The organism is Methylobacter svalbardensis (genome assembly GCF_037671525.1).
Lineage (GTDB): Bacteria > Pseudomonadota > Gammaproteobacteria > Methylococcales > Methylomonadaceae > Methylobacter_A > Methylobacter_A svalbardensis.
On sequence record NZ_JAWPOH010000003.1, the window covers coordinates 99,625 to 156,267 of the forward strand.

61 protein-coding genes and 4 tRNA genes (1 of these 65 only partly in view) are annotated in these 56,643 nt (G+C 47.9%); 29 read left to right on the forward strand and 36 right to left on the reverse strand.

The annotated features are described in order from the left end of the window. The 11 genes from RW114_RS02195 to RW114_RS02245 form a co-directional block, all read right to left on the reverse strand. Positions 1 to 275, reverse strand: a 275-nt coding sequence (locus RW114_RS02195; RefSeq protein WP_340121075.1) for a GTP-binding protein, incomplete at its 3' end; no start/stop codon positions are given. 26 nt (positions 276 to 301) lie between these two features. Beyond that, positions 302 to 377: transfer RNA gene (locus RW114_RS02200), tRNA-Thr, on the reverse strand. A 24-nt stretch (positions 378 to 401) separates the two neighbouring features. Next, a tRNA-Gly gene (locus tag RW114_RS02205) sits at positions 402 to 475 on the reverse strand. A gap of 17 nt (positions 476 to 492) precedes the next feature. Then, positions 493 to 577 (reverse strand) — tRNA-Tyr (locus tag RW114_RS02210). Positions 578 to 761: 184 nt separating this feature from the next. Then, positions 762 to 1,331 carry an aminoacyl-tRNA hydrolase gene (gene pth, locus RW114_RS02215; RefSeq protein ID WP_340121076.1) on the reverse strand — a complete coding sequence of 190 codons (570 nt, stop codon included), beginning with the start codon at positions 1,329 to 1,331 and terminating at the stop codon, positions 762 to 764. 6 nt (positions 1,332 to 1,337) lie between these two features. Continuing rightward, entirely contained in the window at positions 1,338 to 1,949 is a 612-nt protein-coding gene (locus RW114_RS02220; RefSeq protein ID WP_340121077.1) for a 50S ribosomal protein L25/general stress protein Ctc, read from the reverse strand. Positions 1,950 to 2,009: 60 nt separating this feature from the next. Next, a complete protein-coding gene (locus RW114_RS02225) occupies positions 2,010 to 2,963 on the reverse strand; it encodes a ribose-phosphate diphosphokinase (RefSeq protein ID WP_340121078.1) in 954 nt (317 codons plus the stop codon). 38 nt (positions 2,964 to 3,001) lie between these two features. Then, positions 3,002 to 3,076: transfer RNA gene (locus RW114_RS02230), tRNA-Gln, on the reverse strand. 13 nt (positions 3,077 to 3,089) lie between these two features. Then, a complete protein-coding gene (ispE, locus tag RW114_RS02235; RefSeq protein WP_340121079.1) occupies positions 3,090 to 3,962 on the reverse strand; it encodes a 4-(cytidine 5'-diphospho)-2-C-methyl-D-erythritol kinase in 873 nt (290 codons plus the stop codon). Beyond that, entirely contained in the window at positions 3,943 to 4,536 is a 594-nt protein-coding gene (gene lolB, locus RW114_RS02240; RefSeq protein WP_340121080.1) for a lipoprotein insertase outer membrane protein LolB, read from the reverse strand. Before lolB ends, ispE begins: the two co-directional genes overlap by 20 nt. A gap of 1 nt (position 4,537) precedes the next feature. Continuing rightward, positions 4,538 to 6,283: a tetratricopeptide repeat protein gene (locus RW114_RS02245; protein WP_340121081.1), complete on the reverse strand. Its 1,746-nt coding sequence runs from the start codon at positions 6,281 to 6,283 to the stop codon at positions 4,538 to 4,540. A 218-nt stretch (positions 6,284 to 6,501) separates the two neighbouring features. Here RW114_RS02245 and hemA point away from each other — a divergent pair, with 218 nt between their 5' ends. Genes hemA through RW114_RS02265 form a run of 4 tightly spaced genes read left to right on the forward strand, consistent with a single transcriptional unit; the run spans position 6,502 to position 10,119 of the window. Beyond that, positions 6,502 to 7,761 (forward strand): glutamyl-tRNA reductase, encoded by a 1,260-nt coding sequence (gene hemA, locus RW114_RS02250; protein WP_340121082.1) that lies wholly within the window; start codon positions 6,502 to 6,504, stop codon positions 7,759 to 7,761. Beyond that, complete coding sequence (gene prfA / locus RW114_RS02255; RefSeq protein WP_340121083.1) at positions 7,758 to 8,843, forward strand: peptide chain release factor 1; 1,086 nt, start codon at positions 7,758 to 7,760, stop codon at positions 8,841 to 8,843. The genes hemA and prfA overlap by 4 nt, the downstream gene beginning before the upstream one ends. Before the next feature lie 5 nt (positions 8,844 to 8,848). Further along, entirely contained in the window at positions 8,849 to 9,691 is an 843-nt protein-coding gene (gene prmC / locus RW114_RS02260; protein WP_340121084.1) for a peptide chain release factor N(5)-glutamine methyltransferase, read from the forward strand. Between the two features lie 5 nt (positions 9,692 to 9,696). Further along, positions 9,697 to 10,119, forward strand: coding sequence for a M67 family metallopeptidase (locus tag RW114_RS02265; protein WP_340121085.1), 423 nt, complete (start codon positions 9,697 to 9,699; stop codon positions 10,117 to 10,119). A 273-nt stretch (positions 10,120 to 10,392) separates the two neighbouring features. On the opposite strand, the gene RW114_RS02270 is transcribed toward RW114_RS02265, so the two are convergent. The 4 genes from RW114_RS02270 to murJ form a co-directional block, all read right to left on the reverse strand. Continuing rightward, a complete protein-coding gene (locus RW114_RS02270) occupies positions 10,393 to 12,492 on the reverse strand; it encodes a hybrid sensor histidine kinase/response regulator (RefSeq protein WP_340121086.1) in 2,100 nt (699 codons plus the stop codon). Further along, entirely contained in the window at positions 12,489 to 12,905 is a 417-nt protein-coding gene (locus RW114_RS02275; RefSeq protein WP_340121087.1) for a response regulator, read from the reverse strand. Before RW114_RS02275 ends, RW114_RS02270 begins: the two co-directional genes overlap by 4 nt. 21 nt (positions 12,906 to 12,926) lie before the next feature. After that, positions 12,927 to 14,405: a sensor histidine kinase gene (locus RW114_RS02280; protein WP_340121088.1), complete on the reverse strand. Its 1,479-nt coding sequence runs from the start codon at positions 14,403 to 14,405 to the stop codon at positions 12,927 to 12,929. 623 nt (positions 14,406 to 15,028) lie between these two features. After that, positions 15,029 to 16,570, reverse strand: coding sequence for a murein biosynthesis integral membrane protein MurJ (murJ, locus tag RW114_RS02285; RefSeq protein WP_340121089.1), 1,542 nt, complete (start codon positions 16,568 to 16,570; stop codon positions 15,029 to 15,031). A gap of 98 nt (positions 16,571 to 16,668) precedes the next feature. On the opposite strand from murJ, the gene rpsT reads away from it, so the two are divergent. Next, the gene (rpsT, locus tag RW114_RS02290) at positions 16,669 to 16,932 is read left to right on the forward strand and encodes a 30S ribosomal protein S20 (RefSeq protein WP_006890844.1); all 264 of its coding nucleotides are present in this window, start codon (positions 16,669 to 16,671) and stop codon (positions 16,930 to 16,932) included. Between the two features lie 74 nt (positions 16,933 to 17,006). Here the strand turns inward: rpsT and proB are convergent, their stop codons facing one another. The 4 genes from proB to rplU form a co-directional block, all read right to left on the reverse strand. Then, positions 17,007 to 18,128 (reverse strand): glutamate 5-kinase, encoded by a 1,122-nt coding sequence (gene proB, locus RW114_RS02295; RefSeq protein WP_340121090.1) that lies wholly within the window; start codon positions 18,126 to 18,128, stop codon positions 17,007 to 17,009. Then, a complete protein-coding gene (cgtA, locus tag RW114_RS02300) occupies positions 18,115 to 19,149 on the reverse strand; it encodes an Obg family GTPase CgtA (RefSeq protein WP_340121091.1) in 1,035 nt (344 codons plus the stop codon). Before cgtA ends, proB begins: the two co-directional genes overlap by 14 nt. A 153-nt stretch (positions 19,150 to 19,302) precedes the next feature. After that, the gene (rpmA, locus tag RW114_RS02305) at positions 19,303 to 19,560 is read right to left on the reverse strand and encodes a 50S ribosomal protein L27 (RefSeq protein WP_340121092.1); all 258 of its coding nucleotides are present in this window, start codon (positions 19,558 to 19,560) and stop codon (positions 19,303 to 19,305) included. 17 nt (positions 19,561 to 19,577) lie between these two features. Next, on the reverse strand, positions 19,578 to 19,889 hold the full coding sequence (gene rplU / locus RW114_RS02310) for a 50S ribosomal protein L21 (protein WP_340121136.1): 312 nt from the start codon (positions 19,887 to 19,889) through the stop codon (positions 19,578 to 19,580). A gap of 258 nt (positions 19,890 to 20,147) precedes the next feature. On the opposite strand from rplU, the gene ispB reads away from it, so the two are divergent. Beyond that, positions 20,148 to 21,158 (forward strand): octaprenyl diphosphate synthase, encoded by a 1,011-nt coding sequence (gene ispB / locus RW114_RS02315; RefSeq protein WP_340121093.1) that lies wholly within the window; start codon positions 20,148 to 20,150, stop codon positions 21,156 to 21,158. 12 nt (positions 21,159 to 21,170) lie between these two features. Here ispB and RW114_RS02320 read toward each other — a convergent pair whose 3' ends face one another. Further along, positions 21,171 to 21,578, reverse strand: a complete 408-nt coding sequence (locus RW114_RS02320; RefSeq protein WP_340121094.1) for a hypothetical protein — start codon at positions 21,576 to 21,578, stop codon at positions 21,171 to 21,173. A 253-nt stretch (positions 21,579 to 21,831) separates the two neighbouring features. Here RW114_RS02320 and RW114_RS02325 point away from each other — a divergent pair, with 253 nt between their 5' ends. Beyond that, on the forward strand, positions 21,832 to 22,212 hold the full coding sequence (locus RW114_RS02325; protein WP_340121095.1) for a hypothetical protein: 381 nt from the start codon (positions 21,832 to 21,834) through the stop codon (positions 22,210 to 22,212). 377 nt (positions 22,213 to 22,589) lie between these two features. On the opposite strand, the gene RW114_RS02330 is transcribed toward RW114_RS02325, so the two are convergent. Then, entirely contained in the window at positions 22,590 to 22,853 is a 264-nt protein-coding gene (locus RW114_RS02330) for an alcohol dehydrogenase catalytic domain-containing protein (RefSeq protein WP_340121137.1), read from the reverse strand. A gap of 228 nt (positions 22,854 to 23,081) precedes the next feature. Between RW114_RS02330 and RW114_RS02335 the strand changes: the two genes are divergently transcribed. Beyond that, positions 23,082 to 23,927 (forward strand): aldo/keto reductase family protein, encoded by an 846-nt coding sequence (locus RW114_RS02335; protein WP_340121096.1) that lies wholly within the window; start codon positions 23,082 to 23,084, stop codon positions 23,925 to 23,927. A 28-nt stretch (positions 23,928 to 23,955) separates the two neighbouring features. On the opposite strand, the gene RW114_RS02340 is transcribed toward RW114_RS02335, so the two are convergent. Continuing rightward, positions 23,956 to 26,346 (reverse strand): Lon protease family protein, encoded by a 2,391-nt coding sequence (locus RW114_RS02340; protein ID WP_340121097.1) that lies wholly within the window; start codon positions 26,344 to 26,346, stop codon positions 23,956 to 23,958. 190 nt (positions 26,347 to 26,536) lie between these two features. Here RW114_RS02340 and RW114_RS02345 point away from each other — a divergent pair, with 190 nt between their 5' ends. Next, positions 26,537 to 26,782 (forward strand): hypothetical protein, encoded by a 246-nt coding sequence (locus tag RW114_RS02345; protein WP_340121098.1) that lies wholly within the window; start codon positions 26,537 to 26,539, stop codon positions 26,780 to 26,782. A gap of 71 nt (positions 26,783 to 26,853) precedes the next feature. Here the strand turns inward: RW114_RS02345 and RW114_RS02350 are convergent, their stop codons facing one another. Then, positions 26,854 to 27,156, reverse strand: coding sequence for a BON domain-containing protein (locus RW114_RS02350; protein ID WP_340121099.1), 303 nt, complete (start codon positions 27,154 to 27,156; stop codon positions 26,854 to 26,856). 154 nt (positions 27,157 to 27,310) lie between these two features. Next, positions 27,311 to 28,843 carry a CHAD domain-containing protein gene (locus tag RW114_RS02355; RefSeq protein WP_340121100.1) on the reverse strand — a complete coding sequence of 511 codons (1,533 nt, stop codon included), beginning with the start codon at positions 28,841 to 28,843 and terminating at the stop codon, positions 27,311 to 27,313. Between the two features lie 255 nt (positions 28,844 to 29,098). Between RW114_RS02355 and RW114_RS02360 the strand changes: the two genes are divergently transcribed. The 6 genes from RW114_RS02360 (at position 29,099) to RW114_RS02385 (ending at position 37,545) form a co-directional block, all read left to right on the forward strand. Beyond that, the gene (locus RW114_RS02360; protein ID WP_340121101.1) at positions 29,099 to 30,079 is read left to right on the forward strand and encodes a PstS family phosphate ABC transporter substrate-binding protein; all 981 of its coding nucleotides are present in this window, start codon (positions 29,099 to 29,101) and stop codon (positions 30,077 to 30,079) included. Between the two features lie 236 nt (positions 30,080 to 30,315). Beyond that, complete coding sequence (locus RW114_RS02365; RefSeq protein ID WP_340121102.1) at positions 30,316 to 32,595, forward strand: ABC transporter permease subunit; 2,280 nt, start codon at positions 30,316 to 30,318, stop codon at positions 32,593 to 32,595. Between the two features lie 10 nt (positions 32,596 to 32,605). Then, positions 32,606 to 34,261: a phosphate ABC transporter permease PstA gene (pstA, locus tag RW114_RS02370; protein ID WP_340121103.1), complete on the forward strand. Its 1,656-nt coding sequence runs from the start codon at positions 32,606 to 32,608 to the stop codon at positions 34,259 to 34,261. A gap of 4 nt (positions 34,262 to 34,265) precedes the next feature. Continuing rightward, complete coding sequence (pstB, locus tag RW114_RS02375; protein ID WP_340121104.1) at positions 34,266 to 35,099, forward strand: phosphate ABC transporter ATP-binding protein PstB; 834 nt, start codon at positions 34,266 to 34,268, stop codon at positions 35,097 to 35,099. A 13-nt stretch (positions 35,100 to 35,112) separates the two neighbouring features. Beyond that, positions 35,113 to 35,829, forward strand: coding sequence for a phosphate signaling complex protein PhoU (gene phoU, locus RW114_RS02380; protein ID WP_340121105.1), 717 nt, complete (start codon positions 35,113 to 35,115; stop codon positions 35,827 to 35,829). 294 nt (positions 35,830 to 36,123) lie between these two features. Continuing rightward, entirely contained in the window at positions 36,124 to 37,545 is a 1,422-nt protein-coding gene (locus tag RW114_RS02385) for an HDOD domain-containing protein (protein WP_340121106.1), read from the forward strand. Between the two features lie 182 nt (positions 37,546 to 37,727). Here the strand turns inward: RW114_RS02385 and RW114_RS02390 are convergent, their stop codons facing one another. After that, complete coding sequence (locus tag RW114_RS02390) at positions 37,728 to 37,892, reverse strand: hypothetical protein (protein ID WP_340121107.1); 165 nt, start codon at positions 37,890 to 37,892, stop codon at positions 37,728 to 37,730. 62 nt (positions 37,893 to 37,954) lie between these two features. Between RW114_RS02390 and RW114_RS02395 the strand changes: the two genes are divergently transcribed. The 7 genes from RW114_RS02395 (at position 37,955) to RW114_RS02425 (ending at position 43,977) form a co-directional block, all read left to right on the forward strand. Further along, the gene (locus RW114_RS02395) at positions 37,955 to 39,262 is read left to right on the forward strand and encodes an NAD(P)/FAD-dependent oxidoreductase (RefSeq protein WP_340121108.1); all 1,308 of its coding nucleotides are present in this window, start codon (positions 37,955 to 37,957) and stop codon (positions 39,260 to 39,262) included. A gap of 84 nt (positions 39,263 to 39,346) precedes the next feature. Continuing rightward, positions 39,347 to 39,877: a YcxB family protein gene (locus RW114_RS02400; RefSeq protein ID WP_340121109.1), complete on the forward strand. Its 531-nt coding sequence runs from the start codon at positions 39,347 to 39,349 to the stop codon at positions 39,875 to 39,877. A gap of 130 nt (positions 39,878 to 40,007) precedes the next feature. Further along, complete coding sequence (locus tag RW114_RS02405; protein WP_340121110.1) at positions 40,008 to 40,331, forward strand: hypothetical protein; 324 nt, start codon at positions 40,008 to 40,010, stop codon at positions 40,329 to 40,331. 90 nt (positions 40,332 to 40,421) lie between these two features. Further along, on the forward strand, positions 40,422 to 42,305 hold the full coding sequence (locus tag RW114_RS02410; RefSeq protein WP_340121111.1) for an ATP-binding cassette domain-containing protein: 1,884 nt from the start codon (positions 40,422 to 40,424) through the stop codon (positions 42,303 to 42,305). A 180-nt stretch (positions 42,306 to 42,485) separates the two neighbouring features. Next, positions 42,486 to 42,998: a hypothetical protein gene (locus RW114_RS02415; RefSeq protein WP_340121112.1), complete on the forward strand. Its 513-nt coding sequence runs from the start codon at positions 42,486 to 42,488 to the stop codon at positions 42,996 to 42,998. Between the two features lie 8 nt (positions 42,999 to 43,006). Next, a complete protein-coding gene (locus RW114_RS02420; protein WP_340121113.1) occupies positions 43,007 to 43,453 on the forward strand; it encodes a universal stress protein in 447 nt (148 codons plus the stop codon). Positions 43,454 to 43,548: 95 nt separating this feature from the next. Beyond that, complete coding sequence (locus tag RW114_RS02425; protein ID WP_340121114.1) at positions 43,549 to 43,977, forward strand: NINE protein; 429 nt, start codon at positions 43,549 to 43,551, stop codon at positions 43,975 to 43,977. Between the two features lie 75 nt (positions 43,978 to 44,052). Here RW114_RS02425 and RW114_RS02430 read toward each other — a convergent pair whose 3' ends face one another. From RW114_RS02430 to RW114_RS02480, 11 genes are all read right to left on the reverse strand, one after another. Beyond that, positions 44,053 to 44,256 carry a cold-shock protein gene (locus tag RW114_RS02430; RefSeq protein WP_340121115.1) on the reverse strand — a complete coding sequence of 68 codons (204 nt, stop codon included), beginning with the start codon at positions 44,254 to 44,256 and terminating at the stop codon, positions 44,053 to 44,055. A gap of 637 nt (positions 44,257 to 44,893) precedes the next feature. Beyond that, positions 44,894 to 45,706, reverse strand: a complete 813-nt coding sequence (gene tatC, locus RW114_RS02435) for a twin-arginine translocase subunit TatC (RefSeq protein ID WP_340121116.1) — start codon at positions 45,704 to 45,706, stop codon at positions 44,894 to 44,896. A gap of 87 nt (positions 45,707 to 45,793) precedes the next feature. Continuing rightward, entirely contained in the window at positions 45,794 to 46,105 is a 312-nt protein-coding gene (gene tatB / locus RW114_RS02440) for a Sec-independent protein translocase protein TatB (RefSeq protein WP_340121117.1), read from the reverse strand. Positions 46,106 to 46,111: 6 nt separating this feature from the next. Continuing rightward, positions 46,112 to 46,330 (reverse strand): twin-arginine translocase TatA/TatE family subunit, encoded by a 219-nt coding sequence (gene tatA / locus RW114_RS02445; RefSeq protein ID WP_340121138.1) that lies wholly within the window; start codon positions 46,328 to 46,330, stop codon positions 46,112 to 46,114. 138 nt (positions 46,331 to 46,468) lie between these two features. Then, complete coding sequence (locus RW114_RS02450; protein ID WP_340121118.1) at positions 46,469 to 46,786, reverse strand: phosphoribosyl-ATP diphosphatase; 318 nt, start codon at positions 46,784 to 46,786, stop codon at positions 46,469 to 46,471. Beyond that, positions 46,783 to 47,175, reverse strand: a complete 393-nt coding sequence (gene hisI / locus RW114_RS02455) for a phosphoribosyl-AMP cyclohydrolase (RefSeq protein WP_340121119.1) — start codon at positions 47,173 to 47,175, stop codon at positions 46,783 to 46,785. Before hisI ends, RW114_RS02450 begins: the two co-directional genes overlap by 4 nt. Then, the gene (gene hisF, locus RW114_RS02460) at positions 47,172 to 47,945 is read right to left on the reverse strand and encodes an imidazole glycerol phosphate synthase subunit HisF (RefSeq protein ID WP_340121120.1); all 774 of its coding nucleotides are present in this window, start codon (positions 47,943 to 47,945) and stop codon (positions 47,172 to 47,174) included. The genes hisI and hisF overlap by 4 nt, the downstream gene beginning before the upstream one ends. A 1-nt stretch (position 47,946) precedes the next feature. After that, positions 47,947 to 48,681 (reverse strand): 1-(5-phosphoribosyl)-5-[(5-phosphoribosylamino)methylideneamino]imidazole-4-carboxamide isomerase, encoded by a 735-nt coding sequence (hisA, locus tag RW114_RS02465; RefSeq protein ID WP_340121121.1) that lies wholly within the window; start codon positions 48,679 to 48,681, stop codon positions 47,947 to 47,949. Between the two features lie 41 nt (positions 48,682 to 48,722). Continuing rightward, on the reverse strand, positions 48,723 to 49,367 hold the full coding sequence (hisH, locus tag RW114_RS02470; RefSeq protein ID WP_340121122.1) for an imidazole glycerol phosphate synthase subunit HisH: 645 nt from the start codon (positions 49,365 to 49,367) through the stop codon (positions 48,723 to 48,725). A gap of 33 nt (positions 49,368 to 49,400) precedes the next feature. Continuing rightward, positions 49,401 to 49,994, reverse strand: a complete 594-nt coding sequence (gene hisB / locus RW114_RS02475) for an imidazoleglycerol-phosphate dehydratase HisB (protein WP_340121123.1) — start codon at positions 49,992 to 49,994, stop codon at positions 49,401 to 49,403. Positions 49,995 to 50,180: 186 nt separating this feature from the next. Next, positions 50,181 to 50,318, reverse strand: coding sequence for a hypothetical protein (locus tag RW114_RS02480; protein ID WP_340121124.1), 138 nt, complete (start codon positions 50,316 to 50,318; stop codon positions 50,181 to 50,183). A 139-nt stretch (positions 50,319 to 50,457) separates the two neighbouring features. Between RW114_RS02480 and RW114_RS02485 the strand changes: the two genes are divergently transcribed. The 7 genes from RW114_RS02485 to RW114_RS02515 all read left to right on the forward strand — a co-directional run. Beyond that, positions 50,458 to 50,673, forward strand: coding sequence for a DUF1289 domain-containing protein (locus tag RW114_RS02485; protein WP_340121125.1), 216 nt, complete (start codon positions 50,458 to 50,460; stop codon positions 50,671 to 50,673). Between the two features lie 21 nt (positions 50,674 to 50,694). Beyond that, positions 50,695 to 50,967: a SemiSWEET transporter gene (locus RW114_RS02490; protein WP_340121126.1), complete on the forward strand. Its 273-nt coding sequence runs from the start codon at positions 50,695 to 50,697 to the stop codon at positions 50,965 to 50,967. Positions 50,968 to 51,211: 244 nt separating this feature from the next. Beyond that, complete coding sequence (locus RW114_RS02495) at positions 51,212 to 51,901, forward strand: DUF3047 domain-containing protein (RefSeq protein ID WP_340121127.1); 690 nt, start codon at positions 51,212 to 51,214, stop codon at positions 51,899 to 51,901. 2 nt (positions 51,902 to 51,903) lie between these two features. After that, complete coding sequence (gene arsS / locus RW114_RS02500; protein ID WP_340121128.1) at positions 51,904 to 52,863, forward strand: arsenosugar biosynthesis radical SAM (seleno)protein ArsS; 960 nt, start codon at positions 51,904 to 51,906, stop codon at positions 52,861 to 52,863. Positions 52,864 to 52,875: 12 nt separating this feature from the next. Further along, complete coding sequence (locus tag RW114_RS02505) at positions 52,876 to 53,553, forward strand: TIGR04283 family arsenosugar biosynthesis glycosyltransferase (protein WP_340121129.1); 678 nt, start codon at positions 52,876 to 52,878, stop codon at positions 53,551 to 53,553. Positions 53,554 to 53,714: 161 nt separating this feature from the next. Next, positions 53,715 to 55,850 carry an HAD-IIB family hydrolase gene (locus RW114_RS02510; RefSeq protein ID WP_340121130.1) on the forward strand — a complete coding sequence of 712 codons (2,136 nt, stop codon included), beginning with the start codon at positions 53,715 to 53,717 and terminating at the stop codon, positions 55,848 to 55,850. An 8-nt stretch (positions 55,851 to 55,858) separates the two neighbouring features. Continuing rightward, on the forward strand, positions 55,859 to 56,643 hold the 5' portion of the coding sequence (locus tag RW114_RS02515; RefSeq protein WP_340121131.1) for an HAD-IIB family hydrolase. Its footprint extends 64 nt past the window's final position; only the first 785 of its 849 coding nucleotides appear in the window; its start codon is at positions 55,859 to 55,861; its stop codon lies off the right edge, out of view.

A 56,643-nucleotide genomic window follows, 5' to 3' on the forward strand; every position in this document is an offset into this window, starting at 1 on the left:
ATGTTTTTTACATAATCGGCATGGCCCGGGCAATCAACGTGTGCATAATGACGCACTGCTGACTCATATTCGACGTGTGATGTGGAAATAGTAATACCACGCGCACGCTCTTCAGGTGCATTATCAATCTGATCAAAGGCCTTAACTTCTCCACCCTGGAGCTCAGCCATTACTTTTGTTAAAGCAGCAGTTAAAGTGGTTTTACCATGATCGACATGTCCGATTGTACCGACATTTACGTGGGGCTTGCTACGTGAGAATTTTTCTTTGGCCATAAAATATACCCTTAACAATCAACACATGGAGCTCATAACCGGATTTGAACCGGTGACCTCTTCCTTACCAAGGAAGTGCTCTACCTACTGAGCTATATGAGCTATATGAGCTTAATTTTATGAATATGGAGCGGGTGATGGGAATCGAACCCACGTGATCAGCTTGGAAGGCTGGAGTTCTACCATTGAACTACACCCGCGGATACTTTAAATTAGATGGTGGAGGGGGGAGGATTCGAACCTCCGAAGGCAGAGCCGGCAGATTTACAGTCTGATCCCTTTGGCCGCTCGGGAACCCCTCCGTTATTGAATAACCCAGCTATTATCTTTCATTAACCTACCGGTGTCAACAACCGATTTAATTATTTAACAGCTAAATGCGCGATCTTTACTTAACACCATTTTTGAATGATCACCATAAAATGCATCAAATAACATCAACCCCGAATAAATAAATTAATAATTAATGACCGTATAATAATTATTTTATCCCGAATTCAATTTATTCATCACTACCGACATGTCACCCGCAATCATCTGCCCCATATAGCTACGAGCAAGATCAAAAGCCGACAATATTGAATTCAGCTCATTTTTAGAAGGATTCGACAACACAAAATCCGCAACAACTTTTCCAGCTGAAGGTCGCCCGATGCCGACTCTTAATCGATAAAACTCTTTTGACCCAAGATGCGCAATAATGTCCCTCAAACCATTATGCCCAGCGTGGCCTCCGTTTTTTTTTAACTTCACCACGCCAGCATCGAAATCCAACTCATCATGAATGACAAGTATTTCCTCCGGAACCAATCGATAGTAGCGAGCAACCTTACCCACAGACTGCCCGCTTCGATTCATAAAGGTAGTCGGCTTTAACAGCATTACTTTATTGCCCGAAACCCTAATTACAGCCAACAAGCCATCAAATCTGGACTCATTTACCCAATCACAACCGGAATCGGATACCAATTCATCTAAAAACAAAAACCCGGCATTGTGCCGGGTTTTTTCGTACTGCTGACCAGGATTTCCCAAGCCAACTATAAGCTTTATCATGCTAAATTATTCAGACTCTTCCGCAACATCATCTTTACTAGCTTTTGAAGCCATCATAGACGCAACAGGATGATCATGCTCAGGACCTTGCGCCAGAGCCACAATTTCAACGCCTGCAGGCATAACAATATCAGAAAGATGCAACGAGTCACCAACATCCAGACCAGTCAGATCCACTTCAATATAATCAGGCAACACAGACGGCAAACAGGTAACTTCAACATCAATCATGGAATGAGCCGCAATACCACCCTTCTTGCCGCCGATAGATGTATCCTCATTAATAAAATGCAAAGGCACATGCACTTTTAGCATCTCCGCCATATTTACCCGAAGAAAATCCATGTGCAAGACTTGAAATTTAGCAGGATGACGCTGCACAGCCTTCAGGATTACTTTCTCTGTTTTTCCATCGACTGTAATATCCAAAACGTGTGAATAAACCGCCTCACGCGCAAGATGCTTAATTACTTCATTATGACTTAGCACAAGCATTTGAGGCTCGCCATGGCCACCGTATATTACCGCAGGCACATTACCTTGATGACGCGCCCTTCTGGCTGCGCTTTTACCTGATTGCCCACGACTTTCGGCAACAAACTCAAATACGTTAGACATTTTTCTCTCAACCCCGTGCTATTAAGCACAACAAATTAAATTTTTATCAAACTACAGCTATCAATCCACATAGAGCGAACTAACTGACTCACCAACGGCTATACGCCTAATGGTTTCAGCCAGCATTTCTGCAACACTTAACTGCCTTATCTTACCTGACTCAGCTGCCTCACGGCTCTGCGGAATAGTGTCGGTAACAACCAATTCATCAAGCTCTGAACTATTTATATTTTTTAAAGCAGAACCGGACAACACTGCATGAGTACAATAGGCAACCACTTTGACAGCACCATGTTTCTTCAATGCTTCTGCCGCATGGCACAGCGTTCCTGCGGTATCAACCAAATCATCGATCAACACACAAGTACGACCATCCACATCACCAATTATATGCATGATTTCTGCTACGTTAGCTTTTGGCCGACGCTTATCTATAATTGCGAGATCAGCATCGTCCAAGCGCTTTGCAAGCGCCCTAGCCCTGACAACACCACCAACATCCGGTGAAACAACAATCAAATCTTTATATTTTTGCCGCCACACATCACCAAGAAGAATGGGTGACGAGTAAACATTATCCACAGGAATATCAAAAAAACCCTGAATTTGATCAGCATGCAAATCAACGGTCAATACTCGATCCGCACCTGCTTGCTCAATCATTTTTGCAACCAGCTTCGCGCTAATGGGCACACGCGCCGAACGCGACCTTCTGTCCTGCCGCGCATAACCATAATAGGGCATTACTGCTGTTATCCGTGATGCTGACGCTCTATTTAGAGCATCCATCATCACCAGCAACTCCATCAGATTCTCATTTGTTGGCGAGCAGGTCGGCTGAATGACAAAAACATCCTTACCACGAACATTTTCTTCAATCTCTACCGCGACCTCTCCATCACTAAATCTTCCGACGGTCGCCATTCCGAGGCGCATATTGAGCTTCTTTACTATACCCTCTGACAAAGCCAAGTTAGCATTTCCAGAAAACACCATCACAGAGGTGTCACTCATCAAGCACTCCCAAATAGAATTCAACTTAGCGAGGTAAATGGCTGGGCCGCAAGGATTCGAACCTTGGTATGCGGAGATCAAAACCCCGTGCCTTACCGCTTGGCGACGGCCCAATAATTATGATATTCAGTTACCAGCCTTCAGCTTTGAAAACAAGGGAGATTCATTCACACCTTTCACCAGATAAACCTGCCATTTCTTTTGAAGTGACCGATATGTACTGACTGCGGCTTTTTCCGAATCAAACTGTGCAAAAACACAAGCCCCTGTTCCGGTTAGCCTTGCCTCAGAAAATTCAGACAAATCAACCAAAGCATCTTTAACAGGTTGGTAACGTTCGCGAACCACCCCAAGACAATCGTTTTGGTGCTGACCCGCTATAAAGTCGGCTATTCTGATTGATTTACTATTCCGTGTCAAATCTTTAGCTGAAAAAACTTCTTTCGTATCCACATGACAATCCGGCTTTATTAATACAACCCACTGTTCCGGAACATCTATTCTCTCAAGCTTTTCACCAACACCTTCCGCCCATGATGAATAACCATGCACAAACACCGGCACATCCGCTCCCAATGTCAAGCCCAGCTCCGCCAACCTTTCCCTTGATAAATTCAGATTCCATAGCTCGTTCAGTACAACCAACGTCGTTGCCGCATCTGAACTACCGCCACCAAGTCCCCCTCCCATAGGCAGGTTCTTTTCGACCTCAATGCATACGCCTTGCTCACAGCCAGTTTCTGCTTTTAACAGCTTTGCCGCTCTGATCGTCAGATCATCGGCTTCAGGTACACCAGGTATTGTTTTTTGCAAACTAACTACCCCGTCACCCACAGGATGGAATGTTATCCAATCACATAAATCTATGAATTGAAATACCGTCTGCAGCAAATGATAACCATCACTTCGTTGTCCGGTAATTCGCAACATTAAGTTCAATTTTGCCGGCGCAGGCCACCTTTCTGTCCAGGCAGCCTGATTAATTTTTTTTAACGTCATTTACAACCCAGTGATCGATAATTAACTTTAACTTGACCTGCTTATTCATAACCGTCATTTTGTGCGGCATAGCGCCATTATCAACCAGCTGCATTTGCTTATACTCACTCAGCCATCCGGCCTGATTAAAGCCGGCATCGGTCTCTTTGTATGAGAGCGATGGCTCTGGCAAACCGACCACCCAATACCGCAGAGACAGCACGGGAACAAGCATGCCTAATTGCTGATTAATAAACTCTTCAGGCTGCGTTGATGATTGCACATCGTCCCCACCTCGATCTATGGTGACAACATTACCTGCTAATAAAATAACAACTGCTCCTTGGCCCATGGGACCGGATAACCTTATTTTCTCTGAATCAGAACTATGATCCCAACTTATATTGGCCGACCAGGAATCACCTTCCCCCGTTAATGCCAATCGCCCTTCAAACGACCAAGATTCCAACTCATAAAGATGGAGCATTGCCGCCCTTGAATAACGCACATCCGGCCCAACAGGAACAACAGAGCAAGCCGACAATAAAAATATCAGGCACCCACCGACCAACAGCCCTATTTTAAAACGTAGCACCCTACTCTTCACCACTCAATACTCTCTTTTGGAACTCCAATAAATATTCATCTTCCGGTGCTTTTTTAATAGCGTCATTAAATATTTTTCTGGCATCCTCTTTTCTACCCAAGCCCCACAACACCTCGGCAAGATGAGCCGCTATCTCACTTTCCTGTTGCTTTGCATACGCCCGTTCAAGATAATCTCTGGCTTGCTCAAGCTTTCCCAGTTTGAACTGTAGCCAGCCAAAACTGTCCAAAATTACCGCCTCATCCGGCTGTAATTTAAGCGCATGCAACAGATATTTTTCTGCCTCGACATATCGACCCGCATTAGCTAGCAAGCTATATCCCAATGCGTTTAAAGCCTCAGCGTCATCAGGATATTTGACTAATATTTTTTTCAGATCAGCCTCCAGCACATCCAACTTATTAATCCGCTCCGCCATTAACGCACGCGCATATAACAAGTCTCTTTGATCCGACTGACCGGCCAACTCATCAGTCAACAGCTTAAAAGCCTTTTCATATTGTTCTTGCTGACCATACAAACCAGCCCGCATCAAAATGATACGCAGTCTCTGTTTTGGAAACTGACCCGCCAACAGACCCAACCGTGAATCAGCCTCTGCAAATTCCTTGTCTTTTACCAGCAATGACACTGCCGTAATCGCCGATTCAAAAACCAACGGCCCCTCAGTTACTCTATCAAACCATGCCAGCGCTTGTTCCGTTTGCCCACGCTTTTCTTCTATTTTTCCCAAATAAAAACTAGCCTGATTTTGCCATTCAGGCTGATCAAGTAATCGTTTAAAGATGTCTTCAGCCTTCTCCTCACGATCCAACTGCAAATGCACTAATGCCAGCGAAATCTGACTCTCGGCATCCTTCGGATTGGACAAAACAATGCCTTGATAAACCTCACCCGCCGCCTCGTATTCAGCAGCTTTTATTAACACTTGCGCCAACAGTTTTTTAAACTTGTCATCTTCAGGATGCTTAACAGATGCATTTCTCAGCAGGATTTTTGCCTTATTCAAATCCCCCGAAATTACCGCTATCTGGGCCTGGAATATTAATGCCTTATCCCAGCCAGGTTGAACACTCAAAGCCTGCTGCACTTTCTTTTCAGCAAGCGCATTATCTTTCATCTCCATAGCCAACAACGACTGCATAAAATAAACTACAGCCTGATCAGGATTTTTCACCGCCAAGGCATCCAGCACCCCATAAAAAAAATTCGTCTTGCCGTCTCTTTGCAAAACATTGACCAATTCAAGCGCTGTCTTTTCAAATCCAGCAGGATCTGTCTTCAATAATATATCTAGATGATCAACAGCCGCCTGTTTATTACCGACTCTTAATGCAGATAATGCGGCTATTTTTCTTGCCATTGGATCTTTAGGATCTTGTTTCAGCCATAAAGAAACCGCCTCATCCGTTTTATTGCCATCCTTCATGTACATGGCAATCTTTGCCGCCCTTTCAGCAAACCTGGGATCGTTAACACGCTTGGCGGCCTCCATATAACCTTCCAACGCAATGGCATATTGCCCTCTTTGTCCCGCAAGCTCTGCCGCCATCAGCATGTACATCACGTCTGGATCTATCGATGTTTTTACTTCACTTTGTTGCGTTTTTTCCTTGGGCTCGTCTATTTTTACAGGCTGAACCACTTCTTCCTGCGCACTCGACTTCTCAGGCGAACTGGCGCAACCATTAAGAAACATGAGGATTAACACTGAAAACAATCTAAAAATTAACACACAGCCGTCCTATTTAATTGCCCACACATATTTTGTCATAGATTATCAGAAAAACCAGCCGAGTCGGATAGCTGGTTTATTCCATTTGGATAAAGCCATTATATTTCTTAGAATACACTGACATAATACAGTCGTTAAGGTTCAAGGTAAAAGGTTAGCGATTTAAAAACCCACCTTGAACCTTGATCCTTGGATCTTTTTACCTTGAACCTAATCACATGACACTTCTTGCAGTTGGGATTAATTATAACACCGCGCCGGTCTCGATCCGTGAGCGCCTTTCATTCCCTGCCGAAATTCTTGAATCTTCGTTACAGGAATTGTCGCGCATCAAAGAAATCAGCGAAGCCGCGATACTGTCTACCTGTAACCGCACCGAGTTTTACTGCACTTCAACCACAGCAAATAAACAAATCCTGATTGACTGGGTAGCCCGAAGCAAACAAATCAATGCCGCCGATTTTACGCCTTATCTGTACTGCCATACCGATAGCGAACTGATCCGTCACATGTTTCGCGTAGCATGCGGCCTGGATTCGATGATTTTGGGAGAACCGCAAATTCTGGGGCAAATGAAAACGGCTTATCAGACCGCCTATGATGCGGGGACTTTGGGCAAACGCCTGGGCAGACTTTTTCAACATACCTTTACTGCCGCCAAAAAAGTGCGCACCGACACCGCCATCGGCTCCAGTCCCGTATCGGTTGCCTTTGCCGCCGTGCAACTGGCACAGCAAATCTTCGACAAACTCAGCGAGCAGACCGCCCTTCTAATAGGCGCAGGCGAAACCATAGAACTGACCGCGCGACATTTGTCGCAACAAGGCATCGGTCGTATTATTATTGCCAACCGTACCTATGATAAAGCCCACGCCTTGGCCTTACAGTTTAACGGCTACGCGATCGACTTAACCGAGCTGCCCATGCATCTGGCCGAAGCCGACATCGTTATCTCATCAACCGCATGCCAACTGCCGATACTGGGCAAAGGCCGCGTTGAAAGCGCTCTTAAAAAACGCAAACATAAACCGATGTTCATGGTAGACCTTGCCGTACCCCGGGATATTGAGGCCGAAGTTGAGCAACTCAGAGACGTGTATCTTTACACTATCGACGATCTGCAAAACACCATAGATAAAAACATGAATTCCCGCCGACTGGCTGCCGAGCAGGCCGAAGAGATAATCGACACCCAGGTCGACTATTTTCTTGCCTGGTTGCGAGCCCAAGGCGCTCAATCGACCATTCAGGATTACCGGAAGCAAGCCGAACAATCCCGTGATGCAGCCTTGCAAAAAGCCTTAGGCTTGCTAAAAAGCGGCGTTCCCGCAGAACAGGCCCTTAACCGACTGGCCCACAGTCTGACCAACAAACTCATCCATACTCCCAGCGCCCAAATCAGAGCCGCCGCCGAAAACGAACGCCACGATTTGATTGCCGCCGCCCGCGAAATTTTTAAATTAACCAAGTCTCAATGAAACAATCCATACAACATAAACTCGAAAACCTGTGCGAACGCTATGATGAAATCGCCGCCTTACTTTCAGATCCTGAAGTACAAGGCAATCAAAACAAATTTCGCTCATTAAGCCAGGAATATGCCCAGATCAATCCGCTGGTCGACTGCTACAAACGCTATCAACAGACTTTGGAAACGCTAGCATCGGCCAAGGAAATGGCTAATGACAGCGACCCGGAATTAAGGGAAATGGCCAAAGAAGAAGTGAACGATGCTGAAAACCAGCTGGATGCAATCGATCATGAACTGCAAGTACTGTTGCTGCCTACAGATCCCAACGATAATCGCAATATTTTTATCGAAATCCGCGCCGGAACTGGCGGCGATGAAGCGGCGATTTTCTCCGGTGATCTTGCCCGCATGTATCAGCGTTACGCCGAGCGCAAAGGCTGGCAGACAGAAGTCATTAGCGAAAGTCACGGCGATCATGGCGGTTACAAAGAAGTCATACTGCGCGTTGCCGGCAAGGATGTTTATTCCCAGTTAAAATTCGAATCCGGCGCACACCGGGTGCAACGTGTTCCTGAAACCGAGTCGCAAGGCCGCATCCATACTTCGGCCTGCACCGTCGCGATCATGCCGGAAGTCGACGAAGTCGATGCCATCGACATAAACCCAGCAGACCTTAAAGTCGACACCTACCGCGCCTCAGGAGCCGGGGGACAGCACATCAACAAGACCGAATCTGCGATACGCATTACCCACATGCCAAGCGGCGTAGTGGTGGAGTGCCAAGATGAACGCTCGCAACATAAAAATCGCGCCAGAGCCATGTCTTTATTGGCATCGCGCTTGCTGTCCGCCGAACAGGAAAAACACCACGCGGAACAATCGGCCACCCGAAAACTGCAAGTCGGCAGCGGTGACCGTTCCGAACGTATCCGCACCTACAACTACCCGCAAGGACGTTTAACCGATCACCGCATCAACCTGACCTTATATAAACTCGATGACATCATGCAGGGTGGACTGGAGCATGTCCTGCAACCCTTGATCAGCGAACACCAAGCCGAACTGCTCACCCAGTTGGGCGAAGACTAAATTAGATGCACAGCATAAAATCCGTGCTGGCAGACGCCGCTTACACACTGGGCTTAGTCACCGATTCAGCCTTACTGGATGCAGAAGTTTTACTGTGCCTGGCACTTAACAAACCGCGCTCCCATCTTCGCGCCTGGCCGGACAAACTACTACAGCCCGAGCAACTGGCAACGTTCACGGCGTTACTTGAACAACGCCAAAAAGGCACACCCATTGCCTATATCACCGGCAACAGGGAATTCTGGTCGCGGGATTTTCAGGTCTCCCCTGACGTATTGATTCCCAGACCCGACACTGAACTGCTTATTGAACTTAGTTTACAATTGATACCGGCAGATGAACCGTTCAAGATCATTGATCTGGGTACCGGCTCGGGCATTATTGCCATTACATTGGCCGCTGAACATCCTCATACAAAGATCAGCGCCACCGATGTTAGCGTAGCCGCGTTACGCATCGCCCGACTCAATGCCGACAGACACAAGATCAACAACGTTCAATTTTACCAAAGCAACTGGTATTCCGATGTTCCCGATACCAAATTCAACCTGATTATCAGCAACCCGCCTTATATTGCAGAAGATGACAGCCATCTACAGCAAGGCGATGTCCGGTTTGAACCGCAAACAGCCTTGTGTGCCGCAGAGCAGGGACTTAGCGATATTAAAATCATCGCCACCCTAGCTCGCAACCACCTGGAACTGGACGGACATTTGCTGATTGAACATGGCTACGACCAACAACAACAAGTGCAAGCCCTATTTAAAGATTTGCATTATGATAAAGTACAAACCTATAAAGACTTATCCGGACAACCCCGGGTGACTTATGGCCTATGGAACCCTTAACTATCATGACCCAAGAACATATCCAAATTCCGCGCAAAATAATCAATCAGTTATTGCATCTTGCGCAAATCTCGCCGGATCTTGAAGTATGCGGACTTATCGGCACTAAAAACGGCCTGCCCTGCAGCTGTTATCCCGTTAAAAATATCGCAGAACACCCGCAGCTGAGCTTCCAGCTTGACGCCGCCCAACAAATATCAGCCATGGCTAAAATGCGAGAACAGGATGAACAACTATTTGCCATCTATCATTCTCACCCGACCGCACCGGCAACACCATCAATCACCGATCTAGAGCTCTCGTCCTATCCCAATGCGTTTTATCTAATCATTTCACTCAATACCAAAGGTATTTTAGAAATGCGCTGTTTTAAAATTGATCACAAGTCCGCCCAGGAAATAGCACTGTCCTTAAGCGACGACGTATAAAAAATAATAGGGCCGATGGGTGGGAAGTCATTGAACAATTTGATAAAAACAAACAGGACTGGCTGCGGAAATGAATAGATTTGAAGAATGGAATACTGTCGCATGCTTGCATTGCGCGAGTGATTGCTAAGAAGTAGTCCTGCTGCGAAAAATCACTGGGGATTTCTACCGCTTTACAAATATTCCGTTGCCGAGCCAATGCGGAAAAATATATTGGCCAGAGCCTTATCCATTTATCAGCCTGCCGATTCAGGCGACTGATATGCTGGTTACCTAACTTGGCTTTATACGCTGGAATTCGGTGATCAGTTCCTGTAATTTGCTTAAGTTTGTGGGCTTCATCAGATAATGATCAAATCCGGATGATTCCGCGCCAAGACTATCTTTCTTCTGATCATAGCCGCTCAGGGCAATGATCCACATCCGCTGGGTACTCGGCTGTTCGCGTAGCTTTCGGGCGACTTGGTAACCGTCCATGTCGGGCAGTCCAATATCCAGCAGGATGATATCCGGCTCAAAACTCTGCGCAGTGGATATGCCCTGTGTTCCGTGGTATGCGATCTCCACTTGATGCCCCAACGTCTCAAACCATAAAGCAAGGCTATCCACAACATCAGGATTATCATCAATCAGCAAAACCCGCAGCCTCATATCGGTCTCTCTGTATAACGCCTGCGGGATCATCGGCTCCATCTGAACCGTTGCCTCTACGAGTCTGGGTAGTTGAACTACGAATTCCGATCCCTGATTGGCTCCTGAACTGTATGCAGTGATTTGGCCGTCATGCAGCTCAACCAACTTTTTCACCAGGGTAAGCCCAAGACCCAAGCCACCTTCTGAACGGTCGAGTCCTCTTTCACCTTGAATGAATAGATCGAAGATATGGGGAAGCAGCTGAGGTTCTATGCCCATACCGTTATCCTGAACGCGAACGACTACCGACAAATCGTCGACGCTGACGCTCAGATCAATACGGCCACCCTCACCGGTATATTTAGCGGCATTATTAAACAGATTGGTAAACACTTGGGTGAGACGTACAGGGTCGCCTTCCAGGTAAATGGGCTGTGTAGGCAATTCAAGATTGAACGTTTGATGTTTCGTTTGGGTTAAGGTCTGCACCGATTCTGCCGAGTCTTTGAGCAACTGAGCAAGCTCGACAAGTTTCCGCTGGATTTTCACCAATCCGCGGGTGATACGCGAGACATCCAACAGGTCATCGACAAGCTGTGAAATATGGGTCACATTACGGTTAAGCACCTCACATGCCCAGGCAAGCGTCGGCTCATCAAGGGGCTGTGAGCGCATAAGCTGCGCCACATTACTGATTGGGGTGAGCGGGTTGCGCAGTTCGTGGCCCAGCATCGCCAAGAAGACATTCTTGCGTTGGTCGGCGTCCCTCAGCATTTGCTCCGCCTGTTTGCGCTCGCATAAGGCCTTATCCAGGTTAGCGTTGGCGGAGTTGAGGATGGCGTTTTGTACCTCCAACTGCTCCGTGCGTCGGGCCACCAGATCTTCGAGGCGCCGACGATAATAGAACAACTCCTGCTCAGTCTCCTTGTCCTTGGTGATGTCAACCAGTACGCCCTGCAGAAACAAGGTCCCGCCAGCCTCGTCGCGTACCACGTTGGCCTCGTCCAGAAACCAGCGGGGCTGTCCATCGCTCTTGACCAGCCGATATTCACAACGCAGCGGGGCATGGTGCTCGTAGGTCAGTGCGTAGGCCTCGATCACGATTTGGCGGTCGTCGGCATAAACCCGCTTGAGCAGGCCCTGTGGATCAACTAGCCAGTCCTCCGGCGGGAAACCCAGCTGATGAATCTGCGGGCTCAGATATAACAGTTTTCCCGGACTTTCCAGCGAAGCGATGTAGGTGATGGCCGGAATTTGTTCCACCAGCGTGCGGTACTTGGCCTCGGCTTCGCGCAGTTGCTCCACGGCCTCCACCTTATCCTGGATGGCCTGCTGTTCGCGTAGCGCACGGAACACCACCGCCGGCAGCCATTGCAGGGATTCCCGGTCCGAACCCTTGACCACATAGTCGCGCACGCCCAGCTTGAGCGCATCGACCGCGACCACGGCGTTATCCGACCCCGTCAGCATCACCACCGGCATCGGCAATTCGCCGGTTTCCTCGGTGAGTTCGGCGAGAAATTCCAAGCCATTCAAATCAGGCAGATGGTAGTCGAGCAGGATGCAGTCAATCTGCTGAGTGCGGGCGAGTTTAAGGCCTTGATCGCCGGTTTCGGCCTCGAAAATCACGAAGTCGCAATCCGGATGTTGCGCTAGGGCACGCTTGCAGGCCAGGCGGTCGACCTGATCGTCCTCTACCAATAGCAGACGAATGCTGGCCTTGTTGAGCACGGCGTTCATGCGGGCGACTCGCTAATGGTCCAATAGGCGTCGATGGTGCGGATGATCTCGACGAACTGCTGATAGTCCACGGGCTTGCGCATATAACCCGCAACGCCGAGTTCGAAGCTTTCCACCTTGTCTTTCTGCTCATCGGAGGTGGTGAGCACGACGACCGGCATGCGCTTCAACTCAGGATCCGCCTTGGCCGCCTGTAGAAACTCGATGCCGTTCATGACGGGCATGTTGAGATCCAGCAGGATGAGGCAGGGGTGCTCCCTCGCCGGATCACGCAGATAGGCCAGCGCCTCTTCGCCGTTTTCCACATACTCAAGCCGATTGGCGACGTGCAGCTCTTTAAGCGCCCGCCGCACGACCATGGTGTCCACCTGGTCGTCTTCTATCAGCAAAATGGGTTTGTTTATCGGATTCATGATTAAGTTCTTCCTGAAGGTTTATTGGCTATTTTTCGATAGGGTGAAGAAAAAGGTGCTGCCCTGGCCGGGGGTGGACTCGACCCAGACCTGCCCGCCGCACTGCTCGACGATTTTCTTGACGATGGCGAGGCCCACGCCGGTGCTTTCCACCCGATCACGTGGATTCAGCGTCTGGAACAACTGGAAGATGCGCTCGAAATGACGCGCCTCGATGCCGGGGCCGTTATCGGCCACGCTGAATCGCCAGCTTTGGCCTTGGTCGATGCAATCGATTTCGATCCGGCCCTGGGGTTTGTCCAGATAGCGGATGGCATTGGCGATGAGATTCTGCAGCACCTGCTGGATGGCGGTCTTCTCCGCCCGGATCGCCGGCAACCCGGACGCAACCATGACGGTGATGTGGGCGGGTGGCGCCAGCGAGTCGATCACCTCATGCAGTAATTCGTTGAGATCGACCGCGACAGCCACCTCATGTATCCGTCCGATGCGCGAATAGCGCAACACGCCGTCGATGAGGCCGTCCATACGCCGTACCCGCTGGATGAGCAGGCGCAGGTGTTCCTGGCCTTCTTCGTCGAGCCTGTCCTGCTGGTCGGCGGCGATCCAGTCGGCCAGCGAGCCGATAGCGCGCAACGGCGCCTTCAGATCATGGGAGACCACATAGGCGAAGTTTTTGAGCTCTTCGTTGGCGCTTTCCAGTTCGTGGATCATGCGCGCTTGCTCCGCTTCCAGTCGCTTGCGTTCGGTGATGTTCAAGAAAGTGAGCAGAGTGAGATTCGGCTGATCGGATTTTCCTTCGATCACGCGGGCGTCGATCAGCACGGTGCGGCTGCCGATGCCGGGGAATTCGTGCTGCAACTCGAAGGCCTTGCCCCTGCGCTCTTGAGGAAGAACCTCGTCCAACATTTGGCGCAGAGCCGGAATGTCCCATTGCCGCTGATGCAGTTCAAAGAAGACCTGCCCTAGCGTTTCCTCTTCCGTGAGCTGAAACACCTGGTAAAAAACCTGGTTGGCGGAGACCACCCGCTCATCGGCATCCAGTACCACCAGTGGCTCCTGCATGGTGTCGACAATGCTTTCTGCGAACTCCTGCGCCGCCGCGAGAGCCTGTTCGGCCTGCTTGCGCCGGGTGATGTCGTACACCGTGGCCAGCACCTGTCCCTTTTCGAGAGGGCTGAGACTCACGTCGGCGGCAAATTCGCCGCCATCCCGGCGCAAGCCGACAATTTCTAGCTCGGCGCCCATCGTACGGCTGTTGGGCTGTGTGGCGTAAGCGGCGCGCTTGTCGCCGTGCGACGCCCGCAAGCTCCGCGGGATCAAATCCTCGACGGTGAGTCCGGTGAATTCATCCCGTGTATAGCCAAACAAGCGCTCGGCAGCGGGATTGGCCAGCAGGATACGTCCGTCCGCATCGGCGATGAGCATGGCGTCCGCCGCGATGTCCATCAGCCACCGGGCATTATGTTTGATCAGGATGTCTTGTGTTCCGATTGTCATAAGGGGCGGTTCACCAACCTCTGGTTATGAGATGATCGAATCATGCTTTACACCCACCGTCGCCACGCAAATTGGACTTTATGAAAGGGACAGCTGTATCCATCCGGTTCCTGGTTCGTTGTTTAAATCCCATAGCTTTCTCCAGTAATTGACAAGGTTCAGCAGAGCTGAGCAAAACATCTAACTACATTTAAATGTATATTAATTTCCAATCGCAGGGCGCATAAGGCCATATCAGCAATCATTTGGATAATACCCTATGAATAAGTATTTTCAGCAACTATTTATGCAAGATTAGATTACACCTCTAAAACATCTTGAACAAGTCCGGTAGGGCAAGCGCAAGTCTTTTGTGCTCAAGCGGAAACTTTTTAATTAAGTTGGGTTTGGACGGACTATGCGAACCCCAAACCTATGTAAAAATACAAATTGACTGATTGGTTTTGGTCGTTATGCACAGTAATAAATCCCGACAGATTAAGTGGATCGTGGTTTGTAGCTCTCGACTCTACATAATTCGTTACTGTGCATAATGGCCGATAGCGGACAATTTATAGCTTCCGATATTGTTAGCCGAGAGCTAAATTAGGCATCTACAATGTCAGGTTAAATTCAATGACACTTTAGCTGTGCGTACGACCGGTCAAATGCTTTGACCTTAAGCCCGTTAACAGTAATGTTGCGGTGTAAATGACCCCGCCTAAGCCCATCCATTTCATCAAATTGATCACGCGCGCTGTGGAATTCCAGTCATTCCACCAGGCCGTATCGACAAAATAAAAGAGGACTGCCGCCATGGCTCCACCGGCCAGCGCGACCCTGACAACAAATATCCACCAGCCGTTTGCCGGTTGATACACCTCGTCTTTGTGCAATTTTCTCAGCAGCAAGGCCGCGTTAAAAAAAGCACCCAAGGATGTCGCTAAAGCCAGTCCTGCATGTGCCAGCGGGAAAACCAGCACCAGATTCAGGCCTAGGCTGACTAGCATCGCGTAAACCCCGTAACGTACCGGCGTTTTCATGTCGCCGCGCGAGGTAAAACCCGGCACCAGCACTTTAATCAGGATAAAGCCCAACAATCCCAGCGCATACGCCTTCAGGCTCTGCCCTGCCAAATGCACATCGCTGACGCCGAATTCATTATATTGAAACAGCGTCGACAGCATCGGCTCGGCCAGTATCACCAAGCCAATGGTAGCGGGCAACCCGACCAGAACAACCCAGCGCAAGCCCCAATCCAGCGCATTTGAAAAAGAGGCCGTGTCTTCCGCAACATGACTTTTGGATAAATTCGGTAAAATGACCGTTGCCAAGGCAATACCAAAAATACCCAACGGAAACTCCACCAGTCGGTCGGAATAATACAGCCAGGACACGCTGCCTACGGTTAAGAACGAGGCTATCAAGGTATCCAGCAACAAGTTGATCTGCGTCACCGAGACGCTAAATATCGCCGGCAGCATCAGGCTTGTAATCCTTTTAACGCCCGGGTCATCAAAGTCCAGTCTTAATCTCGGCATCAGCCCCAAGCGCATCAACGCGGGGAACTGAAACAACAGCTGCACGATGCCCGCCGCAAAAACGCCCCACGCTAAGGCCGTAACCGGCACGTCCATCAGTGGCGCCAGCCAGATTGCGGCGGCAATCATGCAGATGTTCAGAAAAACCGGCGTTAACGCAGGGATCGAAAATTGTCCGTGCGCATTTAAAATACCGCCGGAAAAAGCCACCAACGCGATAAAAAACAAGTACGGAAAGGTAATTTGCAATAGTTGTACCGACAGCTCGTACTGGGATCCCTGCCACATAAAACCGGGAGCCAGCAGCATGATAAGCACCGGAGCGGCAACGACGCCGATCAGCGTAATCAGCAGTAAAAAAACGGACAGGGTTCCGGCGGTTTTATCGATAAACTGTTTTAATGCGACTTTGCTGCCACGTTCTTTGTAATCAGATAACACCGGAACAAAGGCGTGGGCAAAAGCGCCCTCGGCAAATAATCGCCGTAAAAAATTGGGAATCTTGAACGCCACAAAAAAGGCATCGGTTGCCGAATCCACGCCGAAGAAATGTGCAATCAACATATCCCGGATAAACCCGAGTATCCGTGAGATCAGAGTCATGCTGCCGACAACTACTGCGGATTTGAAAAGTTGCCTGCTCAATGCTACTCCTGCTGTGTTGCGTTAAAAACGTTTGACAATATTACCACTTCTAATGATAATACACGGTTTAATTAACTTACCACAAGAATCGAGACACTATGGCTAATACAGCACAAGCTAAAAAGCGTGCGCGACAAGCGGAAAAAAGCCGTATTCGCAACGCAGGACAACGTAGCAACTTACGCACCTTCATTAAAAAAATCATTGCCGCAGTTAAGCTTGGCGACAAAGAAAAAGCGCAGGCCGCCTACAATACTGCCGTTCCGATTATCGATTCAGCAGTTACCAAAGGCATTATTCACAAGAATAAAGCCGCACGCGGTAAAAGCAGACTGAATGCAAAAGTAAAAGCCATCGCTTAACTGCTTTAGCCTTACTCAATAAAAAAGGCCGGACTCATTGAGTTACGGCCTTTTTTATTGCCCGGCTAATCGCGTTAAATCAGCACCAGATTATCCCGGTGTATCAGCTCTGCGTCGTCGAAATAACCCAGAATACTTTCAAATTCAGAACTGCTCCTGCCCGCTATTAGTTGAGCATCGGCATTGCCGTAATTAACCAACCCACGCGCAACTTCAAAGCCGCTTTCATCGACACAAGAAGCCAACTCGCCGCGCTCGAACCGGCCAGACACTGCTTTAACGCCGACCGCCAGCAGACTTTTGCCTTCGTTTTTCAACATCCTGACTGCGCCCGCATCCAGAACCAATCGCCCCTTGACCTGCAACTGCCCGGCAAGCCAACGTTTTCTGGCCACCATTGGCTCTATGTCAGGCAATAAATAGGTGCCCAAATCGGTCCCGGCAATGACAGCGGTAATCACATTGTCGACCGCGCCCGCAGCAATCACTGTTGCCGCGCCGGATCTGGATGCCAGCCGCGCCGCCCGAACCTTGGTGCACATGCCGCCCCGACCCAAGCCGCTACGACTATCGCCGGCCATGGTATCCAGTCGGTCATCGTTAACACTGATCTCTGAAATAAGTTCCGCATCGGGATACAAGCCGGGATCACCGGTAAACAAGCCCTGCTGGTCGGTCAAAATGATCAGCAGCTCGGCCTCGACCAGATTGGCCACCAATGCAGCCAGCGTATCATTATCGCCAAAGCGAATTTCTTCGGTCGCAACCGCATCATTCTCGTTAATGACCGGCACTACGCCAAACTTCAGCAAGGTCAGCAATGTGCTTCTGGCGTTTAAATAGCGCTGTCTGTTCGACAAATCGTCATGCGTTAATAACACCTGCGCCGCATGCAACTGATGCCGCTGAAAATTATCGTCAAAAACGCGCACCAAGCCCATTTGCCCCACCGATGCCGCAGCCTGTAGCTCATGCAAGGTCTTGGGTCGTACTTTCATACCCAAGCGGCACATGCCTTCTGCGACGGAACCTGAAGAAACCAGTATCACATCGATAGATTGCCGCCTTAAACCGGCCATCTGCTCAACCCAGGCCGCAATAGAGACCTTATCAAGTCCCAGTCCGCCCTTGGTTAACAAAGAGCTGCCTATTTTGACGACAACCCGTTTAACCTTGGCAAAATCAGCCCTGCTCACTTTTTTCCCGCCGCTGCTGCTCCAAAAAGCTCATGATGGCGAACATCAACTCTCTGGTACCGCTGCCGTTAATGGCTGCAATTTTAAATACCGGGCCGGTCCATTCCAGCTCATCGACAATAGCCTGACAACGCTGCTCGACTACCTCTTCAGGCAGCCGATCTATTTTATTCAGCACCAGCCAGCGCGGCTTGGCGGCCAGCTCATCGCTCCATTTCTCGACCTCATGGATAATTTTTTTAGCCGCCTGTACCGGCGACTCCATGCTCTCGTAAGGCTCAACATCAATCAGATGCAACAGCAAGCCGGTGCGCAGCAAATGCTTCAGAAACTGCAAGCCGAGACCCGCACCTTCAGCCGCACCCTCAATAACACCAGGAATATCGGCAATAACAAAGCTGCGTAAATCATCAACCCTAACCACGCCCAGATTGGGATGCAAGGTTGTAAAAGGATAGTCGGCAACCTTGGGCGTTGCCGCCGATACCGAACGTATCAGGCTGGATTTTCCGGCATTGGGCATGCCCAGCAAGCCGACATCGGCAATCAACGTCAGCTCCAGATTAAGCCTGCGATGCTCGCCTTCGCTGCCTTTACTGGCCTTTTGCGGGGCCCTGTTAATACTGCTTTTAAAGCGCGTATTGCCCAGACCATGAAAACCGCCTTGAGCGACCAGCAACGTTTGATCGACTTTGGTTAAATCACCTATGACTTCACCCGTTTCCGCATCAGAAACCTGCGTCCCCAGCGGTACCGGCACATAGCAATCATCGCCTTTTCTGCCGGTACAATTCCGGCTCATGCCGTTTTGTCCGCGCTGCGCCCTGTGTACGGCATGATAGCGAAAATCCACCAGAGTATTTACATTCTCTGCTGCAATCAGATAAACACTGCCGCCATCGCCACCATCGCCGCCATCCGGACCGCCCATCGGAATGTACTTCTCGCGCCGAAAGCCGATAGTACCATTGCCGCCATCGCCCGCTTCTACGCGAACTTCTGCTTCATCAACAAATCTCATAAATCCATGCCGCCAAACGTCAAACTCAACCGATAAAAACAAAAAAAGCCCCGCCATGAACGGCGGAGCTTTTTTAAGCTGTCGGGTTAAACTAAACTAAACTAACCCGACCTAACTATCTCGCCATATTATTGCGCGATACAGCTGTATGTCTTATGCAGCAACAATACTGATAAATTTGCGGCTTTGAGGTCCTTTGACCTGAAAAACCACTTTACCATCAGCCGTTGCAAACAAAGTATGATCTTTTCCGCAACCTACATTATCACCAGCGTGGAACTTGGTTCCACGTTGACGAACAATAATATTGCCTGCCGTCACACTCTCACCACCGTAACGCTTAACACCTAATCTTTTCGCATTAGAGTCACGTCCGTTACGAGTACTACCACCAGCTTTTTTATGAGCCATCTGTAACTCCTAATATCTTAAGCGGAAATGCCAGTAATCTGGATTTCCGTATAGTACTGACGATGCCCCATTTGTTTCATATGGTGCTTACGTCTTCTGAATTTAATAATTTTGACTTTTTTATGCCTGCCTTGAGACAGGACAGTCGCTGTAACTTTGCCGCCTTCGATAAAAGGCATGCCGACCTGAACAGCATCGTCTGACTGAATCATCAGTACTTTATCGAATTCAATGCTGTCGCCTTCGCCTAGCTCCAGTTTTTCTATTTTTAAGTAAGTACCTTCTTCTACGCGGTACTGTTTACCACCTGTTTGAATTACCGCATACATCGGCGCAAGCTCCATCAAGCATTAATCTGTTTAAAGTGAACAAAAAATTATATTTTTAAATCAAGGTTAAGTCAATCTAAATTAAACTTACACCCTAAATATCTTTTCAAAATAATATAAAAAAACCTTTATTCATTAACCTACCACGTCAATAGCATGGGCGATTAAGGTTTTATTAAGTTATAATAGCCTAACAGATTTTGATTTTCATAGCTATCGCCATGAAAAGTAACCCAAACTTACACGCAACACTATATAATGGCATCGCATTCACAATCCCCCGCTAACACGCTCGCTCCCATTGATTTTGACTCAATTAAGCAATTAACTACGGCTGAGGCAAAAGCCGTCGATCGGCTCATTATTGATGAGTTAAGTTCCGATGTTGTCCTCATCAACCAGATGAGCCATTATATCGTCGGCAGCGGCGGCAAAAGATTACGCCCAATGCTGCTGTTACTGGCGGCCAAGGCCTTGGGCGGAGCCAGCGATAACCACCTGCTGCTGGCTGCGATCATTGAATTTATCCACACCGCCACACTGCTGCATGATGACGTTGTTGACGACTCCGACCTCAGACGAGGGAAAGAATCCGCCAATGCCGTCTGGGGCAACGCGGCCAGTATACTGGTAGGCGATTATCTTTATTCCAGTGCATTTGAAATGATGGTGCGCACCGGCAATATGCGGGTAATGGAAATCCTGTCAAAAACCACCACAGCCATTGCCGAAGGCGAGGTGCTGCAACTTTTAAACTGCAATAATCCCGAAACCACGGAAGAAAAATACCTCGAAGTTATTGCCAGAAAAACCGCTATTTTATTCAGCGCCGCGACCAAATTAGCCGCCGTCATCGCCGGATCATCCGCCGAAATCGAACAAGGCTTGGCGTTATATGGTCAACATCTGGGCATCGCTTTTCAACTGATTGATGATGCGCTCGATTACAAGGCCAGTGCAGACGAACTGGGTAAAAACCTCGGCGACGATCTTGCCGAAGGCAAGCCGACCCTACCGCTGATTTACGCGATACAAAACAGCACCGAAAGCGAGGCCAAAATCATTATTGATGCGGTCAAAAATGGCGACCGCGATGCTTTCAACGAAGTTTACGCGATCGTGAAAAGCACTAAAGCCATTGATTACACGGAACAACGCGCCGACGAGGAAGCTCAAAAAGCGATCAGCGCATTAGGTGTGCTACCTGATTCCGAATACAAAGAAGCGTTGATTTTATTGGCGAAGTTTTCCGTCCAGCGTAATTATTAAAACCGCAATCGCCTAGCTTTTAAGTAGCGCATTATAAGCATGCACTTTTTCAAGCAGCCGGTTATATTTACGCTCAACCTTGTCCATCACCTCGGTTAAAAACTGCGTGACCTCGGTATCCTCTATACCTTCTGCCGCCGACAGCATATAAGCTTCCAGCTCACTCACCGCATCGGCATCGACAATCTCATCAAGCAGCGTTGCTGCCTCCGAAGCATTAACAGCCTTAACCAGCTCATTGGCATCCAAACCTTGCTGCAATAATTGTTGCAACATATCAACCGCCTGAACCATTTCCCGCGCTTTTTCACTAACCGGCTGAAGTAGCGTTAAATGTTCAGTGAACTCAATAAAATCGTTCACCGCTTTTTTAAGCTCGTACAAGCGTAATTCGTGTTTTGCCTTAATTGTTTGCCGCATAGCTATTCCAATTCACCCAAAATTACGTCGATTATAATTCAAAGTGGATTTATCGACCGATTGCCATGCAACAAAGATAGCCCTCTTATAAATTGTCTTGTTGCGTTCATTTTAACTTGGGACTACTATCAAAACCGGTCAGAACTAACCTTAAAAATACCGTTGAATATCTGCTTGGTCGTTTGCCTAGTATAGATCGCCGCAAATCACCGGCAACATATAAACCACCCTAACAACACGATGAGGCATGATAATGAAACAACAATATAATTACTTGTGGGCTTTAGTTTTTATGATCGTGACCAGCACTTCATGGGCTTACGGTAGCAGCAGTAGCTCAAAATCCTGCGCCAAACCCAAGTTTACCGATTTCACTCCATCTGAAAATACTGAAGTTGCAGCAGGCTCAGGCTTTTCTTTTTTAGCATCGGCAAATACTTTGCCAGATACCATCAAAGTTACCGTGAAAGGCCTACCCACCAGCCTCAAAGTCACCCCAAACAAAGGTGGTTTTCAGGCAAGCGGAACGATTCCAATGTCATTAAAAGGCGTATACGCCAGAATTGCTATTACCGCCAATGGATCAAGCAATTGCAAAGGTGATAATGGCTGGCTGGTAAAAATTGCCGACTAATTTTCAGACACTCGCTGCCGGTGTTCAAACCTCTCGTTTCACACCGACCATTAACTTTAGAGACTGTGAAAGTATTCGATATAGAAGAAATAACCATGAAGAGCATGAAGATTTAATTCATTGATTAACTTGGCCTTTTATTCATGTCCTTCATGAGCTTCATGAGCTTCATGGTTAATAATACTTTTTATGCCGTACTCATTCATTCTTTCACAGTCTCTTTAGCTTATACGACAGTCCTGTTAATCTAAAGACTATTTTAGACTGGCCAAATAGATAACGAAGCGATACTTCACGTGTCGCTTTTCAACACTCGCTCGTAGGCTTCGTTAATCTGCTGGATCGGGATGATTTCGATGACTGAAGCGATGGCGTTCTCAGCACAGAAAAATTGCTGACCCCACTTGGGTCACTTTGCCAACAATTTCATGACCGAGCACTATCGGAAACACCGAACTGCCCCACTCGTTACGCACTTGACGAATATCGGAGTGACAAACCCCGCAGAACAAGATCTCAATCCGGACATAGGTAGGCGTAGGATCACGCCGTCCAAAACTTAACGGTAACAGTGGAGAGTTATGATTATAAGCGGCATAATCAATAATTTTTTCATGATAAACTTCGTGAACTAATGCAATATGGAACTTTCAATCATGGGTTAATCGTAGAGTCGATAGAGCGTCGCTAAACCTATTTTCATTGTATCTTCTTGTAAAATCAGCCCTGCATGACTAGGTTTGTCGTCATCAGCCCAGCATTCAAAATCGACAGTTTTGACTACCTCGATACTCGACATGATAGCCAGTGGTTCAAAGCCACTTAATATGCGAGGATAATCGCAGCCCAACATTTTTCATGGAATACTAATGAACCATAACGATTTTTTAACGTCCGCTTACGGCGTACGGATACCCCGGATAATTTACGGCACGGCCTGGAAAAAAGATAGCACGGCGACGCTAGTAGAACAGGCTGTCGGACTGGGTTTTCGCGGTATCGATACGGCCTGCCAACCCAAGCATTATAACGAAGCGGGTGTTGGTGACGGCATGGCTGCTTGTCTGCGTCGAGGAATAGATCGCAGTGAGCTTTATCTGCAAAGCAAATTCACCTCATTAAACGGCCAAGATCCGATGCGACTGCCTTATGATCCCAAGGCCAGCCTGGATGAGCAAGTAGCGCAATCATTTCAAACCTCGCTGAAAAATCTGCAAACCACCTATTTGGATTGCTTAGTGCTGCACTCGCCATTGGCAAATCAACAGCAGACCCTGGAAGTGTGGGGGGCAATGGAGCGGATATTTCACGGCGGCGGTGCCAAGCAGCTTGGGATCAGCAATTGCTACGATCTCCAACAGCTTGCGCTATTGTATCGAGATGCCACGATCAAGCCGGCCGTCATCCAAAACCGTTTTTATGCGCAGACCCAGTACGACCGCAGTATCCGCGATTTTTGCAAACAACATCGGATCATTTACCAAAGCTTCTGGACGCTGACCGGCAATCCCCAGGTTTTGGCTCATACCACTGTTCAAACTTTAGCGGCAAAATACCGGCGTAGCGCCGCCCAAGTATTTTTCCGCTACCTGAGCCAAATCGACATCATCCCCTTAACCGGTACTACATCGGAAAGCCATATGCGAGAAGACCTTGCGATCTTCGATTTTGAATTGACCGCCGACGAGTGCAACGCTGTGGAAACGTTGCTTTGATTAGACAACCGTCATCCTCTCCGTTGGCCTAAATCCCCTCCTCCTTATCCTCCTCATCCGTAGCCATATCCGAAATCTCTTTCAACCGCGAGATGGCTTTAAAATTAATGCTGTCTTCCGGATACAAGCCTTCGCCATCTAACACACCAGCCGGTTGCCCGGTCAATAATTCCAGCGTTTCATCTACGCGGGACACCGCATAAACCGCAAACAGCCCCTTTGCTACCGCATCGATCACTTCCTGTTTCAGCATCAGGTTGCGCTTGTTGGCGGCTGGAATGATGACGGCGTGCTGTCCGTTAAGGCCTCGCGCCTGACACAGCCTGAAGAAGCCCTCTATTTTTTCATTAACGCCGCCTACCGCCTGAACTTCGCCGTACTGATTGATCGAACCGGTCACCGCAAAAGTCTGCTTAATCGGCATCCGGGTCAGTGCTGAAATAAGACAGCAAAGCTCGGCCAGTGAGGCGCTGTCGCCGTCAATATAGCCATAGGATTGTTCTATGGCTATGCTGCCCGATATGGCTAGCGGAAATTGCTGGGCATAGGTATGCCCCAAATAGCCGGATAAGATCATCACGCCTTTGGAATGGATGGCCTGGCCCAACTCTACTTCCCTCTCGACATCGACGATGCCTCTGGAGCCGGGGTAAACGCTGGTGGTAATCCGTACCGGCGCGCCGAAACTGCTGCAACCGACTTCCAATACGGTTAAGCCGTTGACTTTACCTATAGACTCGCCCTCGGTATCGATCAGAATGGTGCCGACCAGCATTTCTTCGAGGATGTTCTCGGGCATTCTGCCGTTGCGATGCTCTCTTGCAGCCAGGGCCTGTTCGATATGCGCTCTGTCGCAAACCTGTTGATTGTCGCGCTGACAAAACAGGCTGGCTTCGGCGATGATTTCCAGAGAATCTTTGATGCGGGCGGAAAAATGATGCTGATTTTCCGAAAGTCGACAACTGTGCTCAATCAGGCATTCAATAGCCGTCCGGGTTAACGGCTTGGCACCGGAATCTGCCGCTTGCTTAATCATCAGCAGTATAAAGCGTTGCATGGACTCGTCGTTACGCGGAATGTAATTATCAAAGTCAGCCAGGATTTTGAACATCTCATTAAACTCATCATCCAATTCTTCGAGTAGATAATAAATATCCCTGGAGCCAACCAGGATCACCTTGACGTTTAACGGGATGACTTCGGGCTTGAGGGTGATGGTGTTAATACCTAAATCTGAATAGGGCGATTCGATTTCGATGCGACCGGATTGCAGTGCGCGTTTAAGGCCATCCCAGACGAACGGATAATTCAGCAGTTTTTCGGCATCGAGAATCAAATAACCGCCATTGGCCTTGTGCAATGAACCGGCACAAATCCGGCGATAATTGGTGACCAGCGCGCCCTGATCGCTGACATATTCAATGCGACCGAACAGATTTTGATAAATCGGATGCGGCTCGTAAACAACCGGCGCACCGCTTTCCTGCTGATTATCGACCAGAATATTGGGCGCATACAGCTCGGTCAGTAACAGCCGTTTTGCGGTGTTATCCTGAGGTTCCGGCGTTCGACCGGGCATCAGATAATCGGCAATGGTGTTGCTGAGGCTCTTTTTGATTTCCGCTAAAAAGGTAATGACGTCATCGATATTCTGGTAGCTGTCATTCAGTTTAGAAAACAACGGCTCGATCGCCAGACTGATGGTGTCAGTATCCAGCTGCTTGATTTTTTCGACCATGGCTCTGCGCCACTGGGGTAATTCCAGCAATACATCGCTCAGATATTCTTCCAGCGCCTCAACATGCTTATGAAAAATTTCCCGCTCCGATAACGGTAACTGGGTGAATTGATCTTCATTCAGCGCCTTGTTGTCCTGGATAGGTGCAAAAGAAATCGATTCGCCTTCCCTGAATAACGCAATACTCAAGGTTTGAGCTTTTTTATCGACCAGATCGATGGCATCGTTATAGTACTGGTTGTAATGGCGCTCAATAGCCCCCTTTTTTTGTTGATAAGTCGGACTTTCAAAGATGGCGGGAAAGGTCGCCAGCAGGTTATCGATTAATTTTTCAATGTCCTTGCTGAGCGTCGACCCATGCTCTGCCGGAAGCTCAATTGCCACCGGCTCTCTCGGATTATCAAAATTATCGACATAAGCATAGGAGGACGGCGCGGGCAGCGTTTTGGCCTGGGCATACAGGTGGTTGGTAATCATCGACAACCGACCCAATCCGGGCTCGCCCATCACAAAAATATTGTAGCCGGGATTGCGCATCGCAACGCCAAACTCCAGCGCCGACTGGGCTCTGGACTGTCCTAAAATGGTATCGGGCAACTCAGGTGCTACGGGGAACTCAAAGCCCGCCAGATCGACATTTAGTTTCAGTGATTCCAGGGGGAGCTTTAGGGTATTAGACATGAATAGGGGATGTTCTCGGCTTGCACAAAAACGGCAAGTCTACCATTTTTTACCGCGTTGTTCGATTATCCCAAAAATGTCACTTGAAGCGCGCAGCCAAAAAAATAACCGTGTTAATCCTACTGTCATATTAATTTAATCAAGTTACTGCATAATCAGTAACAAGTTAACAAAACAACAAGGTGTTCTGATGATTATCAATTGGGTTGCAGCAAAGACACAACAACTTTTACCGGCAAAGGATGCCCGACTCGACGAGCTTAACGTCAGCTTTGACTTTGCATTAAGCCCTGAAGTTATGAATTTGTTGTTTGCGCAAAATGACGACTGTATGGATGCAGGAGCAGTTGCCGAGACTCGTCAACTGGCTGAAATAGCCGGTGCGACGACTATATCGGGACTTGAATTGGATGAGCATGAACTGGCATTAGCCTGATGTAGGCGTGCAAAATGACGACTGTCTGGGCTGATATTGCAGGAATAATATCTGCCCAGACACCCCCCTGCTTACTTCACAACTAAACTATTATTAACCGACTTGACTCCCTTAACCTTTCTTGTCAGCTCCACCGCTCTGGTGGCGGCGCTCTCAGAGTCCACAAACCCACTTAGCTGAACGACGCCCTTGTAGGTTTCAACGCTGATTTGCAGCAGCTTAAGCCTGGAATCACCTAATATAGTGGTTTTAACTTTGGTAGTCAGCACCGAATCGTCTAAAAATTCCCCGGTGCTTTCATGTGTAGGCCCGCCAGCACATCCGGCAATTAACATGGCGCATACAAAACCTATTATCAACTTGAATTTACTCATAAATATTTAACCCTTATAGTTTAATTAGGCATCAGTTTCAAAAACGATTATTTCTGGTGTTAACAATGACAACAATGCTACCCGAACGACTCATACTGAAATAACCCCTACGTTTTAATCATACAATATTATGAGATAGATGTATTCCTCACACTCAATGCTGATGACGGGAGGATTTTGACGAGGCGAACAGTAATCTAAAGTCAGACTGATTTTCTTGCTGCTGAAAAACCTCAAATTCTGATGCAAAGTCCTTGCGGGCACGGCATCGATGAGCATCAAGATCTTGAATTAAGACGCCCATGGCTAAAAAGGTATTGGCAGGGATATTAAGCGCCATCATTTCTTCGCTAAACAGTTTTAGGGTATGTTCTTGAACGGCATAATCCTGAAAGTCGCCCAAAACTTCTTGCAGGCCTTTCAATTTCCTAATCAGGTGTTTTATTTGATGCTCGGAATAAAGGCTTTGGAAAAATTCCATCAGGTAGCGCAGCTTTTTACAGGATTTTCTTAAATCATGTAATGCTTCATCCGCTGATGAGCCGTTAATCGCTTCACCTTCGTGCATCACACGGGTAAAAGTCTTCCATATTCTCCTGTCGGCAAGTTCTTTAATGCTCAGCTTAGCATTTTCCTCAAGCGGTTTTTTATATGAGGGCTCTTTAAGGTACAGCTCCCATTCAGCCAGCGTGGATAGATACTTGTTGGATTGCAGTTTTTTTGCCAGTTCTTTCCGGGCTTTTTGCTGTTTGATGAGTAAGAAATCATATAACGGATTAAGGTCTTCCCTGATTGAGTCCGGCAGACTGCTTTTATAGCGGTCAAAACCCAGCAGATAAACATCCAAGTCTCGTGCCGGTCCGGTAATCTGCCCCAGCCAGCAGAAAAAATCGGCATAATACGCGCTGATGTTAGCGGGCAGTATGCCCTTGATCTGGCTGAGTCCCGCGCGGGTTCTTCTGACCGCAACTCTGAAGTCGTGCAAAAATTCGCTGTCGGTATGGGCAATAGTACCCTGTTCGTTGACTTTAATGGCTTTTAACAGGTGACTGTAGATGTATTTGCCGGCAATATCGGCACGCATTTCGGGGTCCAGGTTGATATTCAGTTTTGATGAGTAATCTTTAGGTTTGCGGCCCTGAATCTGCAGAGCTGTCAACAAAACAGATTTATCCGTCGCTGTTAAGCCCAGTGTTGCGGTCAATAGCTCGGCAATATGTTCGGCGGCCTTGTCATAGCCTTTTACCGGTTGCAGAAGAACGCGGCTATTGAATTGGCTGTATGCTTCGATTAACAGCCGAACTATGATTTTTTCATTTTTATTAACAATATTCAGCTGATAGACCTCATATTCCAGTGTGCAAACCGGCAATAATGCACGCATTTCCAACAGCGGCGCCAGGATGTCGTGTAGTATTCCGGACTCGAATTCTTTGCTGAATAAAGGAACTTTTTTACGCTCTGATTCGGCAATAACCGAACCATTTTTAATCGATCTTAATGAAGCCGATTTTGCTTGGTTAAACTCGCAAGTGATGTCGTTTGAGTACAAACGCCAGTCAAAGCTGTCGTAATAGGTTTTGCAGGATGACTGCCTTGAAGCCAGTTGCGTGTCGACCTCATGACTTAATGCGGCGATAAAATTTTCAGCCGTTAAATTCGCGGGGAATTCAAATTGTAAGGACATATTTATCACAAAGTATGGATTCAGGAGTCATTTAGTGGTTAATTTTTCAGCATAACAGCTTAGTATTAATGTTTAATGACATGGGATAAGAATGGACCAGTAAGTCTGCATCAGCCGATATTCGCCGAAAAAACAAGTAATGTAAACTGCCATTTTGCGCCGAAGACTCAGCATAGCAAAAAAAACCGTACTGTAATATTCTTGTCATATTTTTTTTACATAATAGTGCCACTTTAAATTATTTGAGAGTTGATTATGAAAGTATCTTTTAAAACTAAATCGTTGGTGACTGCGATGGGCTTTGGTATCGCTGCATTAACCAGCAATGTTGCCTGTGCCGTACAGACCGTTGATGCCGGTGTTCCCGAATATCAAAAAGCCAGCGGCATTTCCGGCAACCTGTCCAGTGTCGGCTCCGATACGCTGGCCAATCTGATGACGCTATGGGCTGAAGAATTCAACCGCGCTTATCCTAACGTAAACATCCAAATTCAGGCTGCCGGCTCTTCAACAGCGCCGCCTGCATTGACTGAAGGCACATCAAACCTGGGCCCTATGAGCCGTGATATGAAGGATGATGAACTTGAAGCTTTCGAAGACAAATACGGCTACAAGCCTACCGCTATTCCGGTGGCTGTTGATGCGTTGGCGGTCCTTGTCAACAAGGACAACCCGGTTAAAGGTCTGACCATGGAACAGGTCGATGGCATTTTCTCTTCAACCTATAAATGCGGCGGCGCAAACATTGAAACCTGGGGCGACGCAGGCGCTACGGCTTGGGGTTCAAAAAGCATCCAGTTATACGGACGCAACTCGGTTTCCGGCACTTACGGTTATTTTAAAGAACACGCTTTATGCAAGGGTGACTTCAAAAGCAATGTAAACGAACAGCCCGGTTCCGCGTCGGTTGTTCAGTCGGTCACTTCATCGGTTAACGGTATCGGCTACTCCGGCATGGGTTATACAACATCGGGCGTTAAGATGGTGCCTTTGGCAAAGAAAGGCAGTAAGACCTTTGTTGACGCGACGCCTGAAAATGCGCTTGCCGGCACTTATCCTTTGACACGCTACCTGTATGTTTATGTCAACAAGAAGCCAAATCAACCTCTGGCACCGTTAGAAAACGAGTTTATCAAAATGGTGTTGTCTAAAACCGGCCAGCAAGTGGTTATCAAAGACGGCTATATCCCTCTTTCTGCCAAAGTGGTTGATAAAGTATTGGCTACGCTTAAATAGACCAAGTATTTAATATCGCGCAGGGATGCGTAGACAAGGATGTCAGCCCGAATGTGTTATTATCTTCGACTGCCATGGATGGTGGAAGTGTCGCAATCGGAAAGGAACCGATGCGACGCCCCTCAGTAAGTAAAAATGCATCTGACAAAAAACGGCCAAGATTTGCTTTGTGAGTCTTGGTCGTTTTTTGTTTTTTTGTTATATCATTATTCTATTTAATTTCTAGTCTCTTTAGCATGTCAGAAATAAACGCCCCGATAAAACAACCTCCCGCCATAAAAATCAGTTCCGGTGAATATCACCAGCGCTGGCGACTTATTAAAGATGCCTTGGCACGCTATGGCGTGGTGGCGGGCGGTCTGGGGGTGATCGTCGCCATCGTACTGATTTTCTTCTATTTACTGTATGTGGTGTATCCGCTATTCATATCGGCTAGCGCAACGCCGGTCAGCGAATACCCGGTGCCCGAGCAGGCACTGGGCAATACCTTGCTGCTGGCAATAGAAGAGCAAAATGAGGTCGCAGCCCGGTTTACCGACAGCGGGCAAGTGGTGTTTTTTAATGCCGCTACGGGTAAAACCCTATTGATACAAGCTGTGGCAATACCCGAAGGCGTACATATCACCAGCTTTGCACAAGGCAGTCCTGTCAATGAGGGCGCAGTCATTTACGGTTTATCCGATGGCCGGGCAGTCATCGCTAAACAGCAATATAAAGTCACTTATCCGGACAATGTGCGGCTTATTACGCCGTCGCTTAAATATCCATTGGGCGAGCAACCTTTGGCACTGGATGAGTCCGACGCCGCTTTGGAGGCAATCGCGGTTAAAGTGGGCACTGATTCAACGACCATCGTTGCCAAAACGGCCGATAAAATCCGCCTGATCAATTTTCAAAAAGAGCAATCGTTATTTGCCGACGAGGCGGCTTTAACGCGTACGGATTCGGTTCTGGATCTGCCGACTGCGGGTATTGCCGAAATTTTAATCGACAAGGATGAGTCCAATCTGTATCTGCTCAGCAACGACGGACAGTTGGGCTATTTCGATATTAGCGACAAGAGCAGCCCAGACTTAAAGCAGCAACTGAATGTGGTTGATGCGGGACAAAAGATTACCAGTGTGACTTTTTTAAATGGCGATCTTTCGCTGATGATAGGCGACTCCAGCGGCTTGGTGTCACAGTGGAGCATGGTTAGAGACAAACTGAATCGCCCTGCCATGCAAAAAATCAGGGCATTTAAGGTCTCTGATAAAGCGGTCATTGCGATCAACTCAGAACAGCGTCGTAAAGGCTTTATGACCACCGATGCCGACGGCATCGTAGGCATTTATCATTCAACCGCCGAACGGGAAATGATTAAAGAACGAGTCAGCGATGCTTTACCATCGACAGCGATTTTGTCACCGAGAGCCAATGCATTGTTGTTGCAGTCGGCAGCCGGCAACATGCATTTCTGGCAGGTCGATAATGAGCATCCCGAAGTTTCGATCAAATCGCTTTGGCAGAAAGTCTGGTACGAAAGCTATCCGAAACCCGATTATATCTGGCAATCTTCTTCGGCAAATAATGATTTTGAGCCTAAATACAGCTTAACGCCATTGGTTTTCGGCACCCTGAAGGCGTCATTTTATGCGATGTTGGTCGCCATTCCACTGGCACTGATGGGGGCGATTTACACCGCTTATTTTATGGCTCCGGGGATGCGACAGTACGTAAAACCCTCTATTGAAATTATGGGTGCATTGCCGACGGTTATTTTGGGCTTTCTTGCCGGCCTTTGGCTGGCTCCGTTTATGGAAGAGCACCTGACCGGAATCTTTGCTCTATTGATGATCGTTCCTGTCGGCGTGATGCTGTTTGCCTTCGCCTGGCAATTTCTACCCAAGGCCATCGCCGAAAATCTCCCTGAAGGCTGGGATGCAGCCCTACTAATCCCAGTTATTTTACTCAGCGGCTGGATTGCCTTTCAGGTAAGCGTGCCATTGGAAACTTACTTGTTTCACGGCACCCTACAGGATTGGTTGAAGGCTGAAATGGGCATAGGCTACGACCAACGCAATTCCTTGGTGGTCGGTGTGGCAATGGGCTTTGCGGTGATTCCGACCATTTTCTCAATCGCTGAAGATGCGATTTTTAGTGTGCCCAAACATTTGACCGTCGGTTCGCTGGCATTAGGCGCAACGCCCTGGCAAACCATGATCAGGGTCGTGCTGTTAACCGCCAGTCCGGGAATTTTTTCTGCGGTGATGATCGGTTTCGGCCGGGCCGTCGGCGAAACCATGATTGTATTAATGGCAACCGGAAATACACCGGTCATGGATTTTAGCGTTTTTCAGGGCATGCGTACCTTGGCTGCCAATATCGCGGTGGAAATGCCGGAATCGGAAGTTGACAGTACCCATTATCGAATCCTGTTTTTAGCGGCTCTGGTTTTGTTTATGTTTACTTTTGTTTTTAATACGCTGGCCGAAGTCATTCGTCAGCGCTTACGTGAAAAATACAGTTCATTATGATGAGTCTATTATGATTAAAGCATGGTTTAAAAGCGGTACTCCCTGGGTATGGCTCAATGCGGCGGCAGTCAGTACCTGCCTTATTATGGTAGTCGGCGTGCTGGGCTTAATTGTCGTGCGCGGAGTCGGTCACTTCTGGCCTGCCCAAGTGGTACAGTTCAGCTATCAGGAACCGGGCGGGCCAATCCAAACCATTATCGGCGAGCATATCGATAGCAGTATTACGCCGGCCGCGATGGCAAAATCAACGGGTTATATCATGGCCGATGATGAAGATACACTGGTGCAATACCTGATTAAAACGGGTAATCGAGATATTACCGGTGCTGATTTCCGTTGGATATTGGAGCGCAATATCCAACAGCAACAGACGCCTGCCGAACTGATGGTAGTGGAACGACGTGAATGGGGTAATTTCTACGGCCAATTGCTTGCGGTCAAGGAAAGCGGCAAGATTATCGCTGAAGGCGATCAAGCTTGGCCTGCTGCTCAAGCCCGAATAGATCAAGCCTTGGCTATTTTTAAGGAAATAGCCCATCTGGAAAAAAAAGAAGTCGGTGCGATCAACTACAGTCTGGAACAGTTAAGGCTTGAACAGAAAAGACTGCAACTGAACAATCGCTGGGATGCGGCAGCTGAGCAACGGTTGGCCGCCGAAAAAGCGGAGTTGGAAATTGACTATAAAAAATATCAAACGCAGTTAAGCGAGCTGTATCGACAAATAAGACGGGATAGCCTGGTCGCAACAACCGAAGGCGGCAAGGAAATTGAAATACCCGTGGCCAAAGTAGTCAAGGTTTTCCAGCCGAACACCATGAGCCGGTTCGATAAAGTCTGGCATTATGGCGCTAAACTGGTTGAATTTTTAACCGATGATCCGCGCGAGGCTAATACCGAAGGCGGTATTTTTCCGGCTATTTTTGGTACGGTGATGATGGTGATCATAATGTCGATTATCGTGACCCCGTTCGGCGTCATTGCGGCAGTATATTTACGCGAATATGCCAAACAGGGTTTTATCACCCGCTTGATCCGAATCGCGGTCAACAATCTGGCGGGCGTACCCTCGATTGTTTACGGGGTATTCGGCCTGGGCTTTTTTGTCTATATCCTGGGCGGCAACATCGATCAGCTGTTTTTCCCGGAAGCGGCTCCTGCGCCGGTCTACGGTACGCCGGGCTTGCTTTGGGCTTCCATCACCTTGGCTTTGCTGACTTTGCCGGTGGTTATCGTGTCAACCGAAGAAGGTTTGGCGCGTATCCCTAAGTCGATACGCGAAGGCAGTCTGGCCCTGGGCGCTACCAAACTGGAGACTCTGTGGCTGACGGTATTGCCGATGGCAAGCCCGGCGATGATGACCGGCTTGATTCTGGCTGTGGCGCGGGCGGCCGGCGAAGTGGCTCCGTTAATGCTGGTGGGTGTGGTAAAAATGGCGCCCACATTGCCGCTGGACGGCAATTATCCGTTCTTGCATTTAGACAGAAAATTTATGCATTTAGGATTTCATATTTATGATGTCGGCTTTCAAAGCCCCAATGTTGAGGCGGCGAGACCCTTGGTTTATGCGACATCATTATTGTTGGTACTGGTCATTGTGGGGCTGAATTTATCAGCCATTTTAATCAGAAATCATCTGCGAGAAAAATACCGGGCACTGGAAGGTTAAAGAAATGACAGATCAACACGTACGTACACATGCCATTGATGTAAGTTCAGTTTTACGCGATCAGAAAAAAACGGCTGAGCCGAATGAGACCTGTATCAAAGTAGAAAATTTAAATCTTTTCTATGCGGACAAGCAGGCTTTGCATAACGTTAATATGGAAATGCCGAAGAAAAAGGTAACCGCTTATATTGGCCCCAGCGGTTGCGGCAAATCGACACTGCTGCGCTGCATCAACCGAATGAATGACTTGGTGGATAACGTCACCATCGAAGGCAAGGTTCTGCTCGATGATGAAAATATTTACGATAAATCCGTCAATGTCGCCGCTTTACGCAGGCGCGTCGGCATGGTATTTCAAAAGCCGAATCCCTTCCCCAAATCTATCTTCGAGAATGTCACTTACGGCCTTAGAATTCAGGGCATTAACGACAAACGGGTTTTGGAAGAAACGGTTGAAAATGCGTTGCGCGGCGCAGCGCTGTGGGATGAAGTTAAGGACCGCTTGAATGATAACGCCCTAGGTTTGTCAGGCGGACAGCAACAGCGGCTGGTGATTGCCAGAGCGATTGCGATAGAGCCCGAAGTCCTGTTACTGGATGAACCCGCATCGGCGCTGGACCCTATTTCAACCTTAAAAATTGAAGAACTGATCAACGAGCTTAAAGAAAAATACACGATAGTTATCGTCACGCACAATATGCAGCAGGCCGCACGGGTTTCGGACTACACCGCATTTATGTATATGGGCGAATTGATAGAGATGGGTACGACCAGCGAGTTGTTTACCAATCCTCAAAAGAAACAAACTGAAGATTACATTACCGGTCGGTACGGCTAACCAGGAGCAAGCAATGGACAACAGCAAAATAGGACAGCACATATCAGGCCAGTTCAATAAAGAACTGGAAGATGTGCGTAACAAAGTTTTAACCATGGGCGGGCTGGTTGAACAGCAAATAGAGATGGCCGTAACCGCTTTTTCGACCGGTGATATGGAAATGGCCGAACTGGTCATCAAACAGGATAACCAAGTCGATGCATTGGAAATGGCTATCGATCAGGAATGTATGCAGATCTTAGCGTTGAGGCAACCTGCAGCATTCGATTTAAGATTGTTAATCACCGTAATCAAAGTGGTTAATGATCTTGAACGCGTCGGCGACATGGCCGAACGCATCGCCGAGATGGCCATACAGTTGTCGAGTGCCGACAACAACAAACATGACCAATATTACGAGCTGGAGCACATGGCCGAATTGGTTCAGGAAATGCTGCACGGCGCGCTGGATGTATTTGCCAGGATGAACATAGAAGGCGTGACCACGATTACCGGTTTGGATGAAAATGTCGATCGTGAATACGGTAGCATCATCCGCCAGCTGATTACCCGAATGATGGAAGACCCGAGAAATATTACCCGGATGTTGGATGTGCTCTGGATTGCCCGTTCATTGGAAAGAATCGGCGATCACGCCTGTAACGTCTGCGAACATTTGGTTTATATGGTCAAAGGCGAAGATGTGCGACATTTGACCCAGGAAGAACTGGAAAGGAAGATGAAGCAGTAACAGGCGTTTCCGGCGCAACGCCTTTATAATCACCCGGTGATTATTGCAAGACAAAAGCCACTCACCTGTTTGTGAGATTGACCGACACCTGCTGTCTGGCGCAATCATCGGTTGTATTTATCAAGATGAAGGTAAGATAGGCTTTGCGGGTTAACTTATGTTATCTTTCATTATTGGAGAGTTGAATTTTTGATTGGACGCTTTTTTATTTTGATAGCTGGAAAACTACCAACTGACTCTGTTTAAAACGCGTTGCACTTACTTATGTAAATCCGCTGGAAGTTAAAAACCATTATGACTTGGAATTTGTTTAAAAAAAAACCGGTTCAACCATCAGGCAATGACACAGATCCTAAGTCTAAACCGATACTTGATAATAGGCCTTCACCAACAAAAAAAGCTGATATTCCTGCTTCAGGTTTAAAAACACCTAAGCCTATTTCTGATCTGCCAAACGAAATGGTTCTAAAAAACAAGACAGCATGCAGCTATGTTGCCGAAAAAATTTCAATGGAGGATGTTCAAAATTTCTTTCCTATCAGGAATTACGATAAAGAAAAGCTGCTGGCTTTTACTTCCGACCTTAAATCTGAAGTCCACCCCATGCAAACCACCTTGTTTCATTGCGGTAATAAAACGGACTCAGCGCTATATTTGTTAAAAGGTACTATTTCTTTATCGGATGACAATGGCAAAGTTTATGAAATAGCGGCTGGAACTGGAGAAGCCAAATTTCCGATCTCAAGCGGTTCGATACATACAACAACGGCCGTAGCTAAAACTGATGTGAGTGTTTTGCGTGTCTCACAAAAAATCTTGTCGCCTAAATATGCACCGCTATCCCAATTTTCCAGACTGGCGATTCCAGATGAATTAACTAAAAATCATTTGATGTCCTGTTTTATTCATCATTATAATAATGAAGAGCTTAATATACCTTCATTACCGGATGTGGCGATTAAATTGCGCAATGCCATGCAGAACGATGCCAGCGTTGCTGACGTCGTAAAAATCATTCAACATGATGCGGTTATTTCCGCCAAGCTTATTGGATTAGCCAATTGTCCTCTCTATCTAAGTGTAGTCCCGGTAAAAACTTGTTTTGAAGCGGTAAACCGTATTGGCTTAAATGCCACGCGTAACTTAGTCATTAGTTTAAGCATCAATCGTATTTTCAAAACTGACTCACCGCTGATAAAAAAATACTTAGATGAAATCTGGAAAGAAAGTATCTCTATTTCCATTATCAGTTTTGTTTTGGCGACTATTACCAAGCAAGTTAATCCTGAAGAGGCGCTGCTCGCCGGACTTATCAGCAATATTGGCGCTGTACCTTTTTTAAGTTTTGCCGCCAACATTCCTAAAGAGTATTGCACGGCAACGGATATCGAACTCGCCTTACCTTACGTCAAAGGCCCGGTAGGACACAAAATTCTGAGTGACTGGGGATTTGCTGAGGAATATCTTAAAATTCCGCTTTATGCTGCTGACTGGTATCAAAACAATAGCGAAAAACTGAGTTTAACCGATATAGTTGTGCTTTCCCGCTTACATTGGAAGATAGGACATAAAAACAGGTTTGAACTTCCGGTTGTCTCCTCTATACCTGCGGCCAGCAAATTAAAGAATTTTTCACTTTCCCCCGAACGCTCTTTAAATATACTGCATGAAGCCAAGCAGCAAATTAACGATACGATGAGAGTGTTTTCCAGCTAATCCATAGGGTTAATCGCAACGTGCTTTTGCCGCCGCAGGAAAGAGTAAAAGCCTGATTGGCGATTCGGTAGCGAAGGTTGAAAGAGGCACCCAGCGGGTTGCCGATGCGTGAAAAACCATGGAAGAAATTGTGATTTCCATTCGTGGTGTTACAGACATCACGTCTAAAACTAAGCTCAGCTTCAGTTGAACAAACCTTCTCCGGAATTGAACAGCTTAATCAGGCAATCACCCCGATGGACAATGTGACCTGGCGGCAGCCGCCGCAGAATTGCTTGAGCAACAAAACCATCCACGCCTTGAAGGTCTTTCCCCAAGAAAAACCAATGCCTAGTAAAATCAGCCATAATGGAGTTGATTCGATATAATGCTCCCGTGCAGAAAAATAATGTTTTAGAGGGTGATGACAATGACTGATAAAAATAATGAAAAACACCAGATAGTGATTGTTGGCGGCGGGGCGGCGGGTCTTGAGCTTGCCACCAGTCTGGGTAAAAAATTAGGCAAAAAAGGCTTGGCCGAGGTCATGTTGCTGGATGCTTCACCGATTCATATCTGGAAGCCGTTGTTGCATGAGGTTGCAGCCGGTACGCTGGATGAATCCGAACAGATTGAATATCTGGCCCAGGCGCATCGGAATCAATTTCGCTACAGGCTGGGGCGAATGGAAGGTTTGGACAGGCAGAAAAAGGAAATTTATGTTAGCCCCACGTTGAGCGACAGCGGCGAAGAATTAATCCCCAGACGCACTTTTGCTTACGATACGCTGGTGATGTCGGTCGGCAGTATCAGCAACACTTTTAATATTAAGGGCGTGGCGGAACACTGTTTATTTCTGGATACCACAGCTCAGGCGTTTAAGTTTCAAAGGCAGCTGGTTGAATCCTATATTAAACGTCACGTAGGTAAAAACAATATCGCCGATAAGACCTTGTCTATCGTGATCATTGGCGCGGGGGCAACCGGCGTCGAATTGTCGGCTCAATTGCATGAGGTGACCGATCTGCTAGCGGTTTACGGTTTGGGTGAATCCAGCGATGTGAAACTGACCATTATCGAAGCCGCCAATCAATTGTTGCCCGCATTGCCAGTCAAATTAGCCAATGCAACACAACAACAACTGGTCAAACTGGGCATTGATCTTAAGCTGGGTCGGCGGGTGATCGAGGTCACTAAAGAAGGCGTTCATACCCACGATGGCGCTTTGATACCGGCGGATCTTAAAGTCTGGTCGGCGGGCATCAAAGCACCGGATTGGATGAAAGATTTGGACGGATTGGAAGTAAACGGGATCAATCAGTTGGTAGTCGATGAAACCTTGAAAACCAATGATGATGATATTTTTGCGATAGGCGATTGCGCGGCCTGTCCCTGGCCGGGACACGACGGTAATGTGCCACCGCGAGCGCAGGCAGCGCATCAGCAGGCATCGACTTTAAGCAAATCGATAGTCAACCGGTTACAAGGCGGCAAGCTGGTGAAGTATGTTTATCTGGATTACGGATCGCTGGTTGCGCTGGGCAAATACACGACGGTCGGCAATCTGATGGGTAATCTGATGGGCTCGGTCAGTGTCGGTGGTTTTATCGCCAGAGTGGTTTATCTGTCCTTGTATAAAATGCATCAAGTGGCGATACACAGTTATTTCAGGACGGCAATGCTGACGCTATCCAATCTGTTCAGACGCAGTGCTCATGCAAAAATAAAAATGCATTAGAATTTTTTATGTATCTGCGCGCGCTTATTAACCTTTTACGCCTGCGTAGTTACTTTTTTATCATTATTTACATAGATCAAAAACATGTTTGAAATTGAATACGAATTCCGCGAAGAAGATTTAATCCATTTCAATGAAATACAGTTCATGAGAAATGAAGATATACAAAACAATATAAGAAAAAACCGCTGGATAGTGCCTGGCATCATGGGGCTTATCGGTTCGTTTTATTATTTTTATTATGGCGATATGAAGTCGTCGGGGTACATCGTCGTTATTGCCGTGCTCTGGGCGTTGCTGTCGCCCAAGATAATGATGCTGGATTTGCGCAGGCAGATACTTAAAAATTACACCAATAAAGAAAAGCTCAACATGTTCGGCACCTATACGCTGACCATAGATCCTGCCAACCCCAATTACCTGCAGGAGAAATCACCCAGCGGCAAACATAAAATGGCCTGGAGCGATCTGGTTCGGGTGGAATATGGCAAACGCTATGTTTATATCTATATCAATTTGAGCACCGCGCTGGTTATTCCGGTAGAAACCGTCAAAAAAGGCAATCTTGAGCAGTTTGCCGAGCAGGCGGAAAAGATGATTGAGCGGTTTGCTTAAAGCTGCATAAGCAGCCGGGTAGGTCGGGTTAGCGATAGCGTAACCCGGCATTTTTGCGCGAATGTGTTGAGTTACGGCTAACGCCTAACCCAACCTACAAGACTAGACAATAGATAAAAGGAAATTCGATGTGACTATTAGAATATCTTCCGATGGATTCTTGTCAGAATTATGGGCTATAAATAATGAAAGCATACAAGTCTTCCCTCATTTAAAAAGCAAGCAAGGCATAATAAAGAAAGGGTTAGAAATCACTCTTACGGGAAGAAAAGAAGACTATCATCTAGTTGATCTCGAACAATTCCTAAATCACATCGCAAAAGGAGATTTCGAGGAAGTTGGGAGAGTCCGCATGAAACCAAAGGACGGAGGACAAAGCAATGGATTTTCTGTAAGAAAAGCCACAATGAGCCAAGTTCTTTTGGCTGAAATTGAGAAAAGACAAAAGAAGTAATATTTTATCGTTCTCATGCTGGAGCGTGAGAACAATGCAATCCATAATCGTCCGCCTTTCGCCTTGAGCCCTTCACCTTTTTTACCTTAAATGCTAAATTTTAAAAATATAGCCCTGCGCCGTGGCGTGCGGGTGCTGTTTGCCAACTCTTCGTTCACCATTCACAAAGGCCAGAAAGTAGGCTTTACCGGCGCAAATGGTGCGGGTAAATCCAGTTTTTTTGCGCTGGTCAAAAACGAGCTGCATTTGGATGAGGGTGATTTTTCGATGCCACCGGGGCTGGAAATCGCTCACGTCGCCCAGGAAACGCCCGCCACCGACAGCTCCGCGATTAATTACGTCATTGACGGCGATCAGCAATTGAGACGCTTGCAACAGCAGTTAATCTCTGCAGAACAGGTTGATGACGGCTTGAAACAGGCCGAATTGCATGCCGCCTTGGACACCATCGGCGGTTATACCGCACAGGCCAGAGCCTCACGGTTGATGAACGGCTTGGGTTTTAGCGCCGATCAGGAAAACAACCCGGTCAATTCGTTTTCCGGCGGCTGGCGAATGCGGCTGAATCTGGCTCAGGCCTTGATGTGCCGTTCAGACGTGTTGCTGCTTGATGAACCGACCAACCATCTGGATCTGGATGCGGTAATCTGGCTGCAGGACTGGTTATGCAAATATCCCGGCACCTTGTTGCTGATTTCTCATGACCGGGATTTTCTGGATTCCATCACCGATCACATCGTGCATATCGAACAGAATAAGGCCGAAATTTATACCGGCAATTATTCGGCCTTTGAACGGATGCGCGCAGAAAAGCTGGCGCAACAACAATCATCCTATCTAAAGCAGCAACGGGAAATCGCTCATATGCAGAGCTTTGTCGACCGTTTTAAGGCGCAAGCCACTAAAGCGAGACAAGCGCAAAGCAGGATTAAAGCTCTGGAGCGCATGGAATTGATTGCGATGGCGCATGTCGATTCCCCGTTTGATTTTAGTTTCCCTAAGCCGGGGAAAATGCCTAATCCCTTATTAACGCTGGATAAGGTCGATATTGGCTATGGCCAAAGCTGTGTTATTAAACAGGCGGGGCTGTCTATTTCACCGGGCGACCGTATCGGTTTGTTGGGGCCGAATGGCGCCGGAAAATCCAGCCTGATTAAGGTACTGGCAGGCGATATGCAGCCGCTATCCGGTACACGGAATGAAGCCGAAGCGTTGAAAATCGGTTATTTTGCCCAGCACCAGCTGGAGCAATTGCGCGTCGATGAAAGTCCTTTATGGCATTTGCAGCAATTGGACAAGCAGGCGACCGAGAAAGATTTGCGCAATTTCCTGGGCGGTTTCGATTTTCGCGGCGACAAGGTGATGGAAGCGGTCAAACCCTTTTCCGGCGGCGAAAAAGCGCGCCTGGTGTTGGCGCTGCTGGTTTATCAAAATCCCAATTTATTGCTGCTGGATGAGCCGACCAACCATCTGGATCTGGAAATGCGTCATGCCTTGAGCGTGGCCTTGCAGGACTATGAAGGCGCGATAGTGGTCGTCTCCCATGACCGGCATTTATTGCGCTCGGTGACCGATCAGTTATTATTGGTGTCAGGCGGCAAGGTGCAGCCTTTCGATGGCGACCTCGACGATTATCGAGTCTGGCTGACCGAACAGAAAAAGGGCGAAGAAAAAGTTGCTGTCGATAGTGCCCAGACGGTATCACGGAAAGATCAGCGGAAACTGGATGCAGAACGCCGGCAAAAACATAAACCTTTATTCGATGCGCTGAAAAAAGCTGAAATCGCCGTTGAAAAATATCATAATGAACAGCGTCAACTGGAACATCAATTGGCGGATCCGGACATTTATGCAGAATCAGAGAAAGAACAACTAAAAAAGCTGATGGAACGCAAAGTAAAAATCGATAAGGCGCTGGATGATGCAGAAGCGGCCTGGATGGAGGCTGAGGAAAAGATTGAAGCGGTAAAATAGCCATCGAAAAATCAATTTTCCACGAAAAGCACGAAAGACACGAAAAAAAGCAGCCAAAACAATCGTACTGTGAATTTTTCGTGCTTTTCGTGTCGCCTAGAGGCGTCTACTTTTGGCTTTCGTGGACAGTGCTGTAACATCAGTAGTGAGATTTAGGGATGCCACATAGCAGGAAAAATCATGTTTGAAATCATAAAGCTACTATTTGATATTTGCCTGTTTACCAAAGGCCCGCAAAATTTACCGTCTTCTGTATGGTTGTTGCGGATATTGGCAGTTGTTGATGTTATTGTCAGTTTTTTAATGGTAAGTATCAGTACGGATTGGCTAGCGTCACTGTTACAGGCTATTGTCTCTGCTTTGCTGATTATCGGATTTAGCTGGCTTATGTTATACCTGGGTCGAAAGAGGGAGCGATTTCATCAAACGACTATCGCCTTATTGGGTACCGATGCGTTGATTGGTTTTATTGCCTTGCCGGGAATGGCCTCGATGATGATAGGAAAAGGTATTTTCTTGGCTTTTGTTGTCACGGTTGGCTTAATGATTTGGCATTGGGCCGTTGCCGGACATATCATTCGCAATGCGTTGGGACAAACCTGGACTTTTAGTTTAGGCTTGGCGTTTTTATACATACTGGGATCCTATCAGGTGATAGCGTTATTGTTTCCTGAGGTTGCCGGTGTTAACTAGGAGTCATCATGGAAAGCTATAAACATATATTACTGGCGGCAGATTTTTCCGAACACGGCAAGCTCGTTGCCGATAGAGCGAAGGATCTGGCCGACAAGTATCAGGCAAAACTCAGTATTGTGCATGTGATGGACAATTTGCTGATTACCGATCCGGAATATGGCTCGACTATTCCTTTCGATCTCGATTTAACGGCCGAGTTAATGGCGGCGGCAAAAAAGAGATTGGCCGACCTGGCCGAAAAACTCAACATTGCTGACGACTGTCAGTGGATGGAAACGGGGAACCCTAAGTTGGAAATAATCAGGGTTGCTGAAGAAAACAGGGTCGATTTAATTATCGTCGGCTCGCATGGTCGACATGGGTTCGCACTGTTGCTGGGTTCGACCGCAAACGGAGTGCTGCATCATGCGAAGTGCGATGTTTTAGCGGTACGTTTACACGGTGACGATTGATCTTGATTGAGAGAGACCAGGTTGTGGCGGTATTGTAGTATCCACAGGGAATAAAGGGCGCCATAGACGCCCTACTTTTAAAAGGTAGATGATAAATGATTGGACAGATTGAATCTTATGATCCCGACATGCAATCCGGGGTCATAAAAAGTGAAGGAGCGTTTTATTCGTTTCATTTGGATGCTTGGGTGGCTGATGTACCGCCGGATGAAGGCGATGACGTTAACTTTGACGCCGAAGGAACCATTGCGAGCAACATTGACTTGGTGGGCGCGTATTTGGAACAACCCAAGGCTATTAAATATAAATATCTGGCTGCTGCACTGGCATTGTTTTTAGGCTTTACCGGGGCGCATCGGTTTTATCTGGGTTTTTACAGACTTGGCATCATGCAGCTAACGTTAACGGTGATACTTTACGTAACCGGACTGCCTGGGTTTGCTATGCTATGGGCTTTTATAGAATTCATTTTGCTTGTTGGCGGACATATCAATAAAGACGCTAAAGGTCGCCCTTTAAAATAATCATTTAAAAACGGGGAGACAAAAAAAAAGCCCTTGTGAGTTATCACAAGGGCTTTTTTTAAAGCTGTTTATTCCTTATTTAGGATAAACATTAGCAGCGGTTAAGCCTTTTGGACCTGATTCGATGTCAAAAGTGACCGTGTCGCCTTCAGTCAGCGTTTTAAAACCATCGCCTTGAATAACTGAATGGTGAACGAAAACGTCTTCGCCGCCATCGGCAGGTGCAATAAAACCAAAACCTTTCGTGTTGTTAAACCACTTTACAGTGCCTGTTGCCATTTTGAAACTCCTAAAATAAAAACTTACGGTTAACACAGAACTACAACATTGATAACCGGACAACCTAACAATTTAGGAATCCCTTAACTCAACATCTGTTTTCTGACGCGGGGTATTGTACTGTTTTTTTTATGATACTGTCATCAGTAGATTTTATAACAGGCTATTGGGCATCAAAGATCCAGGGCTGGATTACCCTCAATCCGCCTGTTTTTTGAGCTGAACTTTCGAGCCACATAGTAATTCTCAAATACTTTTCAGCCTTAACCGTCAATAAATCAATCAGTTGTTGAATATCGACAGGGGTGCTGATGCGTAACAATGTCTCATTGATCCCTTATCCAGTTTATAACTTGTTTTTTATTACCCTGAAGAACATGAAGATAATAAAGGAAAGAGAATTGGGCGATTTGTCGAATAAGGGTTTCTAATCAACTTTAATGTAAGATTATTAAAACAAGGACTAAAAAGTTTTGTTTTATAAAATCATCTCTGTAGGAATCGCAGGAGGTCAATACCGTAAATTCTTCAAGCCCTTCATGCTCTTCATGGTAAAAAAAATGACATTCCCCGAATCAACACCCGTCGACAGCTGATCCAGCGGTTACCATTATTCCGGCCTGCTGAACTATCGGTATTACTCGTCTTCCTGCCGTTCGATCTTATCCAGCCGGGCTTCCATTTCGGCGTCATCGGGCGACAGATAATCGCTGTCAGGTTTGGGTACAAAAGCCCTGGAACACAACAAGCCCAGCTCAAAAAGTATCCACATCGGCACGGCTAATAAGGTTTGCGAGATCGCATCAGGGGGGGTTAGAACGGCTCCGATAATAAACGCGCCGACGACCACATAAGGGCGTTTGTCGGCGAGGTCTTTTGGGGTTACCAGTCCGGTCCAGACCAATACGATGGTGAATATCGGTATTTCAAAACAAACGCCGAACGCAAAAAACAGGGCCAAAACAAAATCGAGATACTTGGCAATATCGGTCATTACCGCTACGCCTTCGGGTGCGGCGGCGGTCAAGAAGCCGAAAACCAGCGGAAACACGACGAAGTAGGCAAAAGCTACGCCCAAATAGAACAGCAGGGTGCTGGCAACCAGCAGCGGCATAATCATGCGCCGCTCCCGCTTATACAAGCCCGGCGCGACAAATGCCCAAAATTGGTAAAGAATATAAGGAATGGAAATAAAAATCGATAAGACCAGCGCCAGTTTAAAAGGCGTAAAAAACGGGGAGGCCACATCAATAGCAATCATCGTGCTATTTTTCGGCATGTGCTTCATCAGCGGACCAGCCAACAGGCTATAGATCTCATTAGCGTATGAAGCCAGTCCCAAAAACACCACCAATACGCATAAAACCATGCGTAACAGCCGGTTGCGCAATTCAATCAAATGGCTGATAAAGGGTTGCTCTCCGTCCCCTTTAAAATTATTTGGACTCATGCTAGAAAAATCATTTCGTCCACGAAAAACACAAAAAGCACGAAAATTTTCACTGATTTATTTCGTGTCTTTCGTGCTCTTCGTGGACTAACTGCGGTTTTTAGGTTCATTCTGTTCAGAGTTGTCAGACTGTGGGGCTAACGTGGATTTAAGCGTATCGGACGTTTCATCGAGCATTTGCTGAACGTCTTCCAGCCCGGACTGCTCTTTAAATATCTGACGCATTTCTTCGGCTTGCAGTTCCAGTTTGATTTCTTCTTTGACGGCGGCGACCATGGTTCGCGTTTTGCCCAGCCAGAACCCTGCAAGCCTGGCCACCTTGGGCAATCTTTCAGGACCTATGACCAATAAGCTGACCAGTCCGATCAGGCAAAGCTCCGAAAATCCTATATCAAACATCGGGGATTAATCTTTATCGGCTTTTTTGGAAGTGACTTCGCCTTCGATGGCTTCACCCTTGTCTTCCGCAGGTTTATCATCGCTACCTTCGCCTTCTTTCATGGACGTGCGAAAGCTTTTGATGGCTCCGCCCAGATCAGCGCCTATATTACGTAGACGCTTGGTGCCGAAAACCACAATGACGATGACCAATATAACTAATAGTTGAGTAACGCTAGGGCCCATTTTTAACTCCAATATTTCAATCCGCACCCAACCTGATCCGCTGGATGAATCCCGCCGACAGATAAAGGTCGGCAAATTGTTCTTCCCCCGTGAATGAGAAGATTACCGAAAATAAAGACCTGACACGGCAAGGTCTCTTTACTTGTTACGTTGCGCCTTTTCTTCCAGACCGGACAAGCCGAAACGACGTTGCAATTCCTGCAAGACATCATCCGGTCCCAGTCCCTGATCGGCCAGCAACACCATGCAATGAAACCACAAATCGGCAGTTTCGTAAATAATCTGTTTTTTATCGCCGTCCTTGGCGGCAATGACGGTTTCTGTCGCTTCTTCACCGATTTTCTTCAGTATGCTGTCCAGGCCTTTGGCATACAAACCGGCTACGTAAGATTTATCGGCAGATTCCAGTTTACGCTGTTCCAGGATTTGCGCCAGTTGTTGTAATACGTCGCTCATAATTTTTTATAAATAGTCGCAGGATCTTTCAATATCGGCTCGACGGTCTGCCATTGTTCGTCAACCAGACTGCGATAAAAGCAGCTTTCACGGCCAGTGTGGCAGGCAATGCCGCCTTCTTGTTCAATTTTAAGCAGAATAACATCTTCATCGCAATCCAGGAAAATACCTAGTATTTTCTGCCGATGCCCGGATTCCTCGCCTTTACGCCATAATCTCTGACGAGATCTTGACCAGTACACCGCATAACCTTCGGCAACCGTTAACGCTAATGATTCGCGGTTCATCCAGGCGAACATCAGCACTTTTCCGGTTTCTGCCTGTTGCGCGATAACCGGTACCAGTCCGTCTTCGGTCCAGCGTATTTCATCCTGCCAGGATACGCTCACAAACGCACCTCTATGCCGCGTGAGGCCATATGTTGCTTGGCTTGTTCAATGGTATATTCGGCAAAATGAAAAATACTGGCCGCCAACACCGCATCGGCCTTGCCTTCAATGATGCCGTCAGCCAGATGGTCAAGATTGCCGACGCCGCCGGAGGCAATCACCGGCACCGTTACCGCCTCGCTAATGGCGCGGGTTAACGGCAAATCGAAACCTTCGCGGGTTCCATCCCGGTCCATGCTGGTCAGTAGGATTTCGCCTGCACCGTAGCCGACCATTTTTTTTGCCCAGGCAATCGCATCAATGCCGGTCGGCTTGCGGCCGCCGTGGGTGAAAATCTCCCACCGGCTGGGTTCGCCAGGTGAGCTGACTTTTTTTGCGTCTATGGCCACTACGATACATTGCGAGCCGAAACGCTCCGCCGCCTCGCGGACAAATTCCGGATTTGCAACCGCCGCGCTGTTAATGCCGACTTTATCGGCACCCGCATTCAGCATACGGCGAATATCTTCCAGGGTTCTGATGCCGCCGCCTACTGTCAGCGGAATAAAAACTTCGCTGGCGACCTGTTCAACCACATGGACGATGGTGTCACGATTGTCATGGGTGGCGGTAATATCCAGAAAGGTGATTTCATCGGCACCTTCGCGGTCGTAACGTCTGGCGATTTCTATGGGGTCTCCGGCATCGCGGATATCGACAAATTTTACGCCTTTGACGACGCGGCCATTATCGACATCCAGGCAGGGAATAATGCGTTTGGCTAAGCTCATCTTATTGAAATGATTCCGCTAGTTTTTCAGCCGCTGCAAAATCCAGCGTGCCTTCATAAATCGCCCGACCGGTGATCGCGCCGATAATGCCGTCACTGGCGACTGCACCCAAAGCCCTGATGTCGTCCATATTGGTAATGCCGCCGGAAGCGATAACCGGAATCCGGATCGCACGCGCCAGTTTTGCTGTCGCCTCGACATTGACGCCGGACATCATGCCGTCTCGGGAAATATCGGTATAGATGATGGCTTCGACGCCATCTTGTTCAAAATGTTTGGCCAGATCGATGACGTCATGCTTGGACAGTTTCGACCAGCCATCGATAGCCACCTTGCCGTCTTTTGCATCCAGCCCGACGATGATGTGGCGCGGATATTCCAGCGCCATATTTCTGACAAAATTCGGCTCATTGACCGCCTTGGTGCCGATAATCACATACTCGACACCGGCATCAAGATAGGCCTGGATAGTATCTTCATCACGAATGCCGCCGCCTATTTGTACCGGCACATTCGGGTAGGCGGCTACTATGGCATGAATCACCTCGGCATTTCTGGGTTTTCCGGCAAAGGCGCCATCCAGGTCAACCAAGTGGATTCTTTTGGCGCCGGCGGCAACCCATTTGCCTGCTACGGCGACCGGATCATCGGAAAAAATCGTATTGTCGTCCATGCGTCCCTGACGCAAACGAACACACTTCCCTTCTTTTAAATCGATTGCAGGTATCAATAACATAACACTAAAATCCTCAACGGCGGGTAATCAGTCAATAGTAACTAAACGTGTCCATCCCAATGCAAAAAATTGTTCAGCAGTTGTAAACCGACTGCCTGACTTTTTTCAGGATGAAATTGTACGGCAAAAACATTGTCTTGCGCCAACGCACAGGTAAATGCGTTCGGGTATTGCGTCGTTGCCGCGATAGCTGCGGCATCATCCGGCTGCGCATAATAACTGTGCACAAAATAAAAGCGGCTATCCTGGGGAATATTTTCCCATAGCGGATGTTGATGTAGCTGATGGACTTGATTCCAGCCCATGTGTGGAATTTTGAGGACATTGCCATCGCCGTCTGTTAACGATTCGGCAAAATGCACCACATGTCCGGCAACAACATCCAGACATTGAGTGCCGTTGTTTTCCTCGCTGTCGGTCAATAAGGCTTGCATCCCTAAGCAAATCCCCAGCAAAGGCTTGGTTTTGGCAACCTCCTGGATAACAGCGGCTAAGCCCGATTGGTTGAGCGCCTGCATACAATCCCGTATCGCGCCGACACCGGGAAAAACCACCCGGTCGGCACCCAGGATGGTATCCGCATCGGACACACAAACAACATCCACTTCAGGCGCTGCATGTTGCAGCGCCTTTACGATGGAATGCAAATTACCCATTCCGTAATCAATGACAGCGACAGTAGACATAAATAAAACAGGTTAAAGGTGCGACGTAAAAGACTAAAGGCTGCCTTTGGTTGATGGCATGATGCCCGCCATACGCGGGTCGGCGGTAATCGCCATACGAATAGCTCTGCCCATGGCTTTAAAAATGGTTTCGGCGACGTGATGGGCATTGGCGCCCTTCAAGTTGTCGATATGCAAGGTTACGCCGGCATGGTTGACAAAGCCCTGAAAGAATTCGCGAAACAAATCGACATCAAAACGGCCGATCATGGCTTTGGGGTATTTAACCTCATAAAACAAGCCGGGACGTCCGGAAAAATCGATCACCACGCGCGACAAGGCTTCATCCAAAGGCACATACGCATGTCCGTAGCGAACAATGCCTTTTTTGTCTGCCATGGCTTGGGCGAACGCCTGACCTAGGGTAATACCGACGTCTTCTACGGTGTGGTGATCATCAATGGCTAAATCGCCTTTGGCGGTGATATCCATGTCAATCAAGCCGTGCCTGGCGATCTGATCAAGCATATGTTCAAGAAAAGGCACGCCGATTGAAAATGAGGATTTACCTGAGCCATCCAGATTAATTTTGATTTTGATTTGAGTTTCAAGCGTATTTCGCTCTACTTCCGCAGTACGTTGATCCATGTTGACATGAGTAATTTGAGTGATTTGAGGCATTTTACTATGCCAAGCAAGATTTTGCAGTGTTTGTTATTGATTGCCGTCCTTAACAAATATACCGCCTGGAAAATGAAGCCAATCACCTGAGACTAAAGATCTTAATCGCGTTCTGATTGAAAATTGCGACTGTTTTTTTGATTTTTTGCTTGCTTAATCGGCAGCAATTTCCCAAGGAGTGAGCCTGAGCGATGCGTCACCCGTTGATGTACTGGCATTTAATTGGGCGATAACGACAAATTGCTTGCCGAATTTGAAGCCTGTGCATCCAGGTCTCTGTTGGTCAAGCAAGATCTTTCCTGCCGGTTTCTTTATGAAAATGCACGATCAAATCTGGTAAAATTCCCACAGAAGAAATTGCATCTGCTTTAGTTTTTCCGGCTATGCAAAATCCTAAACCAACAAAGTGATAACACTGAGAGAAAATCCCATGAAATTCAGCCCCTGTATTGATAAATGTACTTACGAAGGAACTCACTGTGAAGGTTGCGGCCGAACACACGTTGAAATTGCAGGAACTAAAAAGATAGTCATGGCCATAGTCAATTTTGCCCAAGAGCAGGCGTATGAAAATATCGATGATTTTGTCAACGCTGTCGGGCAGAGCGCCCTTAAGAAACTAAAAAAAGCTGCTGCTGAAAAATAATGGCCATAGGCTAAAATACGTATGACGACCCCCGAAATTTTTGGCTATTTAGCCGCGACACTGACTACCGCGTCATTTGTACCTCAGGCAATATTGACGATAAAAACAAGGGATACCGCCTCCCTTTCATTGGGCATGTACAGCACCTTTACCTTGGGCGTATTCTGTTGGCTTATTTACGGCATTCATCTTGGCGATAAGGCGATTATCCTAGCAAACGCAATAACACTGCTGCTGGCCGCATCGATACTGTGCTTCAAGATTTACAATATGACGATCAAGAAAAAACCATAATCATTATTTGATTTTTTGTTAGATTTTCTGCTCTGCTATCGACCCATAATCAATCGTTAGGTCGACATAAAAACCATCTACTTACAAATTAAATGATCAGCACAGCTTTATTGATTGCTGCTCCATCGCTCAAAATGTTTGTAAGGAATGCGTATCGTCCACGACTTATTAACCAATAAGGCTTTATCGCATACGTCGTTATTGACACGCCCGCCATTCATCAATTACTTTTAGAGCATTCATTATGAATACAGCAAGATACGCTAGACATGCGCCTGTCAACCCAGTCATGAGACCGCTGTTTATCGTATTATTGACGGCTTTAGCCGCACAGAATCTGGCGGCCGAGCCTAAACTGATGATCGGTGAATTCAGCCGCAACCGACTCGATGGCTGGGAACATAAAAGCTTTAAAAGCGAAACCCGTTACCGGTTGCAAACTCTGGATGGCGTCGTGGCATTAAAGGCCGACAGCCAAGCCGCAGCTTCGGGATTGTTTAAGGAGCAGCGCATCGATCTTGAACAAACGCCGTTTCTGAATTGGTCGTGGCGGATTGCCACCCGCTTGACCGGCCTTAATGAACAAAGCAAGGCCGGGGACGATTACGCCGCCCGCCTATATATAGTGGTCAAGGGGGGTCTGGCGTTTTGGCAAACCAAGGCGCTTAATTATGTCTGGGTCGGCAACACGGCAAAGGATAGCGTCTGGCCCAATGCTTTTGCCGGCAATCATGCGATGATGCTGGCTTTGCGCGGTCAGGAAGCGACGCTGAATGTCTGGCACAATGAAAAGCGTCATGTGAAAGCCGACTGGCAAAAGCTGTTCGGTGAAAACATAAGTGCTATCGATGCGGTGGCACTGATGACCGATACTGATAACAGTGGCGGACAGGTTTCCGCCTTTTACGGCGACATTTGGTTTTCCAAGGATTAATCATGCACGATACCCGACCCCTACTGGCCAACAGCGACTTTCCGGCCATTTCTCGCAAACCGCTGGAAATTCTGCAAGTCAATCTTGGCTATCTTTGTAACCTCAGTTGCGTGCATTGCCATGTCAACGCCGGGCCAAAACGCACCGAAATGATGAGCCTGGAAACCCTGGCTCAGGTATTGGCATTGGCACAGGCGGCCAATATTCATACCCTGGATTTAACCGGCGGCGCTCCGGAAATGCACCCGCATTTTCGTTATCTGGTGAAGGCGGCCCGCGACCTGGGAATTAAGGTCATCGATCGCTGTAATTTAACCCTACTGGAAGATGATCGTTATCTCGACTTGGCAGAATTTCTGGCTAATCAGCAGGTAGAAATCACCGCTTCCCTGCCCTGTTATCTGGAAGAAAATGTCGACAAACAGCGCGGCAAAGGCGTATTTAAGGACAGCATTACTGCTTTGCAGCGCCTGAATCGACTAGGTTATGGTCAGCCAAACAGCCCGTTGCAGCTTAATCTGGTTTACAACCCGCAAGATGCGGTATTGCCGCCGGATCAACAATCCCTGGAACAGGCCTATAAACAGCATTTGCTGGAACAATACGGCATCGTCTTTAACCGTCTCTATGCCATCGTCAACATGCCGATCAAGCGTTTCGGCAGCATGCTGGTCAGTCAGGGGCGATTTGATGCCTATCTAAACTTATTGCGCAGCCATTTTCGCGAGGACAATCTCACCCAGCTGATGTGTCTTAATGCCATAAGTATTGATTGGCAGGGTTATGTCTACGATTGCGACTTCAACCAGATGCTGTCCATGCCGTTGGGGGCAACGACAAAGCCGCGTGTGCATATCGGCGATTTACTCCTGGAAACCTTGAACGGCTCGGCCATTGCTACGGCCGCGCATTGCTACGGTTGCACCGCAGGACAAGGTAGCAGTTGCGGCGGCGCTTTATAGCTATCAGCCTGGATGAAGCCCCATCTCAGCATTATCATCCCCGTCGTTAACGAAGCCGGACAAATTGCGCTCAAACTGCACGCCTTGCAAACGCTGCGGGACCGTTGTCAATTGCTGCTGGTCGATGGCGGCAGCAACGACCGCAGCGCGGAAATTGCAAAGCCGCTGGTCGATCAAGTATTGCACAGCCCTCGCGGTCGAGCCCGGCAGATGAATTGCGGCGCGGCGATGGCTCAAGCCGATGTGCTGTTGTTTTTACATGCCGATACCCGATTACCGGATAACGCTGTAATCCTGATCATGCAGGCGGTGGCCGATGGTTACCACTGGGGCCGATTCGATATCGGCTTCGACAATCCGCAGCCGATATTCAGGCTGATCGCCTTTATGATGAACCGGCGTTCGCGGCTGACCGGTATCGCCACCGGCGATCAGACTTTGTTCATCACCCGTCAGGCTTTTCAGGCGGTTGTCGGTTTTCCGGACATTGCACTGATGGAGGATATCGCTATCAGTACACGGCTGAAAAAGCTGGGCAGACCTTGCTGCATTGACGCCAAAGTCATCACCTCGGCGCGGCGCTGGCAGCAACAGGGGATTTTCAGAACCATCCTGCTGATGTGGCGGCTACGGCTGCGTTATTTTTTCGGTGCCGATCCCAACGATCTGGCAGCCCGCTATTACCGATGAGCTATCAGCTCCGGTAGCCGGTCAGGTCAAAATCCGCCTGCTTTGCTTGCTCACCGGCAACATAACAAATCCCAAAAACCCGAATCCCGCCCGCCAAAATTAGGTATGATAAAAACACGGCAATCATAAAACCTTTCGCCCGCTACTAATATGGAATGGATATGACAGGTAAAACAAATTCACTTTACTTACTGCTGATTAGTGTTCACGGCTTAATTCGCGGGCATGATCTGGAACTGGGTCGTGACGCCGATACTGGCGGTCAGACCAAATATGTCGTCGACCTGGCCAAGGCTTTAGCGCAACAAAAAGCGGTCGCCCGCGTTGACTTGGTGACTCGTGAGATTATCGATCCCGCAATCCACACCGATTACGCCAACCCTTGCGAACGGCTCAACGAACAAGCCCGTATTATCCGCATTGCTGCGGGTCCGGACGGTTACCTTAAAAAAGAGGATCTTTGGGATTATCTGGATATTTTTACCGATAATCTGCTGCACTGGCTAAATCAGCAACCCAAAATGCCGGATATACTGCACAGCCATTACGCCGATGCCGGTTATGTCGGTATGCGCTTGTCGCATCTTACCGGCATCCCGCTGGTTTTTACCGGACATTCTTTAGGCAGAGACAAACGCAGCCGGTTATTGGCGATGGGGCTTAATGGCGAGGTGCTGGAGCAGCGTTATAACATCTCGCGGCGCATTAATGCCGAAGAAGATACCCTTGCCACTGCGGGTCTGGTCATTACCAGCACCCGCAATGAAATCGCCGAGCAGTATGAGCTGTATAATTATTATCATCCTGAACGCATGGTGGTAGTGCCGCCCGGCACCGATCTGGAACAATTCCATCCGGCGGATGGCCAAGCCTATGCTTTTCCGTTTAAACGCTGTCTGAAACATTTTTTAAAGCATCCCAAAAAGCCAATGATACTGGCGCTATCGCGGCCCGATGAGCGCAAGAATATCGTGTCGCTGGTACAGGCTTATGGAGAGTCAACCGAGTTGCAGGCCTTGGCCAATCTGGTCATCGTTGCCGGTAATCGCGACGATATCCGCGAAATGGATGAAGGCGCACAATCGGTATTGACCGAAATACTGTTATTGGCCGATTGCTATGATCTGTACGGATGTATCGCCATTCCCAAACACCATAACCAGGAAGAAGTGCCGGATATTTACCGGTTGGCGGCGCTGTCAAAAGGCGTGTTTGTTAATCCTGCATTGACTGAGCCGTTTGGCTTGACGCTGCTGGAGGCTGCTGCCTGCGGTGTGCCGCTGATAGCCACTGAAAATGGCGGACCGGTGGATATTATTGGTAATTGTCATAACGGTTTGTTAGTCGACCCCTTGGATATTGAGGCTATTGCTCAGGCACTGTTAACAATACTCAAAGATCCTGAACAATGGCAGAGCTTTTCTCAACACGGTTTGCAAAATGTCAGTAAATTTTATTCCTGGCAGGCCCATGCCAAGAGTTATTTAAAAAAAATCAAGCCCTTGCTTGATCAGCAAAAACCAATTCATAAAGTAAAGCGCGAACCCAACTTGTTGCGTTATCAAGACCGCGCTATTTTTACCGACATCGATCAGAGTCTGCTCGGCAATGCCGAAGGATTGCAGAAATTTGTCCAGTATCTGCGCGCTCAGCGTAAACATGTTTTTTTCGGCATTGCGACCGGACGCAGGCTGGATACGGCATTAGCCCTTCTGAAGAAAAACGGCCTGCCGACACCGGATGTCTTAATCACCAGCCTGGGTACCGAAATTTACTATGCCCCGCATATTACCGCCGATACCGCATGGGCCCGGCATATCGACCACCACTGGAATCCTAAAGCGATACGCCGGATTTTAGCCGAAATTCCGGGCTTGGTTTTACAGCCGAAAAGCGAACAAAGCCGTTTCAAAATTTCCTACCATTACGATTCCGAACGGGCGCCCAGCCCTGATGAAATCAACGCCTTGTTGCGACAGGAAGATCAGGCAGTCAATGCCCATCAGGCCTTTGGACAATTTTTCGATATTGTGCCGATACGTGCGTCCAAAGGGCTGGCCCTGCGCTATTTTGCCCGGCAATGGAATATTCCATTGGAACGCATCTTGGTTGCCGGTGGTTCGGGAGCTGATGAAGATATGATGCAAGGCAACACCCTAGCGGTCGTCGTTGCCAACCGCCATAGAGAAGAACTGTCTCAGCTGTATGAACCGGAGCGGATTTATTTTGCAGAACAGCCGCATGCATTGGGCATTATTGAAGCCATAGAACATTACGATTTTTTTAATGAGGCCTGAGTGACGATATGACCGAACAAATACTGATCTGTACGGATCTTGACCGCACCTTATTGCCGAACGGCAGTGCTCCCGAGTCGGCTCAGGCGAGGCCGCTGTTTGCTGCGTTAGTCGCCCGGCCGGAAATTACGCTGGCTTATGTTTCGGGCAGACATAAGGCGCTGATAGAAGAAGCAATAGCCGAATTCGCTTTGCCGATGCCCGATTTTGTCATTGGCGATGTCGGCACCACGATCTATGCGGTCAGTGCGCAAGGTTGGCAGCCATGGCCGCAATGGGCTGATGAAATTGCACCGGACTGGGCCGGTAAAGATCATGCCGAGCTGCATGAATTATTCGCACAGTTGTCAGGATTAACACTGCAAGAAAGCGCCAAGCAAAACCATTTCAAGCTCAGCTATTATCTGCCGCTGGATATTGATTTAACGCAGTTGCTGGCAAAGATGCGCGGCTTGTTGGCGATGCATGCCATCAACGCGGAGTTGATTTACAGCGTCGATGAGTCTGAGCATATCGGCTTATTGGATGTGCTGCCTGCTCGCGCCACCAAATTTCATGCGGTCGAGTTTTTAATGCAGCAGCTGGGTATTGATCTGGATCATACTGTTTTTGCCGGTGATAGTGGTAATGACCTGCCGGTCATGACCAGCGCCATCAAATCGGTATTGGTCGCCAACGCCAGCGCCGCCGTGAGTCAGGAAGCCCAACAATTGGCAAAGTTGCATAACACCGAGGATGCGCTGTATCTGGCTCAAGGTGGTTTTATGGGAATGAACGGCAACTACAGTGCCGG

What these genes read in the sequence shown, in the direction of transcription:
- pth (WP_340121076.1), bottom strand. Translation starts at nt 1,331, where the DNA reads ATGATAAAGCTTATAGTTGGCTTGGGAAATCCTGGTCAGCAGTACGAA.
- RW114_RS02220 (WP_340121077.1), bottom strand. Translation starts at nt 1,949, where the DNA reads ATGTCTAACGTATTTGAGTTTGTTGCCGAAAGTCGTGGGCAATCAGGT.
- RW114_RS02225 (WP_340121078.1), bottom strand. Translation starts at nt 2,963, where the DNA reads ATGAGTGACACCTCTGTGATGGTGTTTTCTGGAAATGCTAACTTGGCT.
- ispE (WP_340121079.1), bottom strand. Translation starts at nt 3,962, where the DNA reads ATGACGTTAAAAAAAATTAATCAGGCTGCCTGGACAGAAAGGTGGCCT.
- hemA (WP_340121082.1), top strand. Translation starts at nt 6,502, where the DNA reads ATGACACTTCTTGCAGTTGGGATTAATTATAACACCGCGCCGGTCTCG.
- prfA (WP_340121083.1), top strand. Translation starts at nt 7,758, where the DNA reads ATGAAACAATCCATACAACATAAACTCGAAAACCTGTGCGAACGCTAT.
- prmC (WP_340121084.1), top strand. Translation starts at nt 8,849, where the DNA reads ATGCACAGCATAAAATCCGTGCTGGCAGACGCCGCTTACACACTGGGC.
- RW114_RS02265 (WP_340121085.1), top strand. Translation starts at nt 9,697, where the DNA reads ATGACCCAAGAACATATCCAAATTCCGCGCAAAATAATCAATCAGTTA.
- RW114_RS02270 (WP_340121086.1), bottom strand. Translation starts at nt 12,492, where the DNA reads ATGAACGCCGTGCTCAACAAGGCCAGCATTCGTCTGCTATTGGTAGAG.
- RW114_RS02275 (WP_340121087.1), bottom strand. Translation starts at nt 12,905, where the DNA reads ATGAATCCGATAAACAAACCCATTTTGCTGATAGAAGACGACCAGGTG.
- RW114_RS02280 (WP_340121088.1), bottom strand. Translation starts at nt 14,405, where the DNA reads ATGACAATCGGAACACAAGACATCCTGATCAAACATAATGCCCGGTGG.
- rpsT (WP_006890844.1), top strand. Translation starts at nt 16,669, where the DNA reads ATGGCTAATACAGCACAAGCTAAAAAGCGTGCGCGACAAGCGGAAAAA.
- cgtA (WP_340121091.1), bottom strand. Translation starts at nt 19,149, where the DNA reads ATGAGATTTGTTGATGAAGCAGAAGTTCGCGTAGAAGCGGGCGATGGC.
- rpmA (WP_340121092.1), bottom strand. Translation starts at nt 19,560, where the DNA reads ATGGCTCATAAAAAAGCTGGTGGTAGTACTCGTAACGGACGTGACTCT.
- rplU (WP_340121136.1), bottom strand. Translation starts at nt 19,889, where the DNA reads ATGTATGCGGTAATTCAAACAGGTGGTAAACAGTACCGCGTAGAAGAA.
- ispB (WP_340121093.1), top strand. Translation starts at nt 20,148, where the DNA reads ATGGCATCGCATTCACAATCCCCCGCTAACACGCTCGCTCCCATTGAT.
- RW114_RS02320 (WP_340121094.1), bottom strand. Translation starts at nt 21,578, where the DNA reads ATGCGGCAAACAATTAAGGCAAAACACGAATTACGCTTGTACGAGCTT.
- RW114_RS02325 (WP_340121095.1), top strand. Translation starts at nt 21,832, where the DNA reads ATGAAACAACAATATAATTACTTGTGGGCTTTAGTTTTTATGATCGTG.
- RW114_RS02335 (WP_340121096.1), top strand. Translation starts at nt 23,082, where the DNA reads ATGAACCATAACGATTTTTTAACGTCCGCTTACGGCGTACGGATACCC.
- RW114_RS02340 (WP_340121097.1), bottom strand. Translation starts at nt 26,346, where the DNA reads ATGTCTAATACCCTAAAGCTCCCCCTGGAATCACTGAAACTAAATGTC.
- RW114_RS02345 (WP_340121098.1), top strand. Translation starts at nt 26,537, where the DNA reads ATGATTATCAATTGGGTTGCAGCAAAGACACAACAACTTTTACCGGCA.
- RW114_RS02350 (WP_340121099.1), bottom strand. Translation starts at nt 27,156, where the DNA reads ATGAGTAAATTCAAGTTGATAATAGGTTTTGTATGCGCCATGTTAATT.
- RW114_RS02355 (WP_340121100.1), bottom strand. Translation starts at nt 28,843, where the DNA reads ATGTCCTTACAATTTGAATTCCCCGCGAATTTAACGGCTGAAAATTTT.
- RW114_RS02360 (WP_340121101.1), top strand. Translation starts at nt 29,099, where the DNA reads ATGAAAGTATCTTTTAAAACTAAATCGTTGGTGACTGCGATGGGCTTT.
- RW114_RS02365 (WP_340121102.1), top strand. Translation starts at nt 30,316, where the DNA reads ATGTCAGAAATAAACGCCCCGATAAAACAACCTCCCGCCATAAAAATC.
- pstA (WP_340121103.1), top strand. Translation starts at nt 32,606, where the DNA reads ATGATTAAAGCATGGTTTAAAAGCGGTACTCCCTGGGTATGGCTCAAT.
- pstB (WP_340121104.1), top strand. Translation starts at nt 34,266, where the DNA reads ATGACAGATCAACACGTACGTACACATGCCATTGATGTAAGTTCAGTT.
- phoU (WP_340121105.1), top strand. Translation starts at nt 35,113, where the DNA reads ATGGACAACAGCAAAATAGGACAGCACATATCAGGCCAGTTCAATAAA.
- RW114_RS02385 (WP_340121106.1), top strand. Translation starts at nt 36,124, where the DNA reads ATGACTTGGAATTTGTTTAAAAAAAAACCGGTTCAACCATCAGGCAAT.
- RW114_RS02390 (WP_340121107.1), bottom strand. Translation starts at nt 37,892, where the DNA reads ATGGCTGATTTTACTAGGCATTGGTTTTTCTTGGGGAAAGACCTTCAA.
- RW114_RS02395 (WP_340121108.1), top strand. Translation starts at nt 37,955, where the DNA reads ATGACTGATAAAAATAATGAAAAACACCAGATAGTGATTGTTGGCGGC.
- RW114_RS02400 (WP_340121109.1), top strand. Translation starts at nt 39,347, where the DNA reads ATGTTTGAAATTGAATACGAATTCCGCGAAGAAGATTTAATCCATTTC.
- RW114_RS02410 (WP_340121111.1), top strand. Translation starts at nt 40,422, where the DNA reads ATGCTAAATTTTAAAAATATAGCCCTGCGCCGTGGCGTGCGGGTGCTG.
- RW114_RS02415 (WP_340121112.1), top strand. Translation starts at nt 42,486, where the DNA reads ATGTTTGAAATCATAAAGCTACTATTTGATATTTGCCTGTTTACCAAA.
- RW114_RS02420 (WP_340121113.1), top strand. Translation starts at nt 43,007, where the DNA reads ATGGAAAGCTATAAACATATATTACTGGCGGCAGATTTTTCCGAACAC.
- RW114_RS02425 (WP_340121114.1), top strand. Translation starts at nt 43,549, where the DNA reads ATGATTGGACAGATTGAATCTTATGATCCCGACATGCAATCCGGGGTC.
- RW114_RS02430 (WP_340121115.1), bottom strand. Translation starts at nt 44,256, where the DNA reads ATGGCAACAGGCACTGTAAAGTGGTTTAACAACACGAAAGGTTTTGGT.
- tatC (WP_340121116.1), bottom strand. Translation starts at nt 45,706, where the DNA reads ATGAGTCCAAATAATTTTAAAGGGGACGGAGAGCAACCCTTTATCAGC.
- tatB (WP_340121117.1), bottom strand. Translation starts at nt 46,105, where the DNA reads ATGTTTGATATAGGATTTTCGGAGCTTTGCCTGATCGGACTGGTCAGC.
- tatA (WP_340121138.1), bottom strand. Translation starts at nt 46,330, where the DNA reads ATGGGCCCTAGCGTTACTCAACTATTAGTTATATTGGTCATCGTCATT.
- RW114_RS02450 (WP_340121118.1), bottom strand. Translation starts at nt 46,786, where the DNA reads ATGAGCGACGTATTACAACAACTGGCGCAAATCCTGGAACAGCGTAAA.
- hisF (WP_340121120.1), bottom strand. Translation starts at nt 47,945, where the DNA reads ATGAGCTTAGCCAAACGCATTATTCCCTGCCTGGATGTCGATAATGGC.
- hisA (WP_340121121.1), bottom strand. Translation starts at nt 48,681, where the DNA reads ATGTTATTGATACCTGCAATCGATTTAAAAGAAGGGAAGTGTGTTCGT.
- hisH (WP_340121122.1), bottom strand. Translation starts at nt 49,367, where the DNA reads ATGTCTACTGTCGCTGTCATTGATTACGGAATGGGTAATTTGCATTCC.
- hisB (WP_340121123.1), bottom strand. Translation starts at nt 49,994, where the DNA reads ATGGATCAACGTACTGCGGAAGTAGAGCGAAATACGCTTGAAACTCAA.
- RW114_RS02485 (WP_340121125.1), top strand. Translation starts at nt 50,458, where the DNA reads ATGAAATTCAGCCCCTGTATTGATAAATGTACTTACGAAGGAACTCAC.
- RW114_RS02490 (WP_340121126.1), top strand. Translation starts at nt 50,695, where the DNA reads ATGACGACCCCCGAAATTTTTGGCTATTTAGCCGCGACACTGACTACC.
- RW114_RS02495 (WP_340121127.1), top strand. Translation starts at nt 51,212, where the DNA reads ATGAATACAGCAAGATACGCTAGACATGCGCCTGTCAACCCAGTCATG.
- arsS (WP_340121128.1), top strand. Translation starts at nt 51,904, where the DNA reads ATGCACGATACCCGACCCCTACTGGCCAACAGCGACTTTCCGGCCATT.
- RW114_RS02505 (WP_340121129.1), top strand. Translation starts at nt 52,876, where the DNA reads ATGAAGCCCCATCTCAGCATTATCATCCCCGTCGTTAACGAAGCCGGA.
- RW114_RS02510 (WP_340121130.1), top strand. Translation starts at nt 53,715, where the DNA reads ATGACAGGTAAAACAAATTCACTTTACTTACTGCTGATTAGTGTTCAC.